Below are 57,671 nucleotides of genomic sequence, written 5' to 3'. Positions count from 1 at the left end.
ATCACGGCTACTTTCACCAACAATCATACCTTCGTATACATCAACACCGGCACCGATGAACAATGTACCACGATCTTCAACTGATTGTAGTGAATATGTAGTTGATGGACCTTGGTTAATTGAAACCAAAGCACCAGTTCTTCTACCTGGGTTCCAGTTCTTAACAACTGGTTTGTATTCTGAGAATGTGTGGTTCAAAATACCGTAACCACCAGTCATTGATAAGAATTCTGTTGAGTAACCGATCAAACCACGAGAAGGTGCAGAGAAAATAAGTTTTGTTTGACCATTTCCTGTACTTTCCATGTTAACCATGTCACCTTTTCTTTGTGACATTGAATCAATAACTGATCCAACATATTCGTCAGGTGTATCAATAGTTACCTCTTCAAAAGGTTCGCACTTTTGGTTATCAACTGTCTTGTAAATAACTTCTGGACGTGATAGTTGTAATTCGAAACCTTCACGACGCATTTCTTCAACAAGGATTGACAAGTGAAGTTCACCACGACCTGAAACCATCCAAGCACCAGCTTGGTCAGTATCTTCAACCTTCAATGAAACATCAGTATGTAGTTGTTTCTTCAAACGGTCTTCGATCTTTCTAGCAGTAACTTCTGTACCTTCACGACCAGCGAAAGGTGAGTTGTTTTGTAGGAACATCATCTTCAATGTAGGTTCATCGATACGTAGCAATGGAAGTGCTTCTTGGTGGTCAACTGGTGTAACAGTTTCACCAACGAAAATATCTTCCATACCAGAAACGGCAATTAAGTCTCCGGCTTTAGCTTCATTGATTTCAACACGGTTCAAGCCCATGAAACCAAATAACTTAGTAACACGGAAATTCTTTGTTGAGCCATCAAGTTTCATAACAGTAACACTGTCACCAACCTTGATCTTTCCACGGAAGACACGTCCGATACCAATACGACCAACGTAATCGTTGTAATCTAGCAAGGCAACTTGGAATTGTAGAGGTTCGTCTGAGTTGTCAATTGGTGCTGGAATTGTCTTCAAAATTGTGTCAAACAATGGGTTCATTGTGTGTTCTTGATCAGCAGGATCATCTGAGTAACTTGATGTTCCGTTAATAGCTGAAGCATAAACAACTGGGAAATCAAGTTGTGAATCATCAGCACCTAATTCGATAAATAGTTCAAGAACTTCGTCAACTACTTCAGCAGGACGAGCACCTGGTCTATCAATCTTGTTGATAACAACGATAGGTGTTAAGTGTTGTTCCAAAGCTTTCTTCAAAACAAAACGTGTTTGAGGCATTGTACCTTCATAAGCATCAACAACTAGAAGTACACCATCAACCATCTTCATGATACGTTCAACTTCACCACCGAAGTCCGCGTGTCCTGGTGTATCCAAAATATTGATTTTCTTGCCTTGGTAATCAACAGCTGTATTCTTAGAAAGGATTGTGATACCACGTTCTCTTTCAATAGCATTTGAATCAAGGGCACGATCTTGAATTTCGTAGTGTTGTCCTAGTGTGTCTGATTGTTTTAACATTTCGTTAACTAATGTAGTCTTACCGTGGTCAACGTGAGCGATGATCGCAATGTTTCTAATATCTTCTCTTCTCTTAGTCAAGTTAGTTCTTCCTTCCGTAAATACGTGTTTAAATTACTTGCAATAAAAAAACTGTGAATGACTGTCACAGTTCACTAACGCGTTTTAAGTGTCTTTAGCGCTTCAGAAACAACTTTCTGAGTACCAACTATTACGACTTGTGATTCTAACATATTTATTGGGGCATCGTCAATACTTACGACACTCATCCCTGCTGCCTCACACATAACGCGTCCAGCGGCTAAATCCCAAGGAGCTAAGTATGACATATACATGACTTCTTTACCAGTTAATAGATGGCCAAAAATAATCCCGGCACTACCATAAACTCGAAAGCCACTGCTCTTTTTAATGACATCTTGAACGGCAAACTTATTTGCCAAAGCCATGGGAGCAGATACATCAACTAAACCTTCCACCAAGGGTAAATTCTTCGGATTATCAATTTTTCGATCATTGATAAACAAACCAATTTCTTTACCACCGTGATAAATTTCATTATCCATAACATCTATGATAGCACCATTTAATGGTTCACCGTCAATGTAAGCGGCAATCATCGAAGCAAAATTATCGCCCCGCTTAACAAAATTCATTGTTCCATCAATCGGATCGACAAAGAAAACTAGCCCCGACATATCTTTAACTAAGTCGCCATAACCCTCTTCACTGACAATGGTTGCGTCTGGATAAGCCTGTTTAATTTCACCATTAATGAACTGCTCAGTTTTCTTATCGAAATTAGTTACTAAGTCGTTGCGATTTTTTTTAGTTGCGACTGACATTTTTTTAATTGAATCTTCACGCAAACGTGTTCCCACTTCAGTGAGTAATTCGACTAAAAATTTATCAATTGCCTTACTATCTACTTGCATTTCGAACCCTGACTTTCTCATTGCTTTTAGCTTGTTGAGACTGTTTGAAAACTTGATAAATGGAATATCCAGATTCCAATTCAAACTCTTTATCCAAACGCTTTTGTTCCATCTTCATCGGAACCACTTGTTGAAATGAGCGATACTTCTGCAAAAATTCATCCCGTGGAACACCAGATTCATAAGCTTTTTCTACCGCGTTGTATAAAGCAATCACAGTCACGATATCTGCTTGTGTCCAGGCTTCATCGAGTGGATAACTATAATTTTCTTGCATACAATAACTCCCTTCATTTTTATTCAACCTTTAGTCTACTATACAAAAAAAGCGATGTAATTGCATCGCTTTTTTGATTAAATCATTCATTTAGTATACGAAACGAAACTATTTCGGTTTCTAAACAAGTTACCGCTAAATATGTGTTGGATAACCAATCAAAATATCGGCAGCTTCTTGAATTGGTTCACCTAGAGTTGGATGTGGGTGAATTGTCAAAGCAATATCTTCTGCATTCAATTGACAGTTGATAGCTACACTCAATTCAGAAATCAAGTCACTGGCACCAGGTCCAACAATTTGACCACCAAGAAGTGTTCCAGTTTCTTTATCGGCTACTAATTTAACAAATCCTTCAGCAGCATCTAATGAAACAGCACGAGCATTTCCAGCGAATGGGAATTTAGCCACTTTAACATCAATACTCTTGTCCTTAGCTTCTTTTTCTGTCAAACCAACAGTAGCTAGCTCAGGATCGGTGAAACAAACGGCAGGAACGCTAATGTAATCATTAGCTGTATTCTTACCAGAAATTGCTCCAGCAACCGTCTTAGCCTCAAAGAAAGCCTTGTGAGCCAAAGCTGGTCCCGGTGTAATATCACCGATAGCATAAATATGATCAACTGAAGTCTTGCCTTGAGCATCAACTTCAACTAAACCACGGTCAGTTGTCTTTACGTTAGTCATTTCCAAACCAAAGTTATCAGTATTTGGACGACGACCAACAGTTACCATACAGTAATCAGCGTTAAGAGTCGTTGGTTGACCATCAACTTCATAAGTAACATCAACGCTGTCACCTTTGTTTTCACTCTTCTTAGCCATAGCGTTAGTAATAATTGTAACGCCCTTCTTTTCAAGGTTCTTCTTAACAATTGAAACCATATCTTTTTCAAAGTTAGGAATAATGCTTGGTGAACCTTCAAGGATTGTAACGTGAGCGCCTAAATCAGCATAAGCACCGGCTAATTCAGTTCCGACGTAACCACCACCGATGATGATGAATTCCTTAGGAACTTGTTTCAAGTTCAAACCACCTGTTGAATCAATGACACGATCGTCAAACTTGAAGCCTCTAATTTCAATTGGACGACTACCAGTTGCCAAAATCAAATTCTTGAACTTGATTGTTTGACCACCGCCATTATCCATAAATTGTCTAGGACCACTTGGCATAACACGTAATTGCGTATCACTGTCCAAATATGCTTCACCATTGATCAATTCAACATGATGCTTCTTCAAAAGCATTTGAACACCGCCAGTCATTCTGGCAACAACTTTCTCATCTTTCCAAGCTTGTGTCTTGGTAAAGTCAATTGTGGCATCGCTTGTTGTAATTCCGTAAGTTGAAGAATCCTTAGCTTGTTGAAGTCTGTGTCCAGCTGTAATTAAAGCTTTTGATGGAACACAACCAACGTTTAGACAGACACCACCAACGGTATCAGATTTTTCAATTACAGTAACATCTTGTCCAAGTTCTGAAGCTCTGATTGCGGCAACGTAACCACCAGGGCCTGAACCAATAATAACGGTATCTTTTTCTATTACGTTTTCTGCCATTTTTAATTAGCCCTCCATTAATAACATATCTGGATCGTGCAACAACTTCTTCAAGAGGTTCAAAGCATTTTGTGCTAAAGCACCATCGATCAATCTGTGATCGTAACTCAATGATAACTTCAACATATTACCTACTTGAATATTGCCATCCTCATCAACATATGGTTCTTTAGCAATTTTACCAACACCAAGAATTGCAACTTCTGGGTAATTGATAACTGGAGTGAACCAGCCACCACCGATTGAACCAACGTTACTAATTGTAATGGAACCACCGCTCATCTTATCCATGCTTAACTTGTTGTCATAAGCAGCTTGACTGTTTTCAGTGATTTCTTTAGCAATTTCAAACATACCTTTAGAATCGACGTTCTTTACATTAGGTACATAAAGTCCATGTTCAGTATTTGTTGCAATACCAACGTTGTAGTAATGCTTGTAAACAATCTCATCAGTTGAATCATCAATTGATGCATTCAATTCAGGATATGCCTTCATTACAGCAACTAGGGCTTTAACGATATATGGCAAGAATGTCAAATGAATATCTTTTTCAGCAGCAAGTGCTTTGTATTTCTTTCTATTAGCCATTAATGCTGAAACTTCAACGTCATCGAAACTTGTTACGTGTGGAGCTGTGTGCTTACTTGTCAACATTGCCTTAGCAATAGCTTTTCTTGTAAGTGACATCTTTTCACGTGTTTCAAGCTCTGGTGTAGCTGACTTGTATGGCGTAATTGGTTGTGCTGGTGCACTGGCATTAACAACCGGTACGGCTGTGGCAGCAGCTGGAGCAGCACTAGCTGGATTACCACTCTTATAGGAGTCAACATCTGTCTTCGTGATTTGGCCATGCTTACCACTTGGTGTAACAGCAGCAAGATCAACACCTTGGTCACGAGCATATTGACGAACTGATGGCATTGCTAAATAGTTTGTATTTGCGGAACCAGTAGCAGGACTAGCGGCAGGTGCAGGTGTTGCAGCGTTTGAAGTAGGTGCTGGAGCTGCCTTTTCTTCTGCCTTTGGAGCAGGTGTATCATCATCGCCAGTGTCAGGAGAGCCATCATCAATCACGATTAAAGTATCGCCAATTTCGACTGTATCCCCTTCTTTAGCTACAATTTGTTTAACAGTACCGGCAACAGGAGATGGTAATTCTTCAACAGATTTATCATTTTGAATTTCCACCAAAGAGTCATCTTCTTTGACAGTGTCTCCTTCTTTTACAAGCCAGCTGGCAATTTCACCTTCGGCCATACCTTCGCCAAGCTCTGGTAATTTAAATTTGTATGCCATAGTTTTTTCCCTTCCTTCGATTAATTAGTAGTTGAGAATTTCATTTACTTTTTCTTCAATTTCTTTAGCGCGTGGAATCCAGATGTCTTCACCAAGAGCAAATGGATAAACACTGTTTGGAGCAGCAACTCTACCAACTGGTGCATCGAGAGAAAGAATGGCACCTTCAGCAATAGCTGAAGCAACTTGGGCACCAACACCCGCCATCTTTTGTGCTTCTTGGACGATTACAACTTTGTGAGTCTTTTGAATTGATTTGAAAATTGTTTCCGTATCAATTGGTGAAACAGTTCTTAAATCGATTACTTCAACAGAAATATTCTTTTCAGCTAAAGTATCGGCAACTTTAAGTGCTTCATTTACTTCAGCACCATAAGCGACGATTGTAATATCGTTACCTTCACGAACAACATTAGCTTTGTCCAAAGGTACGCTATATTTGCCATCAGGAATATCGTCTTTCATTGAACGATATAACTTCAAGTTTTCCATAAATAGCACGGGATCGTTGTTTTCAACAGATGAAATCAACAAACCTTTAGCATCATATGGATTACTTGGCATGACAACACGTAGACCAGGAATTCCAGTAAAGAAGTTTTCCAAGTTATCAGCATGCATTTCAGCCGTGTGAGTACCCCCACCATAAGGTGTTCTAATTGTTACAGGGGCATTCTTCAATCCATCAAATCTGAAACGCATTCTTGCTAATTGACCAGCAATTTGATCAACAGCCTCGAATGAGAAACCCATAAATTGAATTTCAGGGATTGGACGCCAACCAGTTAAACCTAAACCAGTTGCTAATCCTAAAATACCTGATTCAGCTAAAGGTGTATCGAAGACACGATCCTCGCCATATTTTTCTTGAAGTCCTTGAGTAGTTCTGAAAACACCACCGTTTTTACCAACATCTTCTCCGAAAATCAATGTTTTTGGATCGTCTTCAAGAACAATGTCTAAGGCATCTGTAATTGCTTGAATGTAAGTTTTCTTAGCCATTTTTACTTCGACTCCTTTGCTTCAAATTTATCAATTTCCTGTTTCATTTCTGGAGTTGGAATTTCGAAAGTACGTTTCAACATATCGGAAACTTTATCAGGAGCTACACTATCAGCTTCCTTGATAGCTTCCTTAAATGAAGCTTTGTATTCATCAATTAATTTATCTTCTTGTTCTTCTGACCAAAGTCCCTTGTCTTCAAGAACTTTTCTCAAACGAATCAATGGGTCTTTTTCGAACCAAGGTTGTTCTTGGTCCTTTGTTCTGTAACGTTTAGGATCATCACCAGCACTTGAGTGAGCACCGAAACGATATGTCAAAGTTTCAATCATGACTGGGCCATTGCCAGCTACCATGTAATCACGAGCAGCTTTAGCAACAGCGTAGCAAGCCAAGATATCCATACCATCAACTTGAACACTTGGAATACCTGCAGCAACAGCTTTTTGAGCTAATGTTGGGGCAGCAGTTTGCTTAACACGAGGTGTTGAAATCGCAAAACCGTTATTTTGAACGATAAAGAGAACAGGTGCTTGATAAGCTCCGGCAAAGTTCATTCCTTCGTAACTATCACCTTGAGAAGTACCACCATCACCAGTATATGTGAAGGCAATTGTATCCTCTTCTTTGTTCTTCTTAATACCAAGACCAACACCGGCAGCTTCAACATAAGCAGCACCGATGATAATTTGTGGCATCATTGAGCGAGCTTTAAATTTATTACCAACAACGTGGCCTCTTGACCAAAGATATGCTTCAGTTACAGTTGCACCGTGTTGGATCAATTGTGGAACATCACGATAAGCAGGTAGTAAGTAATCCTGCTTCTTCATTGCTAAGACAGTTCCCATCTCGGAGGCTTCCTCACCTGCAGTAGGTGCATAGAATCCCATACGTCCTTGACGTGAAAAGTTCATTGTTTGATCATGCAATGCACGCTCCCACACCATCTTCTTCATGAATTCAACTAAGTCATCATCAGAAAAAGTATCGAAGACCTCTTGATCTGTTATTTCAGCATTTTCATTCAAAACTTGAATGGGTTTTGAAACATTTGATAAGTCATTTTTAATTGCTTCAAAATCAACAATTGGTTTATTTGCCATTCTCCACAGTCCTTTCATAAAAAAACTCATCCCTTGTGAATATTGTAAGGGTTTTCATATAATTTTAGTCTAACATTGATCTCCCAAAAAACAAGTGATTTAGGCATTCATCAATCAAAAAAAATTTCCTAAGTATTTGTGAAAAAAGTAACTATTTGTCTAAATTAATTTCATTTTCAGAAGTTCCATTTTTTAATTCAGCCACCATGGAATTCAATGAAATTGTTGCCATATTCTTAACTGCCTTAGTCGTATAAAAGGCGATATGTGGCGTTAGAATGAATCTTGGACTTTGAATTACTTTTTCCAATAATTCGTCCGAAAATTCGGTATCTGTTAAGTCTGTGTTAAAGATTCCAACTTCGTTTTCATAAACATCCATAACAGCACCATACAACTTACCAGTTACTACAGCGTCATAGAGATCCTTGGTATTGATCAAGTCCCCACGGGCAGTATTTACGACGATAGCGTTGTCTTTCATTTCTGAAATAGAATCCTTATTAATAACTGTATGACCTTTACCAAGACTTGGAATATGTAAAGTTACGACATCTGATTCCTTAAGTAAGGTATCGAGACTGTCAACATAAAGTCCTTCTTTTTCAATTTCAGGATTGTGAAATTTGTCGAAAGCAATAACTTTTGCACCAAATCCTTGATAAATTTTTATCGCCGCACGACCGATTCGACCTGTACCAGCTACCCCAACTGTTAATTGATTTAACTCGTGGCCGATATCAGGTACCCAACGAAAATCATGTTGATCCACTTTGCGAACCATATTTTTCATATTACGCAAAAGCATCATTAAACCAGTAACAGAGTATTCAGCAATAGCTTCTGGTGAGTAACTAGGAACATTAGTCAACCGAATCTCATTCCGCTTTAAAGCTTCAAACGGAACATTATCGACGCCGACATTTCTTAACGAAATCACATGAATTCCATATTCATTCATCGTGTCAAAAATTTTTTCATCATATGGCAATTGCTGATATGCAATAATTCCATCATAACCTTGCGCCATTTTGACAGTTTCAGGGGTCAAGAGATCAGTGACAATTTTTACTTCAACGTCATTGTCTTTTGACCATTCCTGAATGTATTTCTTCTCATCTTCTCTGACACCATAATCAATTAATTTCATTTAATTAACCTCCAATGATAAGCATTCTATGTAACCACTGAAATCGGTAACATGTACACCCAACATTTTATCATTTTAGGTAAAATTATCACAAAGATATAACCTATAAGTTTGCTGTCTGTGGAACAATTAATAGAATTACTTCAAAATCAAATCAATAATTTTTCTGTCAACAATAATATAGTAGGAAGATAACTTAGTTTCTAATAATTTTGAATCTTACTCCAAGGTAAATAACACATGGATTACACTTACCTAAATCCAATTAAATCTTACGCTGTTGAAAACTAAATACCCAGATATGTTCATTGGCAACGTTTTCTTTGTCTAAAACACTAAAAATTTTTCCAATTATTTCTATTTTCTAAGAAAAATAATCTATAATAGATATACTAAGGTATTTTGTACAATTAAACATTTGGAGGAAACTATGTATTTTATGAAAGATATCGTCCGTGATGGCGATCCCGTTTTAAGAAAAGTTGCTAAAAAGGTCCAATTTCCACTAAGTGAAGAGGACAAAGCATTAGCCGCTAATATGATGGAATATTTAGTTAAGAGTCAAGATGAAGACTATGCTGAAAAACATCAATTAAGAGCCGGCGTTGGTTTGGCTGCTCCTCAAGTAGGCGTTTCAGAAATGATGGCCTCAGTCTTAGTTCCTAATGAAGACGACCCTGATAAGCCTTTACTTAAAATCACTTTGATCAACCCAGTTATTATCAGAAACTCAGTTCAAAGAGCTGCTCTTTCTGAAGGTGAAGGTTGTCTTTCAGTTGATAAAGATGTTCCAGGATTCGTACCACGTGCCGACCGTATTACTATTACTTATGATGACTTCGAAGGTAACTCACAAACATTACGTGTTAGAGATTACCCAGCTATCGTTTGCCAACACGAAATCGATCACTTAAACGGTCACCTATACTACGACAAGATCAGCAAAACAGCTCCATTCGACCTTGACCCAAGTACTGTTGTTATTTCTTAATACTTCTATTAAGTAGTACATATTAATTGATAATTAACATTCTTAGTCTTGTATTTTTATTTAGTCAGTTAAATACAGGATCCATGTCTTCTTAATACATAATAAATAGTATTAAAAACGTATTAATATCCATTCAAATCATCAATAAACTAGCCGGAGGGAGCAATAATTTAGGCAGCCGTGCAAGTGGCGTTAGGGCTTTAGCCCTTACACCACGGGACGAGTTTTGAAATTCGTGTACTTTGCGAAGTTCAAAATCGAGGTTCGAGACCTTGGCTCGAACCGGTCCCCACAGCAGCCTAAATTTATTGCTCCTGCAGGCGGCATAATAAACCAGCAGACACAGTAAGTATACTTACTTTATTAGATATGGTAGAATTGTGCTATCTATTGATTACTGCACAAATGGACTGGAAAAAAAGCCAAATGAAACTGACTTGTTTCATTTAATTCGATTAAAGGAGAAATTTAATATTGATTTATAAAGTTTTATATCAAACAAGTGAACTAGATAACCCCCGTCGTGAATTTACACATTCACTTTATGTGGACGGTGCCTCAAGTATCGAGGTACGTCAAGCAGTTGAAAACAACACTAACTACGAAATTGAATTTATTCAGGAACTCGATGAACAACATCTAGAGTACGAAAAGAAGAGCCCTGATTTTAAATTGACGGAGTTTTAATTAATGTCGTTTAAAGTTAAAAATAATGAAGTTGCCGTTTTTGCCATCGGGGGCCTTGGCGAAATCGGTAAAAATATGTACGGAGTTCAATATCAAGACGAATTGATCGTGATTGATGCCGGAATTAAGTTTCCAGAAGACGAACTTCTCGGAATTGACTACGTCATTTCTGACTACAGTTACTTAGTAGAAAACAAAGATAAGATCAAGGGACTTTTCATCACCCACGGTCACGAAGATCACATTGGTGGTATCCCTTATCTTCTCCAAGAACTTCCTAATATTCCTGTTTATGCCGGTCCACTTGCATGTGCATTAATTAAAGGTAAATTGGAAGAACATGGTTTACTAAGAACAACTGAAATGCATGTCTTACACGAAGATGATGTTATCAAATTCCCTAAGACAAGTGTTTCATTCTTTAGAACAACTCACTCAATCCCTGATACCTTAGGTATTGCCGTTCATACACCTCAAGGAATTATCGTTGAAACTGGTGACTTTAAGTTCGACTTAACACCTGTTGCGGGATTGCCTTCCCCTAACTTACAAAAGATGGCTGCACTTGGTGCTAAAGGTGTTTTATGTTTACTATCTGATAGTACAAATGCTGAAATTCCTACCTTCTCTAAGTCAGAACGTTCTGTTGGTTTAACGATTCACCAAATTTTTGAAACAATTCAAGGTCGTATCATCTTTGCTACCTTTGCTTCAAATATCTATCGTATTTCTCAAGCGGTCGATGCTGCGATTCAACAAGGTCGTAAAATTGCGGTCTTTGGACGAAGTATGGAAGGTGCAATCGAAAATGGTCGTGAATTAGGATACTTGAATATCCCTGACGACATGTTGATTGACCCACATGCTTTGAACAAAACACCTGCTAGTGAAACTTTGATTTTATGTACTGGATCACAAGGTGAACCTTTGGCTGCTTTGAGTCGTATCGCTAATGGTACTCACAGACAAATCACTATCCAACCAGGCGACACAGTTATTTTCTCAAGTAACCCTATTCCTGGTAACACAATTAGTGTTAATCACTTGATCAACCAACTTTCTGAAGCTGGTGCCGAAGTCATTCATGGTAAAGTTAACAACATCCATGCTTCTGGTCACGGTGGTCAAGAAGAACAAGAATTGATGCTTCGCTTGATGAAGCCTAAGTTCTTTATGCCAATTCACGGTGAATACAGAATGTTGAAGATTCACACGGAATTAGCTGAATTGTGTGACGTGCCACAAGATCACTCCTTCCTTTTGGAAAATGGTGATGTTCTAGCACTAACTAAAGATACAGCTCATGTAGCTGGTCACTTCCCTGCTGGCGATGTTTACGTCGATGGTAAGGGTGTTGGTGATATCGGCAATGTTGTTATCCACGACCGTCAAGTTCTTTCTGAAGAAGGAATGGTTGTCGTTGTTGCAACAATCGATTATCAAAAACATATCGTCTTAGCTGGACCAGATATTCTTTCACGTGGTTTCGTATACATGCGTGAATCTGGCGAATTGATCAACCAAGCACAAAAACGTGTCTTCCACTTGATCAAGAATGCTTTTGACAATGACGAAAATGAAAAAGTTACTGAAGCAACATTGAAACGTATCATCATTGAAGGATTACAAGAATTCTTGTACAAACGTACAGCTAGAAACCCTGTCATCTTGCCAATGTTAATAGGAACTTCAATCTAAAGAAGATCATTTGATCTTCTTTTTTTATTTAAAGGATTCAACACATGAGTAAAACAAATAAAATAGAAATCATCCTCAACTACCATGCTGGCAATGGTCACGCTAAAAGTGCCTGCCGTAAGGTGACAAATTTTCTCGATTCAATAAATTTAAATTATGAAGTTCACACTACTAGGTCCGATGGCGATGGCATCCGCATTGCTAAGGAACTTGCTAATCAACAATTATCTAACGTTAAAATTGTCGTTATCGGTGGTGATGGAACACTCAACCAGTGTGTCAATGGCGTTAAACAATCAAACTTTCCTAATACCCCGCTTGGTTATATTCCAGGAGGTTCTGGCAATGACTTCAGTCGAGGTATAAAATTAAAAATTAAAGATCCAGTCCGCTTGATACAAGCGATTCTTTCTATGGAAAAACCGCGAACAATTGATATCGGTCAAGCAACTGGACCTAATTTTTCACACTACTTCATTAATAACATCGGGATTGGATTCGATGCCAGCACGGTTTATTATACTAACCATTCTGCCCGTAAGGAGTTTCTCAACAAGCTACGTCTAGGAACACTCTCTTACTTAACCAATTTGTTAAAAGCCATTACACGGCAACCAGCTTTCAAATTAGACGTTGACTATGCAGCACAACAAAAACATTTTGATTCAGCTTATATTGTTGTAGCAACCAATCATCCCTACTTTGGTGGTGGCTTTGCCATTGATCCAACAGCTAATCCATTTAATCACCACTTGAATTTGGTAGTCGTCAAAAAAATCACTGGTCTAACTTTTGCTAAACTTTTAACCAAGCTATTAACTGATGGTTCACATTTACAAGATAAAAATGTTTGGCATATCGAACGAACTGACTTCACTCTCCAGAGTTCCCCCAAACAATTTGGTCAAATGGATGGCGAGGAATTGAACAAACATAACTTTGATTTACATTTTCAAGTTAACCAGCACCTATTCTGGCTGCCAGTTAATGAGGATTAACAATATGAATAGGAAGGGATTGATTCTGTGGCAAAAGCATTAATAGTAATTGACATGCAAAATGCACTTTCTAAACTCGATCAAAGAGAACACGTTATTGCAACAATCAATAAACGAATTGATCAATATCATCAAGCTAAACTGCCTGTGATTTTTATCCAGCATACTGAACCAGAAATGGAAGTTGCCAGCAAAAACTGGCAGTTATTTGATAGATTACATGCACTTGGCACTGATACGTTTTACAATAAAACACGGCCTGATTCTTTCTACCAAACCGGTTTGGAATCATTTCTCAAAATGAATCATTTGGACTCAATTGAGATTTGTGGAGCTCAGGTAGAGTTTTGCGTTGATACCACTATTCGTGTAGCCTACCATCTAGGATTTACAATTAACCTGTTAATCGATGGCATAACTACCATGGATAGTAATTTACTCACTGCACAACAAATCAAACAACACCATGCCCAAATTTGGAAACATCGGTTTACTGAATTTGTAACTACGACAAGTCCAATTAATTGTTAATTACAAAAAGCAATCAACTTAACTGAAATTCATAAGTTGATTGCTTTTTTTCTGTAATCATTTATCACCTCATCTTACGATTATAGAACTTTATTCTCTTTTCATTAAAAGCGCAATTTTATTCAATCGAATTAAACACATTCTTAGTTTCCATTTAATTTAAATCTTTGGATTTTAATTCTTTTAACATTTTATTTGTTTCAGACAGTTGTGCCTGATACATAGCCCTACCATATTCAATTGAAAATCGTTGTCCATCAGTGGGACTATTTGCCCATTTTTTCCATGCCCATTCTGACTCGCTTAATTGCTGTTAACCCTTTTAGCCATCTAAACAATTTTATCTATGGAGTTATCTATTCAATCTTTAATACTTATCTTTGGTGGCTATTTAAAAGTGTTTATAAACGACAAATAACTTCTCATCAATGGACGAAACCTGAAATTACTGAATCAAAAAGAGTTATCGGTGTCGTTAGAGGAACAGTTTTTGTAGGTATAGTTGCTTAGTATCTGCTCCTTATTTTGGGACCCTCTTACACCATTAATTTTAGCTCTCAGTTCGGTTACTCGTGAAATCAACAGTCGATCAAGAACAAATGAAAAGCCCGCATATCTACATTTATTTTTGTAAGTATACGAGCCTTTTATCCTGCTAATATTACCATTATCATCATATCCATATAAGTTCAACTAACAAGGACAACTGTACTTATATCTATTCGTTCAAATCATGCAAAATCATCATAATATCTCGAACTATTATTTCACTATCTATTTCACAGCCTGTTGCAATCCACCCTACTAAGACATTAATGAGACCTCCCGTAGCAAATTGAGCACCTAAACTAATTTGTAAATTAGTTTCCCAATTTCTCCATGATGCTGGAAATTCATCTATTCTTTCAACAAAGCCTTTGGTAAAAGCAGAAGTAAAATAATCAGTCAAGTGCGCTCTGATTAAAACCTTAATAATACTTTGTTTCTTCTGAAAATAGTCTAAAAAGATCTTTAACACTTCATCAAAGGTTGTCGGTACTGTTTCCATAGCGGTTACAGCATATCCCTGGATCATATCATTAATAAGTTCTTCTAAAACTTCTTCTTTGGTTGCGTAGTAACGATAAAAGGTTGGACGAGATATATTCGCTGTTACAACAATTTGCTTAACAGTAATCTCTTCCAAATCATAATCTTTTAAAAGCTCTATTAATGAATCTTTTATCCAATATTTTGTTTGTTTCTGCATTCGCGTTACATTTTCTACCGATGTGTCTCTATCCATTACACTCACCTCTATTTTATTAAAATCACAGGGTTATTAATGGCTCTATATAAATATTTGAATAATAATACTCTCGAAATAAACAAAGAACGGGAGTGATAACTATGAAAAATATTAGTGCTGGTAAGAAAACCGCAATAATTATTACAATGTCCATTATTGGTTTTTTAGTGATTCTAGATACTAGTATTATGAACATTACTTTACCCAAGATTCAGACAGCTTTTAATGTATCTTTAAACAACTTATCATGGTCGATTAATATTTACACGATTCTATTTGCCTCACTGTTAATTCCAGTAGGACGTTTAGGTGACATGTTTGGCAGAGTTAAATTACTCAATGTAGCACTTTTGATTTTCCTAATAGGATCAATTGTCAGTGGAACTTCAGGTAATTTAACTATTCTATTAATTGGTCGAGCTATTCAAAGTATTGGTGCTGCAACAATGTTACCTGCCGCTATGCTCATTTCTTTAAATATCGCCACTAAAGAAGAACGCTCAAAAGTTGTAGCCATTTTAGGTGTAACACAAGCACTTGGTTCAGCTATGGGGCCAGCTATTGGTGGTATTGTCTCACAATTCTTTGGCTGGCACTGGGTATTTCTCATTAATATACCAATTGTCATTATTTTACTAATAAGCACTTTTTCAACTCTATCAATGAAAAATGAACTAACCAAGAATGTTAAATTAGATACTATTGGTACATCCCTAATTGTTGGAACACTTTTATTAATGACATCAGCTTTAGTAAACGGACGTGATTGGGGCTGGACAAGTTTTGGAACACTTGGTTGCGGTATTAGTTCTATAACTTTATTTTTACTATTTATTCTATATGAAATAAGAACAAAAGAGCCAATTATTCCAATGAATCTATTCAAAAATCGTGATTTTGTTGCCTCAATAACTAGTATCTTAGTCGCATTCATTACTTTAGCTAGTTTCATAGGTATTCTGCCAACATACTTAACAAAAGTAATAGACGTTTCACAATTAAAAGCAGCTTTTCTCATAACCCCAATGTCTATTGCACTGCTAATTTCTAATCCGTTATCCATTGCGCTTATTGGAAAAATCTCTAATAGACTTCTAGTTGGAATAGGGATTTTAGCTTCAGGAACGGGTATTTATATGTTGAGCAATTTAAATGTAGCTAATAATTGGAACCAATTGTACATAATCGATATTATCATTGGATTTGGTATCGGATTCATTAGTGGTCCAGCTCTAACAGTTGGTATCGCAGAGCTTCAAGGTACAGAATTAACAGCTGGTCAAAATGTTTTAAATGTTATGAGAAACGTCGGTATTATCATTGGTATGGCACTCTTTCTTTCCATGTTAAGTGGTAATATAACCGATGCCAAGTATGAAACATATAATTATGCAGTTGGACAGGTTAACAATATTAATGTAGATCGTAGTTCAAAAACAAAAATAAAAAATAAATTACACGATAAATTAATTTCAAGCAGTAATAATAATGTAAATACTTCTAGCAAGTTTAAAAGTAGTACAATCGATGACTCTAAGAAAAATGAATTAATTAATGAAACGTATACTAAAGTTGTTGCTCAAAAACAAATGGCACTTGGTATGAGTTTACCACCCGCAGCCGACGCAAAGATTCATCAAGCTGTTACCAATACTGTTAATAAGAAAGTAAATACACTTAATAGAGAAATTAGACATGCGACAAGAAATATACAGAATCACCTACACAATAAATTAACAGATTCATTTCTTAACTTATATGCAATTGAATATCCTTTAGTACTTGCCAGCTTTGTTATTGTATTCATCTTTAAAAGAAAGCATGAATAAGGTTCTTTCTCAAGTTTGATTAGAATATAAATAGCATAAAAAAATAAGAATGAATAAATCCCAATGTTACAGGAATTTACTCATTCTTATTTGCTGTCTCATGAAAAAGTAACCAAACTTGAGGAAGAGCCCAAATAAGCAGTCGCGGTGATAGTATCTAGCAAATTGATATTTGAATGAATGTGAACTAAGAAACTTATTACGAGACATACTGAATATCTAATTCAAAAATTCCACATCGTCTTTGTAAATAGTTCTGCATAGTCTTCGTTAACTTCATCGTATCACTTACAGTCAGACTACGATCAACTTTCACAATGGCCGAAATATAAATATCATTTTCATATTCTCTTCCGTTAATTTTGACAATTTCCTCCACTTGAGGAAATTTATATAGTTCAAATTTAACTTGATTCAATGATTCATTACTAAATCCATCAATTAATTTAAATGCACTACTATTCAAAATGAAGAGTCCTGTTCTAAGCATCAATAGTCCAATAACGATAGCTGTCAATTTATCAATCCAAGGAAATCCCCAATCAGAAACTAAAATTGCTAAACCAGTTAATACTGCAGTTATACCATCCCACTTCTGATCTTTTGATGATGTCAATAACGGTTTGCTATGAATCTTTTTAGCAAAATATTTGTTTAGTAAGAAAACCATGAACGTCAGAACTCCGCTACCAATTCCTATCACCGCCGCTAAAGAATCTGGCTTTTCTGAACTATTATTAACCCAATCAATAATTCCCTTCCAAATTACCCAAAGGCTTGTCTCTATTATTAAAATGGACGTTATTAACGTTGAAATTGTTTCTGCTTTGGCGTACCCAAATCGATGCTCCTGGTTTTTCGGTCGCTTTGCAAAGGCAATGCCCATAATAATAATCAAATACGCCAATGTATCAGTTGCACCATTATAACCATCTGCTTTTAGAGCTGTAGATTTGGCAATATTTCCAATAATAATCTTTGCTATCGAAATAATCAGGTAAAATGTGACATTCATTGATGCAACAAATTGAGCTTGTCGTAAAACATGAATATCATTTTTTTCAAAATCTTTATAATCCAAATTACTCATCACCACCGACTACAATTGGATTTTTAATCATCGCCAATTTGAATCTAGCGATAATCAATAAATTAAGTCCAACAGTAATTGCGACCACTGTCCATAAACTATTTTGAATTGGAATACTCGTTGAAATAGTTGCACGCAAAGCATTAATTAGGTATGTCATCGGTAACCATTGATTCATTGCTTTGGCAAATGGACTTAACAGTTGAGTTGGATATAATCCACCTGAGGACGCTAATTGCAAAACTAATACTATTGATACTAGCCAAGTCCCAAAACCACCTAAAAGATTTCTCAAGCAGAAAATTAATGATAGGAATAAGCTGGAACCCAGCAATAATTCTAAGAATAAAACTGATTGTGACTTCACAACTAAATTATTGAATTTAATTAGTGTAAACCATAGAACAATTGATTGAATTGTCGCAACAATACCGATAACACTAGCTTTTGAAAACCACCAACTAAACGCACTTCTCGGATACTTACGCGGATCGTAACCATCATACATTGTTCCAAGCGCAATTCCTCCAACATACAAACCAATCGCAATTGCAAATGGTGCCATGCCAGTACCATTATTTGGAACTTTAGCAATATCGGTCACATCTTCTTTGATGGGACTTGATAATATTTGGGCATTCTGATTGTCAGTGCTAATTTGAGCTAATCTTTGTGCTCCAGTTACCAATGAGTTGGAAATCTTTTGATTACCTGCTTTTGCAACAACGTTTGTATTAGGAATTCCTGCTAACTGATAATTTCCAGAGGCAGCTTGATTCATGCCAACGGTTGCTCCATTTAATGCGCTCAAAATAATTTTTGAATATAGTTGTGTTACTTGTTTCGAAACATTTTGTTTAATTGAAGTAGCTGCACCATTAGTTATTTTCGAAACAATAAAATTCTGACCTGAATTCATCCGATATTTGATTGTCATTTTCTGTGGATTCTTAGTTAGAATGGTTGTTGCATTTTTCGAAAAATTCTTTGGAATAATAACGGTCATATAAACTTTGCCATTTTTTAAATTCTTCTCAGCTTTGTCATAACTCATTGTTTTAAAATTAAGTGAGTCACTCTTTTTAAGATTTTTCGATAAGTTGCTTCCAATAGCAATATCTTTGCCATTATATTCAACTCGACGATCTTGATTGACCACTGCCACAGGAATATTATCTGTTTTCCCATAAGTATTCCACATTGAAGATAGGTACAAATAACAGTAAATTGCTGGAATCAAAGCGATTGCTATTAACACGACAATAAACATCTTATTCTTGATTAAATAGGTCCATTCAGCTTTTAACATTGGAATCACCATCCATTTAATATTTTGTATATTTCATATAATAGAAAGTTTTCCAATTTAAACAATATTCAATATTTCTATATGTGTTGATTTGTATTCAGCCATTTAAATACAAAAACAAGTTATATCAACCTTATACAAGCGACATATTCAACAAAGTGTTGATTACTTGAATTTATTCTTTTTTTTATTATTATTAGCTTAAATAAATCAACTAAGTGTTCAACAGGTATAAATTATGGAAACTAATCTCAAGATTATTCAGACGGAAATAAAAATCCAAAAAGCATTTATAAAACTAGTTAATTTGAATGGATTCGATAAGCTATCAGTCAAAGACTTAGTAAATGAAGCCCAAATAAACCGGGGTACTTTTTATTTACATTACTTGGATAAATACGATCTAATTGAAAAATATGAAAATGAGGTTCTACTTCAAATTGAAGATATCTTCAACAAATATCCCAAGGCTTCACCGACAGATATTCAAAACGACAAATATAATAATGCGTTCTTTCAACTATTCAAATACTTATATAGTCAAAAAGAACTGGCTGTCGTTTTAATGAAAAGCCCCGATTCAGTCATCATCCATAAAGCCAAATTATTAATATTAAGAATCGTCCATAGCGGAACAATGTTTAAAGACAAAGTTCCGACTGATTTTGCTAACGAAATTTTGTCACAGGGAATTATCGATTTTATTCTCTATTGGTTAAGTCAAGAAAAAGTTAAAAATCCTAAAACAGCTTATAAAATATTCTTAGATTCACGTTCCCTTAGTCCAGAACTAATTATTCAAAATAAAAATAACAGCCTTCATAAGTATTAACAATTAATACTTATGAGGGCTGTTTCATTAATATATCTTGATAACGTCTCTAACCTTTGTTCCATGACACACTATTTACCCCATCAACAATTTGATAAATGAAAACATAATTATATTCAGTCGGCATAACAAAAATTGGTATTTCCGTCGAAAGTGAAATATATTTGTGTCTTCTTGAATTTAAGTAGGTCAAGAGCATTAACAACAAGGTAGCTCCTGAGATAATCAAGCTTAGTTTTTGAATAAACGTCTTCTCATATTGAACCTTGACCGTTCCTGTTCCCTTCAAATCAACAACCGTCAAACCACTATGGGAAATGTGTGGGGGTGTAACCGATCCATCATCACCATAAACTTCAGCTTGATAGCCTTTATAATAAATCAGTGGTAATTGAACCTTGGCAGTCTTATTACCAGTATCAAAATTAAAAGCTACATAACTTCGATTTATTGCAACATTGCTCAAAGCAATATCATTCTTATCGTAATTTATAATCCGCTGTTTATGATCTAAAACTCGCGGATAACTGACTTCACTTGGCAAATATTCATGTCCAGCACCGATATAATAACTATCAATCTTATTAAATTCACCATATGCTTCTAAGCTATCTTTTGACTGAGTTATCGTTTGTTGTCCTAAACCAATTGCCACTGCTAAAGTTACTCCAACCAGAGCGTATTCAAAATAGCGTTTATCAAAAATATGTAAATCATCGTTGACTAACAAATAAACCACAATCAATGATATTAGTGAGAAAAATCGCCATGGAAATTGAATCATTGAAAAAATTGAGTGACTCAACATCTTCCAAGGAAAATAACTTGTACATGCAAAGAACAGAAAATCTGCAATTATAGTTATATCCAAATTTTTCCGATGCAGCACGTTATAAACCGTATAAACGATCAACCCTATCAAAACTACCGTACCTAAATTAACAGTATCAGCATGGAAAACTTGATTGGTCAAACTATTCTGAATCAAACTTTTCAAAGGTAAAACTTCGTCTGTAATATTAATTAATTTATCGGTTGTTAAAGCATAGTGTTGATTCTGCATTTGTTCCAAAATTGGTAAATAAATAGCTGCACTGACACCCACCGTTAAAACTGCTGCCTTAACAATAGCCAAGAGCCGTTCTTTATTCCAAAACGTCCTGATATTTAACAAGACAAACATACTGGCAAATACAATAATCATAAATAATGAAATAGTATGAGAACTTGCTATCCCAATCATTGCTAATGCCAAAATATACCACTGCTTAGTTTGACACTTTTTCAAATTTATCAATTCTGACAGGACAAGTGGGAAAAACATCATACCCATCAGTTCTCCCAAATCTTGGCGACTATACAAAGTCTGTAATCGATAAATATTAAAGGCGTACAAAATAGTAAATAGCAATGCTTTAGGAACTGAAAAAGTTAGTCTCTTGCCAGCGATATATCCAATCCAAAGCGTTACGAAATTAATTAAAACCAACGTAAATAAATACGAAACCGTGGGTGTTGCTCCAGCAACTCTTAACAAAGCAGCAGGATATAAAAAGATATCGGGATAAAACAAACTGGAAGCATACCCGTAACCACCAATGAAGTTCCCATCAACTTTAGGCCAAAAATTTAATTGTTTTAATGAACTAGCTAAGGTTTCGATTCGATCCAAATGATAATGAAAATCTCCTGTCGCAAAAATCTTACCAAATTGCCAATCAACTAAACCAATCATGAAAATACTAAGAACTAGAAACAATAACAAAATGAGATAATTTTCTTTTATTGATTTTTTCATAGTTATTCTACACCGCGACTTTTATCCATTGGACTGAATTTTAATCATTTATTTATAAGTAATCCAATGTTTTGCCATAAGCCAATCAGTCTAAAACACGACAAATGCTGATATATCACAATTCTTGATTTGAACTTATACGATACGTCTGGTTTAGTCCATAACTAACAAGAACAAATAAAAGCTCCCATACCTACATATTTTTGTAAGTGTGAGAGTTTTTATTGGGAAATCACAACTTTCAACGTGGTAATTTTACCAGCCTCATCAAACTGATAGTAATCAAATCCATGTAATGAAAACAAAGTTCCATCGCTCTTCAATCCCGCAACGACCCACTCTGTTTTGTAATCTTCAGCAACATCCCGAATTTCAAATAGATGTTTGAGTTGCTTATTTCGGCCAAAGAAATTTCTAAAGAAATCTGCAATTTCATCTTTATTGACTGCCGTTTCATTCATTCCTGACGTTATGTGAGCACTGTCACTGAATAAATCAATAATGGCTTTCAAGGAATTCATATCACCAGATGCATAATCAGATAATTTAAAATATTTCTGGATCGTAGCTTTGTTTAAATCAACATCAACCATTCTACTATCTCCAATCGTTAAATAATAAAATGATTGTACAACTTAACAATTGAAATAATATGTGACTATACTTTTTGTCTCATTTTAATTCTTTCTGATAAATCAAAATTTCACCTAACTTACCTGCAAAACGACGTTTTGAATCTACAAAACCCGCTTTTTTATATAGTGCTTGCGCCGCTGTATTGGCATAATTTACTCCTAAAATGATTCGATCTACTTGGTCATAATGAAAATAAACAAATTCCGATAGTTTCAACAATGTCACCAACGCATAATCTCGTCTGCGATAACGATAGTCAATTGAAAATGCTCGCAACAATATATCCGTCTGGGGATTTCCACCATATGCTATAGGTCCATCATTAGTGTGTAACCCAAAACAGCCAACTATCCGACCGCAATCTAAAATCATGATGGGTTTCAAATTAGAATCCATTTGACTACGTTCAATAATGGATTGTGGTTTGCCAATATGTTCATTAGCACCCAATTGATAACCATTCAACATATCGAGTGTAATTAAATCTTTATTATATTCTTGCAATTCGATATTCATATCTCATCACATCCTATCAGAAAACTACTTTTAAATTCCTCGACGAAATAAAATATATGAATAAACCGAAGGTATTATGGCTACAATTAACAAAATGGGCAGCCACATGAAAGCATAGGCAAATACTCCTGTAATGATTTCGACTATGCCCCCGAAAATAAAAGTTCTTGCTGCCAAAAGATGTGTTAATTGCCAATTCTTCTGACTACTCATTGTCCACGGCAAACGAATACCCACGACACCATTCTGTTTAACAAATTTCATCATGACTCCTAAAATAATGAGGATAATTCCACTTAACCAATTTAAAGGTGCATGACTAGCAACCACACTCTTGCCGCCTAATGAAGTCGATAATGTAATAACATTCAAAAAAATCGACAAAATCGGCATAATTGTCAAAGCAGAGTAAATAGTACCTTTTTGGGTATTAAATTTTTCCGAATCACGATTTATTAAATAAATAATTAAAATTTGAGCCAAGGTAAAAATTACTGGTGAACTTAAAATGGCGACCGGCTTAGAACTCCAGCCGTCAGCAATCATTTGGCTGTTAAAATGTGTGGCAATCTTATCTGGCAGTTGCTTCCAAAAAAATAAGTCAATCACCACTGACATCCAAATTACTATGAACGATATGAACGTTATCCAAGATATCTTTTTCATGGCAAGCATCTTCTTTTTTCGAAATTATAGTTTCTGTTACGATACGAAAAGGGTTAATTTGCTCAAAGAAGACAAAAAGTATCTGTAAGAAAAAATTCACATTTTCTTACAGATACTTTTTTGAAATAATTCCAATATTTTTTCGTGCTATTCTACCAAAAATAAAATCACCATAGCAATCCCCATTGCGATAGTAATTCCAGTAAATTTATTAACGAACGACCCCGTTTTTCCCGTCGAAATCATTCGAAAGCCTGTATATGTCATTAACAACATCAAAATCATGAGAATTAAATTTATCGGTATGCTCAACGATGCAATTAACTCAACGAAAGCCATTGCAGCAATACTATCTAACAAAATCAATTTCCATAGATGACTGTTAAGATTATTTCTCAATCTTCTCATTTTAAAACTCAATACCCTTTTAGAAATTCAAAGCAAAGTTTGGTTCACTGACAGCAATACTTGGAACATTATCACTATTAACTGTTTGAACTCGTCCATCGTCTAGTTTTAGCCACTCATTAGTTGATACACGACCCCAGAAAACACCTTTACTATTACGAACTACTGAATCAATTCTCCAAGATGACCCAGCTGGTAAAGATCTACTTAAAGTATTTGTAGACATATCATAAAGCTTTTCATCATACTTTAATGTTGCTGTGACCGTAGTATTATTATTTTGCTCACTTTGTTCAGCGTTTAATGCAAAGTTAGGGTCACTTGTAGCAATACTTGGTACTGAATCACTGTCGCCATATGACATTGAAACTTGACTAGCATCCAGTTTAATCCATTCAACAGTCGACACTCGGCCCCAAAACTCATTTTTACTATTGCGAACAACTTGGCTAACTTGCCATGAAGAACCTCCAGGCAAAAGCCGTCCCATTGTTCCAGTTGCGGTGTTATAGACACGTTCGTCAGACTTCAAAGTTGGAGTAATAGTTTTACTATCTTCCGTATGAGATATCTTAATCCATTCATTCGTTGCCACACGGTAATAACGGTTAGTCCCAATAACCTTAACTTGGTCAGCTTTCCATGAAGAACCAACAGGTAACATTTGACCGGTAGCAGTAGCATCATCATTAAAAATTGTTACTTCTTCCGCTGATACAGTGACTACCGTATTAACTTTGGTAGTTTCAGAATTAGTTGAAACTGGAGCAGCCTGTTTCATTACAATTGCTTCAGCATATTCATTAGTAGCTACCTGATAATAACTGTTTCCGTTAATAGTTACCAATTTACCTAATTGCCACGAAGAACCAGCAGGTAAAATCACACCATTAGGTTTACCGTTAATATCAACTAAGCAAACCGCATAACCAACAGTACCAACAGTTGGAGTCGTGGTTGCAGCTTGGACTGAAATTGGTTCAGCTACATGAGCGACAGAATCAACTGAACTAAGTACACTAGGAGCCATTAAGATTGCCAAAGAAGTTGCTAAAACAATACGTTTTTTATTCATTTTTCTTTCCACCTTTTATTAAATAATAAATATCAAACATCAGTTAAATTGGTCGTAAAAGCTAATGATCATACTTTAGTTTAACCAAACTCCGACAAGCCATAACGGAACTCATCAGTTTCTCACCATTAGTCATAGTAATTTCACGGGTATGACGATTAATTGCTTCAATATTGTTAGTATTCACAACGTACGATTTGTAACATCTGAAAAAAGCTTTATTCTCATGCGCAATTTCTTTAATCGTGCTATAAAACTCAAACTGACCATTCACCAAATGAATAATCACCTTATGTGGAACCGATGAACTTTCGAAAAATAAAATATCCTTAACTTTAATCGACCGTATATGATCAGCCGTTTTCACTTGATAATACTCTTCATTATCGGTTTCTTTTTTCTTAAATTGCTCATTACATAAATCAATTGCTTTGATAATTCGACCTTGAATTTCATCGGGAAAATCTTTCAAAATGAAATCCAGTGCCTCAACTTGATACTTAAATGTTAAGAAAACCAGCTCAGCATGCGTCGTGATGAAAACAATTTTACTAGTCATATCACGCTCACGAATTTTGGCTGCTAACTCGATGCCATTGATATCTGTCTGTAAATCAATATCTAGAAAGTAAAGGCTCTTATTGATTTTATTGTTCTCTAAATAGTTTAAGATTTCATGTGGATCTTTGCTGGCAATCTGCAGCTTCATTTCTAAATCTTCAATTAAAATATAATTGTTGATATAGTTTACTATTTCATTCAGCTGTTTCGTATCATCTTCGCAAACATACACATCAATCATCTTGAGAACCTCCTAATCAATATTCATCTTTTCGATTCCATTAAAATTATATCAAATGAGCTCAGTAACAAATGTTACTGTCTTTATCTAGTCATTTTTCATCAAAATCTAACGATGCGTATTAGGACGCGTGATATCGATGTTTAACTTTTGAATGAAATTACCATTCGAGATCATTGTTTCCAATGTTAAGTTATCATCGCGATTAATTATCTCAGTTAAATTAACTAGCCCCATACCATGACCGTTGCCCTTAGTGGTAAAACCAGGCATCTTCATTTTCCAAACTGGTGGAGCATTATTTCTTAAGGAATTTTGGACAACAATCATAATTGATTTCTCATCACTCATTACACCGGCTAAAATATTTCCAGCTGTATGTGTTTGAGTCTCTTCAATTGCATTATCCAAAATAATACCTAGTGACATAACTAAATCTAAGGTATTCGTATGAAAATCGGCTAATTCTTGACGAGCTTCAAAAACAACCTTAATATCCGACATCTGAGCCGAATAAAGTTTATTGAAGAAGATACTCTTAATCTCTTTATTTTTAATACGACTAAGATCTTCCAACAAATATTTCTCGGAGCTTAACTTGATTGATGTCGGTTTAATTGCCTCATCATAGTAAGTTTTTAAGCCTTCCATATCGTCAGTTTTAATATATTCATCCAATGAGAGTAGGATATTTTGATAATCGTGACGAAACTTTCGTAATTCGTTATAGTGTTTTTCCATTTCCTTAATATAACGATTGTCATTTTCAATTCGCTGTTTTTGGCTGTGCAGTTCAAACTTTCTTTTTGTTTCGCGGACACGGACGTAATAAATAACAAAACAAATGGATATAATGAGAAATACAAATATTGAATTATAAATAATATTACTCAATTGATTTCCTCGTTGTATTTCCGTGAAAAAAATTAATACCGAAAGCGTGATAGTTATAACCAAGGTCATAGCTGCCTCAACTGTAGAAACTTTCATACCAAGATATTCGGATCTTTTCCGACTATAACTAAGTAAACGGTCCAAAATTATTGTTAATAGAGTTCCTAAAATTATGAACAATCCTAAGCCAAAACTCTTAAATTGCAAAAAACTCTCTAGGACATCAGAAAAATGATCAGTGAACAATATCAGTAGGTAGGACATCCCTAAAGCAACAATCGTCGTCCTTATCTTAGAAGTGCAGAAATACATGTAGGCTCCCAATAAAAGGAACATAACAATTGCTGATAACAATTGATTGAAACCAATAATGAAATTACTTGTTAGGACTCCTATGACTATGACAACGATATCCCAAATTTGGAATCGTTTATAGTTTAAAATGAGTTTCATATTTAAAACCATAAAGACATATTGGAAAAAGATAAAAAATAAAATAATTGACATCCCAGTTAAGCATCCTTTGATTAATTGAATTTGTTGCTATATGAATTATAGCAAATAGCTAGGTTCTCACTTGATAATGTCATAATCTATTTTCCCGTTGTCTCAAAAGTGCGTTTAATCAATACCTTTTTCATCCACTTCCTTGGTTTAAAAATAAGGTTGACCGTAATATATAGCATCTCTACTCCATCGATTAGTTTTGATTCCTCCCCAGGTAATACTCATCACTAATTTCAAATAGACAGTTTTTCATCAACGTTTTTAATAATATAATAGGGAACCTTGTAAGATGGATATTTGTCATAAAATACCGTTTGGGGCGCATAATCTCATCAATCTATCTCTAATTTGAATTAAAAGACAGTAAAAACAAAAACAGTTGCCATAAGAAATCGAAAATTTCTATGGTAGCTGTTAAGATTAAATAATTTTATATATTTACTTACCTGCAAAAACTCCCCTTGCCACGGCAATTGCATTTAAAACCCCATTAATATGAACTTATAATTGAAATTCAGTATCACCCTTTTAAATTCATCTTGAATTATCAAATAAGTGTCTTCAATAAATTATCAATCATTTTAGCTGATTCAACTTCTTAACTAACTGTTTATTTTCATAATTTCTATAAATATAAAACATCAAAACATGTAGAATCAAATCCGCTAAAATAATTTCCCACCAATATGGCCTGATTAAATTAAACATCAATTTTGACAATAAATAGACGGCTCCGAAACCGCATAGAATATTGGCAACTGTTGTTACCATAATATTAATCGGTGCCATCCAAGTTCCATAATTCCAAACGTATGGGTAGATTAATCCAAAAGTGACTGCAAATAGCACAGAAATCCCAATAATTCGCCAAAACAAATTCAAATCAACTGTTGTATTACCAAACATAATTGTCAGGATGCCGAGAATCCAAATATTGGTTAAGAAAGCGGCCTGCATAAACTTATTTTTCAATTCTTGAAACATTAATCAATGCCTCCTTGAGTTTTTTTGCATAGTGTCGACTAACAATAAAAGTTTGTTTTTCTTTCGTGAAAACTTCCAATTGTGCATACTTGCCCGGCTTAAAACTGGTCACTTCTGCCAAATTGATAACAACATTATTGTTTATCCTGAACAAATTCGTACCTTCAAGTATTTCAAAGTTCTTTAGACGTCCCTTTGTATAAAAAACTTCATTATTGATTGTGTAAACCTTGGATAAGTTATCCATAGCTTCAATTGACAAAATTTGTGAGCAATCTAGTAATGACCGGCGTTCATTTTTAGGATCTATCACTTCAATGTGAACTTTGTCAGACAGAAAATCTTCTAACTTATTTTTCAAATGATAATTTTGGGGATTAAGCTGCATTCCGATTTCAGTTGGTGAATATAATACATCCCAATTAAAATTAATTTTCATCTGAGTTATCTCCTTTCATCCATTAATATACTCACTGGTAACTCAGACGTCAGTATCCTTAACCTTTGATACACATTAATTAATTCTGTTGCATTAATTTTATTAGAAAAATGAATTTCAAGCCACTTTAATCAGTTGATTTTGTAAACCGAAATGAAAAAATCACTCCTAAAATTGATATCAGACCTGCACTTAACATCACCGCTCGAAAACCACTCGTAAACAAGGCTAAACTACCCATTCCACCAAATTGATAAAAGACAATTACCGAAATAGTTGTTCCGACCGCTCCACCTAATAAACGAAAGACATTGTAAATTCCCGAAGCTTTACCGATTTCAGTTTTGGCAACTGATCCTAAAACAACTTTTTGAAGTGCGGGTCCCGCCATTGATAAACCAACACCAGCAATTGCTAATGGAATAATAATCTTTGCATATGAACTGTGATCATTCACTAATATCATAATTAAAATATAGCCTATTCCTTGAAAAATCAGACCCAATGTAGCAATCAATTTTTCACCATACTTATCAACTGCCACTCCAGCAAACGGTGCTACCAGTACTAAAGTTCCAGTCCACGGCAGTATCTCCAGTCCAACTGTTAACGAATCAGTCCGACCAACCACTTGTAAAAATTGAGGTAGAAAGAAAACTACTCCATACATCGATCCATACAGTAAAAACGTTGCAACGTTACCACCTGTAAAAGGTATCGACTTGAAATATTTCAACGGTATCATCGGTTGTTCTTCCGATTTCTGACGTAAAATGAACCAAATCAAAGCCAATAGTCCCGAAATACCAACACCAATTGGCAATACAAGTGACTTAATATTGGTTAGGGCTGACAAAGACCAAATAATGCAGGTTGATGCAATTATAACTAACAGTGAATCAATCAACCCGACCTTATCACTATTACCGAAACTTTCTGGCAATATTTTGATTGATAATAGAATTGCAATAACTCCAATCGGAACGTTAATCCAAAATATCCACTGCCATGTCAATTTAGCTACGATGAATCCACCTAAGGACGGTCCGACAATTAGCGCTAAACCACCAATTCCACTCCAAATGCCCAAGGCTTTGCCCCGTTCTGAAGTTGGTAACGAATTAGTCAAAATTGCCATCGACATTGGTGTTATTACCGAAGCCCCAATACCTTCAATAACACGTGCAAATACTAAGAAAGTAATGTCATTGGATAATGCACAAAGAATTGAACCAATTGTAAAAATAAGCATCCCTAAGTTATAAATTTTTCGACGACCAAAACGTTCACCAAAGGAGACCCCCACTAACAAAACAGCAGCAACTGTAATGTTATAAGCATTCATTGCCCATTGCAAAGTTGCAACCGAGATATGAAAATCATTACGAATCGCAGTTGAAGCAGTCGTCACGATCATTGAATCCATCATCGCCATAAAAAATCCCAATGACGTTAAAACCAAAATCCAGCTTGAATTAGTTTGTCTCTTTGTCATTCTTGTTCCCCAGTCTTTTATTTTTGTCCCAAAATAGTTCAAAATATTTTGAACTATCTAAAATTAACATGCGTAAAATTATCTGACAAGCAAAAAAGAACAAACAAAAAGAGTGGAAATATCCACTCTTAAATATTTTTATAAAAATTAGTAACATAATTATTAAATGTTTTCTGATTTAGACTGACGTACTTCTCACGAGCTTCCTTGCGAGCATTTATTAGGCCAGCCTCTTGTAATAGTTTAAAATGATACGATCCAGAAGTTTTACTAATATCAATGGCTTTACCAACCTCTCCACAAGTAACCTCATGATTAGTCTGTTTCAAATATTCAACTATTTCCAAGCGCACTGGATCAGCTAAAGCCTTAAATACGGCAATTTGATTTATTTTCTCTACATTCTTCATATCGCCTATACTACTAGATTTTGAACCAATCAATCAAGTATTTTGAAAAGCAAAATCACATTTGAAATTTATTTGTTTCCAACAACTGATTTCTGCTTATCGAACAAATTTAATATTATTAACAGAATAAATATAATTATCACAGCAATATAAAATTTATTGCTATCTACGACGTTCTTGACGTCTATTATGTCTATTTCTATCCTTCTGTTGTGCCGCGACATTAGCTGATATTTCTTGAGGATATTTCGATGAAGCTCGGTACCAAACAATCCCACGCTGGATTAACAAAGTTACCCCTAAATACAATAACAATGTTACTGAACTTCCAGTCCAAATTCGATCAACTGCTACGTGCATTCCAATACCAATAATCCACCAGACAATCGTTAACCAATTTCCTTCGCGCATGACTAATTTATCATCATCAAGCCAAAACTTATATGACAAAGCTCGCAATGCCGCAAAAACTGCTGCACTAATCAAGCTAAGGATTCCAAAAATAATAATTTTGTTCTGAGCAAGATTAAGATGTTGTTTATTTACAGCGTCACCAATTGAAGCAATTCCAAATAAAATAACGACAATGAAAAACTCCGGCTTAAATTTAACAGTTCTTGGTTCCAACTGACGTTTAATGACTACATACAAGATTAATATTGCTAAAACAATATTAGTATAACTAAGATTTTGCATAATTCATTTTCCTTATAATTTTTAATAGCATTAAAATAATACTCCAAAAATTATTATTAGCAACTAAAAAGAAGCACGTCACGACAACGTACTTCTTTGTTCACACATAATTTTCTTTTAAACCGCTTTATCTTCTTTCATAAAGTCACTTGGAATAACCCCATCCATCCCAATCATCGGATTAATAGCATTATTCATAACCATGTCCAGTGTCAAACGGTAATCCTTTGGCTCAGTCTCTTCAGGTTCAACTTCTGCCGTCTCGTCGTCAGTCTTAGGTTGTTTAATCTTAAAAGTCGTAAAAATACGTTCCTTTAAAGTTGTCTGACGTTCACTCGATTGATCTCTAATTGAACGCTCAAAAGCACTCCGGTCACCAACCATAATCAACAAACGTTTAGCACGTGTCACCGCTGTATACAACAAATTACGACGTAACATTCGTGATTCTTCATTAACCAATGGCAAAATAACCATTTCAAATTCAGAACCTTGTGATTTATGAATCGACGTACAATAAGCCAACGTAATGTTGAGCCAATCTTTCCGGTCCAACGTTACTTCATTTCCATCAAAATCGATGACTAATTTGTCAACTTTATCGGTATTCTCTTTAGCCAAAATAATTCCGACAATTTGACCTATCTCACCGTTGAAAACATTATCTTCCGGCGTGTTGACCAAATACACAACCTTATCTTTAATCCGATACTTAATGTTTCCCATCGAAACTTCTTTACGCTTGGGTGTCATCGGATTGACGACATTTTGAATCACAAAATTTAAATTATCGATTCCAGCGGTTCCGCGATACATCGGTGCTAAAACTTGAACATCAGCAATATCAAAACCACGTTCACCTGATTTACTAATAATTTGTGACAAAACATTAGGGACATCCCGACTTGTACAATTAATAAAACTACGATCAGATCGATTTTCGAAAATGCCGTCAACAATCGTACCTTCGTTAATATCATGGGCCAATTGAATAATCGTGGAATCTTCATCTTGTCTGTGAATATTTTTCAACATCATCGTCGGGAAAGCGTCACTATTGATTAAATCAGCGAAAACTTGACCTGGTCCAACTGATGGCAACTGATCACGGTCACCTACAAGCACGACTTGAGTACCAGGCTGGACAGCTGAAATCAATATTTTAAATAGCTTTGTATCAACCATTGACATTTCATCAATAATCAACAGTTTACAATCTAAGCTTGGTTCCGCAAATTCATCATCTTCTGTACCAGTTAATCCTAACAAACGATGGATCGTCATTGCTGGCAAACCTGTTGATTCACCCATATGCTTAGCTGCACGTCCTGTTGGTGCCGCTAAGGCAATTGCATAGTCATCAGACCCTGGATCAAGGGGCATGTCATTTAACTTGGCATAGGCCGCTACAATCGCATTGATGATAGTCGTCTTACCAGTACCAGGACCACCGGTTAATAGAAAAATCGGTGCTGTTAAAGATTGCTCAATCGCTTGTTCCTGTGATTTATCATATTTAACTTTGAAATCAGACTCAATTTGCTTCAATTCAGTCTTCATCGCCCGTTTTTTCCAAGAGACACCCTTGAATGTGTCCGTAATCATCTTCATTGATTGGGCAATTGACCACTCACTGTCTGATAAGTCTTTTTCATAGACATTGCCATCTTCAACTAGAAGAACTCCGTCTTTAACCAAATTACGTAAGCCATCAACTAACTTTTCTTGTAAATTATCAGTTGAACCAGCACGTAAAACGCCACTGACACGACGAATAAGTTCCTGACCATCAACAAAAGTATCACCTGTTTCATTCACCAGTGATGTGACCATCTGAATCAAAGCACCCTTAATTCGTCTTGGATCGTCACCGGTAATACCCAAACGTTTTGCTAATTCATCTGCACGTTTGAAACCAACACCCTTAACATCAATCACTAATTGATAGGGATCTTCGGTCATTTTATCAAGCGTCTGTACACCATATTTTTGAAAAACTCGGGCACTCAATGTTGGTCCAAAGCCATAGTTATTCAATTGATACAAAACTTGTTCGGTCTGATGATTACTAGAAATTTGTTCAACAATTGCTTGAGTCTTCTCTTCACCAAGTTTTAGAAAATCCAAGGCGTGTGGATCTTGAAGAATCTTATCAATCGCATCCTCGCCCAATTCATCAACAATTTTCTCAGCCTTTTTCTTACCAATACCGGGAAATTCATCACTAGAGAAAAAGGTGATTAACTGTTTACGGCCATTGGGACGACTACGCTTGTACGTTACAGCTTTAAACTGTTTTCCATATTTCGGATGGTCAACAATCTCGCCTTCAAATTTGTACTCCTCTTCTTCGGCAATTTCACCAAAGCTACCAGTAACTACAATATCGCCAGCATCCCAATCAGTATTGGTCTTCTTAACTTTAATTGTAAAAATTTTATAGAGGTTTTCGGGATTTTCAAAAAAGATGGCTTTGACAGTACCCAAGAAATATGGTTTCTCGTTACTTTCTGTCATCGCTATCTCCTTGTTTAATAAATTCTTGTAATTCAGCTAATTTCTTTTCATTTTTTAAATAATACTTTTCATCGAGTTTTTTGGCTTGATCTAAGTAATTTTGATAATCTTGATGTAAGTTCATCGCACACAAGCCCATATTGAAGTAATACTTCGCCTGTGGCTTGATTTTATTAGCAGTCTGGTAAAATCCTAAGGACTCTTGGAAATTGCCGTTAGCAAGCAATAAATCAGCTAATAGCTCATTGGCTTGTAAATCTTTAGGTGATTTTTCAACCGCCGTCAAAGCATACATAATAGCCATTTGTCTCTTACCTTGTTGATCAAGTGTTTTAGCCATCATGAAATAAGCTTCAAACGCATAATCGTCATTGATTAAGTTTTGAAAAATAGTATTAGCTTTATCAAATTTATCAGCTAAATAATAGACGTTACCTAAATTGTAAAGTAGGTCTTGATTATCCTTAAACATCTCTAGCGAACGAGCCAATAACTCTTCAGCTTGTTCCAAATCGCCAGCCTGCACTAAATAAGTTGATAATTGCAATATTTCCGGCAACTGTTTGGGATTTTTATTCAAATCGGCTACGACTAATTTAATTGCCTGTTCCTTGTCACCTTGATTAAATAATTGTTCTGCTTGCTTGTTCATAAATACCTCAAATAGTATCTGAGCTCTCTAACTTCTTGTTCAGATACCCTGTTTCATTCCATTTAATAAGTCTAAACTCACCATCTTCATAGCGTAGATGCGTCAAACTAGTATTCGAGAGTCCCCCGTTTTTACGAATATCAGCCACTCTTGTTCCCAAAAGCGATTGAATCATCGTAACTAAAGCAGCTCCATGACTGACAATGACAACGTTACCTTGTTCATGGTTTTCAGCAACAATTTTTTTAACAGCTTTCGTTGTCCGTTCAGCTACTCTTTCAAATGATTCTCCCCTGATCAAATCATAATCATAATCAGCTGGTTGATTGCGAAAAGCATAAATAACTTCAGGAATTTCTTGTTCCAACTCAGAAAATTTACGACCTTCCATAATACCTAAGTCAAATTCACGTAAATCACGGACAATCGTCAATGGAATCTGACGTTTCAAATCTTTGATCAATGTTTCTGCAGTAGTTTTAGCACGGGGTAATGGACTTGCATACATGTGGTCGATCTCTGTAGCTTGAAGTCTTTTTGCCAACAGACTGATATCATGCAAACTTTCAGGCAATAATGGTGAATCACCATGTCCACCTTGATACTTTCCTTCTAAGTTCCATTCGGTCTTTCCATGTCTGACAAAATATAATTCCATTTTTTCTCTCACCTTACCAAGTTAGTTAAGTATAATTATGGATTTTTTGATGGGATTTTTCAAGTTTGGGAGGGAGTTTACTGAAATTGTTTGGTTTTGGGGGATAGATGTATATAAATAAAAAGGATTCAGCTAAAACTCGCATTGTTAACTTGCGGTAGTTTTAGTTGAACCCTTTATTTTTTGTGTTTTAAACCATATTACTGCAGCGGCTCTAAAACGAGCTACACAAGGGCAACTCCTTCCGCTTTTCATAACTTGATAAATCGCCCGCAAAGTACCGCGTGCAATTCATCAAGTTACGAAAATGCTCGGGAGCTGAACGCCCTTGTTGCGCTCTCTCTAGATATACTGCAACTTCTTCTCTGCCATATAAGCAGCATCGATTGTTGCTCCACCTAGGCACTCCTCACCATCATAGAAGACAACTTCTTGTCCTGGTGTGATAGCACGTACGGGGTTATCAAACTCTACGTTTACCTTACCATCGTCTAAGACGTGAACTGTAACGCCGACGTCTTGTTGACGATATCTGAACTTAGCTGTGGCATGGAATGTATCGCCGTAATCTAAGCCTGTGATAAATGATAGATCTGATGCGTCCAAATGATCTGCGTAAAGTGCTGGATTGTCATATCCTTGGTCAACGTAAAGAATGTTCTTTGTCATATCCTTACCAACTACGAACCAAGGCTCGTTTGACTTACCATTTCCACCAATTCCAAGACCTTGTCTTTGGCCGATTGTGTAGTACATCAAACCAGCATGCTTACCCTTAACTTCACCATCAGGTGTCATCATTGTACCAGCTTGTGCAGGCAAGAACTCGCTAAGGAACTTACGGAAGTTTCTCTCACCGATGAAACATACACCAGTTGAGTCCTTCTTCTTAGCAGTAGCTAAACCAGCCTCTTCAGCAATACGACGAACCTCTGACTTTTGCATACCACCGATTGGGAAGATAGCCTTTTGAAGTTGATCTTGTTGAACAGTACTTAGGAAATATGTTTGATCCTTGTTAGCATCGCCACCACGCAACAAGTGAACAACGCCGTTATCATCGCGGAATGTTTGGGCATAGTGACCCATAGCAATGTAATCAGCGTTCAACTTGTTAGCATAGTCAAGGAATGCCTTGAACTTAACTTCCTTGTTACACATAACGTCAGGGTTTGGAGTTCTACCCTTACGATACTCATCCAAGAAATACTCGAACACGCGGTCCCAATACTCCTTCTCAAAGTTAACTGAGTAGTAAGGAATACCAATCTTGTTAGCAACCTTAGCAACGTCTTCATAATCCTCAGTAGCAGTACATACACCAGAGTCATCAGTGTCATCCCAGTTCTTCATGAAAACTCCGATAACCTCATAGCCTTGTTGTTTCAAAAGAAGTGCACTAACTGACGAATCAACGCCACCACTCATACCTACTACAACACGCTTCTTCTTATTATCCATTTCAAAACCTCATTTATTGGACCTTTCTTATATTCGGTACACCACAAAAACAAATATTAAATTCATCCAATATTTTGTTTACAGTTATATCGCACAAAAAGTAACGAATATACTAGCCACTGGTTGCAAGAAATGTTGACTGCAGTGAAGGTGGCGTTATGGCTTTAGCCATTACACCACGGGACGAGTTTTGAAATTCGCGTACTTTGCGAAGTTCAAAATCGAGACTTGAGACCGCACTTTGGCTCAAGTCGGTCCCCACAGCGGCAACATTTGTTGCAACCAGTGGCGGCAACTAACCAAAATTAAGAAAAATCCATTTATTTAACTAATACGTTTTTTTCTTTTAAAAAGTTCATTAAGTATCGGTAATCACTTACTTCAGCTTCAGTGTCCTTTACTTTGAACATATTGATATTGTGCAATCCTGACTTATCAGTAATTGCTAATTTTAAACTATCTAAATCTTTGTCAACAGTTGCACGCAAATAATAGCGAGCTTCGTATGGAGACGATCCGTTGATAGGGTGTACCAAACGAAAACTTCCTTTATTTGATTCCATGAATCCTGCATCCATTAGTGAATATTTCTTTACTTCAGGGTCCAATTTATAAACTTCTTGATCCCCTTGAACTTGAGCTTGTCGTTTATCCATTTTATTCATCCCTTACAAAAATTTTATCTTAATTATAAGTTTGAATAAAATTCGCTAATTAGTCAAGTCGGAAACGATTTCAATCAATTTGTTGGTAAACTTAACAACTTCTGCTTCAGTGTTATCTTTACCAAAACTAATTCTAACTGAATCTTGAACACGTGGACTATCTTCGCCATACATGGCAATTAATACGTGTGAAGGTTCCAAACTACCAGCAGTACATGCGGAACCACCGGAGATAGCAAAACCTTCCAAGTCTAACCTAGTTAACAAGACACCACGATCAACTCCTGGCAAATACAAATTCATTACATGATTCAAAGCATGTGCATCAGTTGGTCCATTGATAGCAAATTTTATATTATTTTCTTTTAGGATATTTTGAATTGTTTGTTTAAATCCAAAATATCTAACTTGTCTAGCTTGTTTTTCTTCCGGAGTAATCAGTTCGACGGCTTTAGCAAACCCAGCGATGGCAGGGACATTTTCAGTTCCAGCACGTCGTTTGGTTTCTTGGTCGCCTCCTTTAATGAATGATGGAATCGAAATTGCATCATTGATATAAAGAAAACCGATAAATTTAGGCCCATTAATTTTATGAGCTGATGTCGATAACATATCAATGTGTTCTTTTTTGACATCAATATCTTCCATTCCAAATGCTTGAACGGCATCTGTGTGGAAAAATGCTTGATGATCTTCTAGAACTTCCCCAATTTCCTTGATAGGATTCATGGAGCCGACCTCGTTATTGCCATACATGATCGATACTAAAATGGTATCGTCTCTAAGGGCATTTTTAACTTGTTCGGCAGTCACTTCACCACGTTCATTTGGTTTCAAATAAGTTACTTCAAAACCTAATGATTCAAGATATGCTAAAGGTTTGAGGATAGCCTCGTGCTCAATAGCAGTTGTAATGATATGTTTACCTAATTTTTGTCTAGATAATGCTGTTTCGATAATCGCTGTATTATCACTTTCAGTACCACCACTGGTAAAGACAATTTCAGAGTCTTTAGCGTTAATACTTTGAGCAATCGTATGGCGACTTTCGTCTAAGACTTTTCGTGCCTGACGACCAAAATAATTGGTAGCAGATGCGTTACCAAAATTATTTGCCATCTGGTCATGAATCACATCGACTACAGGTGTAGCCATCGGTGTGGTGGCAGCATTATCTAAATAAATAAATGCCACAATAAATCCCCTCTATTCTTGGTCTAAAAAGTTCAGCAACATAGTTACTGATTTGCGTCCGGCTTGTAAAACAAAATCGTCAAAATTGACGCTAGCATCTTCGTCTCCCACATCACTCATTGAACGAATAACAACAAATGGTGTATGGAATTGTGCACATGTCTGAGCCACAGCTGCACCTTCCATTTCAGCTGCTAAAGCATCTGGGAACGACTTTTTAATTGTAGCAATTTTTTCACTAGAGTCAACGAATTGGTCTCCGGTCACAATTAAACCGACACGTGCAGTTAATCCTGTACGTTTGGCAGCGTCAGAAATTTTCTTAACATATGTAGGATCAGCGTTGAAATAAAGCTCTTGTTGTGGAAGTTGACCAATCTTGTAACCAAAACCTGTTGCATCAACATCGTGATAAGCCATTTTATCAGAAATAACAACATCACCGATATGTAAACCAGTGCCAATTCCACCAGCTGAACCTGTATTAACAACGAAATCTGGTTGATAACGATCATTGATCAAAGCAGCTGTAATACCAGCTTGAACTTTACCGATACCACTTTGAGCTAGATAGACATGATGGTTTTTATATTTACCAATCGTAAATTCAACACCAGCAACTGATTCTTCTTTGACATCAGTTAGTGATTCCTTCATTAATTTAATTTCTTCTTCCATTGGAACGATTACACCAATTTTCATACTTTACCCCTTAAATAAAAAATAATATTAAAAATACTAACACAATTAAGCCGAATATTGTAATAATGGCAATATTTAGCTTTTTTTTCAATTTATTTGTCTTTTCATCAAAAACCGATAAATTTTCTTGTATTACTTGCTCTGGATGTTGCTGACGATACTCTTCTTCAGCCCGACGACGTTCTTGTTCACGAATCTTTTGTTGCTGAGCTTCAACTTGATCAGCACGAACGACTGTCTGTGGTTGTTGTTTATTCGATGATTTAACTTTTGAATTATAAAAGTTCTTTACCTTATCAAACATTTATTTTTCCTTTGCTTGCAATAGTTCCCAATAAGTAATGGCATAAATTGACTTCGAGTCACAAATTACGCCAGCCTCAATTTGTTTTTTCGCCTCATCGAGAGTTAATTTTTCAACATTCAAAAATTCATCTGGATCAAGAGGACGTTTGAATTCAACTTCCTGCAAATCAGTTGCCTTAAAGACTGTTAATTTTTCATTAGAATAACCGGGACTAGCAAAAAAGGCTGTAACTTTTTCAAGTTTATCAGTTGTCATCCCCAGTTCTTCGTCCATTTCACGTAAGGCAACTTCTTCTAGGTCACTGCCTTCGTCTGGATCAATTTTACCAGCTGGAATTTCCAAAGTCTCTTGTTCCAAAGGTGTACGCCATTGTCTGACAAACACCATCTTGTCATCATCAGTAAACGGAATAATCGCAACGGCACCATGATGTTGTACTACTTCACGAATATCAGGAATACCATTAGGTAAAACAACCTGTTCTACATCAACGTCAATAATTTTGCCACCAAACATTCTCTTTTTAGCAACAACTTCTTCATAGTATCTTGAATCTTCTTTTTCCATTATAGAACCTTCTTATTCAGATTTATCAAATAGAGCCAATGCAAGTATTTTACCAGATTCTGTGTTATCTACAAGGTTCCGCCTCCAGGAACAAGAAAATTTAGGGCGCTATGGGGACCGCTTGGAGCCAAGGTCTCCAAGCTCGATTTTGAGCTCCGCAAAATACGCGGATCTCAAAACTCGTCCCGTGGTGTAAGTGCTAAAGCACTAACGCCACCTGCACAGCGCCCTAAATTTCTTGTTCCTTCCGGCTCTTTTATTCACTTTTTTATAGAGAATGATGAATAGCCCTAGTCCATGGATTCGTGGAATAGAACCCGACCAGTGACTGTTTCTCGGTTCTGGAGACGGCACATTTAAAACAAAAAAAAGAAAGCGCTATTCTGCGCTTTCTTCCTCTTCTTTAATGGTAATATTGACAGCTTGTGGTCCCTTATAACCGGGAGCAACTTCATAGCTGACCTCAAGACCATTCTTGATGTAGTAATCATCACGGTTGAGAACTGAATCGGCAAAGAAGAAAATATCCTCGCCATCGTTACTAATAAAGCCAAAGCCACGATCATTATTAAATCTTACAATTTTTCCGGTAAACATTTAGTCACCTATCCTATTTTTCATCAAAGCCATCTGTCATTGTTTCTGGATACTCTGCAGCAACAATTTTAGCACATCTAGCACAGAATGTTGGATAATTTTCATCACTACCAACATCTGTCTTGATCATACGACATCTTTGACATACATCGCCTTCAGCTTTTTCAACTAAAACGTCAGCAAGTTCGTACTTGTCAGCATTAGCTAAATCAGCGTCTGTTAATTCAAATTGTGAAACAATCAATAATTGACCAAAGTTACTGTCGATCTTATCAAGAACTGCCTTTAAGTCAGCGCTTGGTTTAACAGTAACCTTAGCTTCTAGTGACTTACCGATTAATTTATCAGTACGTGCGACTTCAAGTGACTTCAAGACGTTATCTCTAAAGTCCATGAAGACTGACCAGTCTTTTTCGATTTCTGCTTGATCAGCAATTTCTTCAACCTTAGGCATTTCTGCTAATTGAACGAAATCTTCTGGTTCCTTCAAGTATTCCCAAACTTGTTCCATTGTGTGAGGCAAGATTGGTGTCAACAATTTAGCTAACTTAACAACTACGTCATAGATAACTGTTTGCATTGAACGACGAGCATGTGAATCCTCAGCATCAATATAAACAACGTCCTTAGCAAAGTCTAAGTAGAATGTTGACATTTCATTAACGATGAAACTAACAACTGCTTTAGATACATCCGCAAAGTCATACTTGTCATAATCAGCTAGAACTTCTTTAACAAGGTCGTTCAACTTAACTGTGACATACTTGTCTTCTGGACGAAGATCATCATAAGCAACAGCATTAGTCTTAGGATCAAAATCAGTTGTATTAGCTAACATAAATCTGATGGTATTTCTAATCTTACGATATGTTTCAGAAACTTGTTTGAATGATTCAACAGTTACAGAAACATCAGAACTTGAGTCAACTGAAGCAACCCAGAGACGGATAATTTCTGCACCGAATTGTCTTTCAATATCGCTAGGAGCAATAACGTTACCAAGTGATTTACTCATCTTAACGCCGTTCTTATCAAGTGTGAATCCTTGTGAAAGGATAGCCTTGTAAGGAGCAACGCCATAGGCTGCAACGGAAGTTACTAGCATTGAGTTAAACCAACCACGATATTGATCAGAACCTTCAAGAATCAAGTCAGCTGGGAAGACTAAGTTGTCACGAGTTCTCGCAACACCTGAGTGAGCTGTTCCTGAGTCGAACCAAACATCCAAGATATCTGTTTCTTTAGTAAATTTACCATTTGGGCTACCTGGATATGTAAAGCCTTCTGGAAGAAGATCTTTAGCATCACGTTCTGCCCAAACGTTTGAACCATACTTACCGAATAAATCAGCAACATGGTCAATTGTTTCTTTAGTCATGATTGGGTCACCATTTTCAGCATAGAAAATTGGTAGTGGAACACCCCAAGCACGTTGTCTAGAAATTACCCAATCACCACGATCACGAATCATGTTGTAAAGACGAGTTTTACCCCAGTCAGGCATGAAGTCGATTTTTTCGATTTCATCAAGAATTTGTTGTCTGAACTTGTCGATTGATGCAAACCATTGTGGTGTAGCACGGAAAATAACTGGTTTCTTAGTACGCCAATCATGTGGATAACTGTGAGTGAAGAAACTTAGTTTCAAGAGTGAACCATTTTCTTTCATTCTGTCAGCAATGATCTTGTTAGCATCGTCATAGAAGACACCTTCATATTCAGGTACTTCATCAGTAAACTTACCTTGAGCATCGATTGGTGAGAAGATTGGCAACTTGTATTTCATACCAACAACAAAGTCATCAGCACCAAAGCCTGGAGCTGTATGAACTAAACCAGTACCATCATCAAGTGTAACGTGGTTACCAAGAATCAAAAGAGATTCTTGATCATAGAATGGGTGTGTAGCTGTAAGTCCTTCAAGATCACGACCTTGAATAGTCTTAATAACTTCAACATTTTCCCAACCTAATTGTTCTTGAACGTATTGCAATCTTTCTTGAGCAACAACATATTTCTTACCGTCAGCATTAACTTCACTATAAATGAACTTAGGGTTAACACAGATAGCTTCGTTTGAAGGAATTGTCCATGGAGTAGTTGTCCAGATGATGAATGATGCATCTTGGTCAACAACGCCTTTACCATCACGTACTTTGAAAGCAACGAAAATTGATGGTGACTTAATATCTTTATATTCAACTTCTGCTTCAGCTAAAGTTGATTCTGAAGATGGTGACCAGTAAACTGGCTTCTTACCACGGTAAATGTAACCTTTATCAACCATTTCACCAAAGACTTCAACTTCAGCCTTTTCAAATTCTGGTTGATAAGTAATGTATGGGTGATCCCAGTCTGCAGAAATTCCGAGACGTTTGAAACCAGCCATTTGTTTCTTAATTTCACCTTGAGCAAAATCGAAACACAACTTACGGTAGTCAGAAAGGCTCATTTCCTTACGTTTAACACCTTTTTTAGCAAGTTGTTGTTCGATTGGAAGACCATGAGTATCCCAACCAGGTACATATGGTGCACGATAGCCATCCATTGACTTGTAACGCACGATAATATCCTTTGAAATCTTGTTTAAAGCGTGTCCCATGTGGATATCACCATTAGCAAATGGAGGTCCATCTAGTAGTTCAAAGGTTGGCTTACCTTCATTTAATTTTTGACGACGTTCATAAAGTTTATTTTCTTCCCAAGCTTTTTGCCATTCAGCTTCCTTGGTAGGTAAACTACCACGCATTGGGAATTTAGTTTTACCTAAATTTAAAGTATCTTTTACTCGCATTCTTTCACCCCTTCTAAAATAAAAAAGAACCCATCCCAATTACTAGGACGAGTTCTCGCTATACCACCTATTGGTAAATCAAATAATATTGTCTAAGAGCTGATATACCAAAAATTATTTTTACTAGTCTCACACCATACACTAGCTCGCTGAAAAAATGTTTTAAAGGCACTTATTCTCTTATTCTTTCTTAGAATTATCATTGTCGGTATCATCTTTAAAATTGAACGTTGGTTCATTTTGTTGATGATTGATCGTATACGATTCGTCCGGCTGATCATCCTGAATATTGTCATTATAATTCATTTGCTCGGAATTGAAAACCGAATTTTGGTCATTTTCATAATCTTGTTGATTATTTGTGGAGTCAGTTTGATAGTTCTGGTTCAAATCTGGTTGTGTTTGGTCGCCGACTTCTTGTTTAAGTTTGTCAGTAGATGTACTGTCATTAAGCTTTGACCACTCTGGATTATCAACCATATCTAACTGTTGCTTCAACATTCCTTGTAAGCCTTGACGGAACGAATTGACACTGCGCTTTAAGTTATCAGTTTCAATTGTCACTTGACGAGCCCGTTCAGACGCATCTTGTAAGATTTGATTAGACTTTTCAGTTGATTGATTCAACAAGTCGCGAGCTTTTTTCTGTGATTCTTCAACAATAATTTGTGCTTCTTGCTCAGACTCATTTTTAACTTTTTCAGCTGCTTCTTGGGCAACTAAAATTGATTGATTTAAAGCATCTTTCATATCAGTAAAGTATTTTAACTTTTCTGAAGTTTCTTTAAGTTCTTTTTCTAATTGAGCATTTTTTTGCAATGCTAAATTATAGTCTTGAGCTGCTTGTTTCAAAAAGCTGTCAACTTGGTCGCGGTCATAGCCTCGAAATTTACTATCAAATTCTTTATCATGTATTTCTACTGGTGATAATACCATAACGTCACGCCCCTACTATTTCTTAATGATGTTAACTGAAAGAAGATATTTATTATTCTTCGATCTGCCCATAATATCATTAATTCTAATTCGGCCATAGCCTCTGACACTCAGTGTATCAGTAATTGTAATAAATGAGCTAGCATTTTTATTCACAACCCAATTAATCTGGACTTTGCCATGATCGACTAACGCTTTTGCACTCTGTCGTGACAAATCGTATACATCAGCAATGATCGTATCCAATCGCAACGACTGAACGGTGATCGTCTCATCCGTTGATTCATCTCTCGGTAAAAGCAAATCATTGAAACTCTTCTCGATCAAATGAATCTTATATGGTCCAATTTTTTTAACTTGGTCTTCAATGTAATCACTCATTGAGTCGAAAACAAAAAATTGCCAATTTTCGCCATCGGTAATAATGTCTCCAAAACGGTCACGTTCAACGCCTGATCCCGTTAAGGAGCCTAATATTTGACCGTGATGTAAATTAGCAAATTTTTCTGGATAACGAATCTCATACATTGTGATCCCATAATCCGATTCTTTAGGTACAAAATAGTCAGGAGCAATAATTCCCCTGACCCGTTCTGCACCGTCATAACCACCAAAATAATTGACGAATAAATCGTCATATTTATTGATCAAGTTATTTAAAATCGTCTGTTCACGCAGATTCAAAAAATCAGTGAGTTGTGGAGTGTACATTGTTTGAGCTTTTAACAAAATATCACTTATTTTATCAATGAATGTTTTCTCTTCCGGTCGGAAAAAACCTCCACCAATGATTGTTTTTTTATCATCCATATTTAGATTATTAAAAATATCGCTTTCTGCAATAATTGAATTACGATAAGTGCAATTATTGGAGAGAAATCAAGAAAGCCTATACTTGTAGGTATAATTTTTCTGATTAAGTTCAAGAATGGTGCTACCATCGCCACGATAAACCTTCCAAATGCAGAATTGTATAGTGACGGTATAAAAGACAACAGACAGTATACAAAAATTATAAATTCATACAATTGAAAAGCCATACTAATAACAAAGGGCAAGCCATTTAAAATTTGACTCATATCTTTCCTCGACTTTATTCGTTTATGTCTGGTATGCTTCCATCGATTTCAAACTTAGGTGGTGTACAAAGAAAGATTTTTTCTCCAACACGTTTAATTTCGCCATTTAAGGCAAAGATAGTACCAGTTAAAAAGTCTACGATTCTCTTTGATTGTGCATCATTGACATTATTAAAATTAACAATTACAGCTTTATTATTCAAAAGTTGTTTGGCAATAACTTTTGCATCTGAGTAAACTCTTGGTTGATAAATCGCAATTTTACTACTTGCTTTAGTTCTTGCTTCGCTAGCTGTACTCATTGATACTACCTTTTCATTATTTGAATAATTTGATTTAGGTTGTTCAGTATTTGTTTGACCGACAGCCTTGTCTTCAAAGTCATCGTCATCATTAATACCAAAAAAACTGCCTAATTTGTCAAATGCCATAAGAAAATCTCCTTTTATTTATTATTACGACGTTTAAAAATTGGAGGAGTTGAATCATCATCGTCATCGCTTAAATCAATTGTTTCTGGTTTTTGGAAGATTTCAAAATCGCCCTTTTCACCAGAAGTATTCTTTGACTTAGATGCTTCACGATTGATGTCCCAATCGGCCAATGGATCATTAGAAGGTTGTTGCGCAGGCTTTGGTTGACTTGTAGCATTATCGTCAGCCTTGTTCTTATTGTTATCTAAAGTTGCACGAGGGTTGTTTAGTGGACGTCTTGAAGGTTCGCATTTCTTACTTTCTTCAGTCTCAACACCTGTTGCAATAACAGTAACTTTAACTTGGTCACCCAAAGTATCATCGATTGAAGTACCGAAGATAATATTAACATCAGATGTAGCTTGTTCGGAAACAATTTGCGCTGCATCTTGAGCTTCGAAGAGTGACAAGTCTGGTCCACCAGTAATATTAAGAAGTACTTGTTTAGCACCGTCAATTGAAACTTCAAGTAATGGTGATGAAATAGCCTTCTTAGTAGCTTCAGTAATTCTGTTTTCGCCGTTAGCTTGACCAATACCCATTAGAGCTGAACCTTGATCTGACATAACAGTCTTAACATCAGCAAAGTCCAAGTTAACAAAGCCAGGTGATGTGATCAAATCAGAAATACTTTGGACACCTTGACGTAAAACATCATCAGCAATACTGAATGCTTCACTCATTGGTGTCTTCTTATCAACGATTTCAAGTAATTTACTATTTGAAATTAAAACTAATGTATCGACATCTTTTTTCAATTCAGTAATACCATCAGCAGCAAAGCGTGAACGTTTAGCACCTTCAAAGGCAAATGGACGTGTCACAACACCAACCGTTAGGGCACCACTTTCTTTAGCAATATTAGCAACGATAGGAGCAGCACCTGTACCAGTACCACCACCCATTCCGGCTGTTACGAAGATCATATCAGCGCCTTCAAGGGCTTCTTTAATGGCTTCTTCACTTTCTTGAGCAGCTTTTTGTCCAACCTCAGGATTTGAACCGGCACCTAGACCACGTGTCAATTTAGGTCCTAACTGAATTTTTGTTTCAGCATTTGAGTTTTCTAGAGCTTGAACATCAGTATTGGCGGTAATAAATTGCACGCCTTTAATTCCTGCTTCTACCATTCGATTGACAGCGTTACCACCGGCACCACCGACACCGATAACTTTGATTACCGCTCCCTTATTTTGGGTAGAGTCTAAAGTATATTCCATTAAGGAGTTCCTCCTATTTAAATCATTTATTATTTATTGTTAATCAAAAAATTTGCTCCAAAAGTCCTTGAATTTCGACATTTTCTTACCTTTTTCAGGCTTGGCAGTCTCTTCTTCGGTTGGTTGGTCCTCTTGATTTAGGTTCATTGGTTCAGGTTGTTCTCTTTGTGGCTGTGGTTGTGGATCCGTTGCAACTTGAGGTTGTGGTCGACTGCCGCGGTCAACGGTTGCACCATTGACAACATTGTCAGCAATCACTCCAATATCATTTAATCGTGAAGCATAAGTTACCAAACCAAGTCCCAACGAATATGATGGATAACGCATACCCATCTGGGTTGGAACATAGCTTCGTACTTTGACATCAAAAATCTTTCTAGCCAAATCTTCCACATTAGGCGTTGCAGCAACTCCACCAGTCAAAACAATTCCGCCTGGTAAAGATAATGCGCCTGCATCTTCTAATGGTGCTTGTAATCTAGTAAAGACTTGATTGAGTCGTGCTTCAATAATTTCAGCCAAATATTCTTCTGAAATCATCGTTGGTTCACTCTTACCGACAACCTCAACACTGATATTTTCATCAGTTGCTGACTTGTCAGCAGAAGCGTTACCGTAATAAAGTTTCAATTGATTGGCGTTTTCCACCGTTGTATTCAATACAACGGAGATATCATGCGTTACATAATCCCCGCCTTCAAAATCAACTGTTGATAATTTCAAATTGTGATCATGCACAACTGAAGCGGTCGTTTGACCCGCTCCCATATCAATAATTACAGCACCAAAGTCACTTTCGCCGTCATTTAAAACGACTTGACTTAACGCCATTGGAGAAATAACTTTATGAATAATGTTTAGGCCAGCCTTTTGGATAGCCTTTTTCGTATTATGTACGATTGTTTTTGGTGCCGTGTACAAAATACCTGACATCTCTAGTCGAACGCCAATCATACCGCGAGGATCACGGATATTATTAAAGCCATCAACAGAAAATTGCTTAGGTATTAGAGAAACAACTTCTCTCTCACTAGGTAAGTTTTGCACCATAGCAGCCAGCATAACTTGTCTGACATCATTTTCATTGATTTCTTTTGATTGAGATCCGACCGCAATCATACCTTGACATTTCTCAATTTGTAACATGTTAGCCGATATACCGACTACAACGTCACGAATGGAGATATTTGCTTGTGTTTCGGCCTTCTTAATTGCACGTTTGATAGCGTTCGCCGCTTTGTCTATGTCGACTATAACGCCACGGCTTACGCCTTCAGATCGTTCGCTTCCTACGCCGACGATGCTTAATCTATCATCAGACGATTCAGCAACCACTACTTTTATCGAATTTGTGCCAATATCAAGACCTACAAAAAATTCAGAATTGTCCATTAATCGTGGCAGCCTCCCTTACCTAGAAAAATCTATTCACTAAAAAATTTTAACACAAAAATGATTATATTAAACCTATTTCTTGCCTTTAAAGGGATAAGAATAGGCTCCAATCTCCAAATCTATAACGCCCTTCTTTTTCATTTGAGCGGCCATCCCTGGATAATATTTCAATTTGGACTTGACAGTTCGCATGTCTGCAACCACTTTATTACCATCATTCATATCAATTTTGATGCGATATGGATTTAATTTTGTCGGTGAATTGTAAAACTCAGACACATTTGTCTTAACGCTACTAGGTAACTTAGCGTATATGTTCGACATCTGTTTCAAGCGACTAGCACTGAAACCACTGTAAGTCGGATAATTGCCAATTGGCGAACTCATTTTTTGCTTGAGCACTTGACCGTTATTGATTATCCGATAGTAACCACCATTTTTATAAATGTACCCAAGTGTCGGACGTTCTTCCACATGAATTGTTAAGTCACGTAAATTATGTGTTCGAAACGAAATAGATTTAATAGATGGTAATTTTTTCTCAGTTTTTTCGGCAATTGAACCGTGATGCAATAAAACGTTCAGCAGTGTTGAATTATCGTCGATCTTCGTTGCGTCGATAACTTGTTGCGCACCAAGATCATTGACACCTTTAACATTGATATTTCGAACCTTACTCAATGACGAACCAAAATAAGCAATCAATATTATGACAAAAACTATTATAAAAATCAGACTATTTTTACTTATTCTAATCCTTTTCTTCAACACTCTTAATCCTCATATATCACTTATTTACTAAGTCTGTTAAAACTTTTATCAAGCGATCAGCGGCGTCTGGAACACCAATATTCTTGGACTTTTCAGACATTTCTGCCTGAACGCTGTTATCGCTCATGATTTCATTAACTGCTTTGAATAATGAATCAGAAGTAAGTTCAGCTTCAGGTATCAATTTAGCTGCTCCGACCTTGGCAACGGACATAGCATTTTTCGTTTGATGATCATGCGTTACGTAAGGGCTTGGTACGAAGATTGCTGGAATACCTAATGCTGTAATCTCCGCAATACTTGTTGCGCCGCTACGACCGACGATCAATTTAATGTCAGGTAAAATTTCTGGCATATTATCAATATATGGTAATACTGCAATATTTGCACTCTTTAAATACTTTGAATCGATTAATTTAACAACATTGTCATAATGTACCCGTCCTGTAACAAACAAAACTTGATAATCGGCCGCTACAAAACGGTCCATTGTTTCAATTGTCGCTTGATTAATCGGCTTAGCACCACGAGAACCACCAAAAATCATCACGGTATCTTTATCTGCTGCCAAATCAAATTCTTTAAGTCGATCATTCTTTTGAATATCGACAACTTCTTGAGCACGTGGATTACCAGTGAAAACAATCTTCTTCTTTTCACTAAATTGATCCGTTGCTTCAGTAAAAGCCACCGCAATTTTATCAACAAAATGACCTAAGAATTTATTCGTTACACCAGCAATGGTGTTTTGTTCATGAATTACGGTTGGAATGTGCATCGTATGAGCAGCATACACAACTGCACTGGAAACATATCCACCAGTACCAATGACGATATCAGGCTTAAATTCTTTTATGATCTTACGGGATTTTCGAATACTAGATAGGAATAATTGAACTGTTTTGATGTTATCCAATGATAGGCTACGTTTAAAACCTTGAATTTCAATTGTTTTAAAGTTCAAGCCTGCATTCTTAACAATTTTACTCTCTAAGCCTTTTTCAGTACCGACATAAAGAACATCATCAATCAAGTCACGTTCCTTGAGACGCTTAATTAGGGCCATTGCAGGATAGATATGGCCTCCAGTACCACCACCGGAGACGATTATGCGCATTTTTGTCATTTATTCTACTTCTCCCTTTAATGTTTCGACCTCTTTAATAAATTGGTCGCCGCGTTCTTCAAAGGTATGGAATTGATCCCAACTAGCAGCAGCTGGTGAAAGTAAGATAACATCGCCAGCATTACTTTGCTTATAAGCTTCTGGTACAGCTTCGGTTAGGTTGTTGACTTTGACAATATTGCCAACGCCAGCTTTTTCAGCTGATTCAATCAATTTATCAGCTGTTTGTCCATAAACAACCATGTTATGAACCTTACCTTCGAGTGATGGAATTAATTCATCAAAACCATTACCACGATCCAGCCCACCAGCAACTAAAGTGATTGGAGCCTTAAAAGCTGTCAAAGCCACGATTGTAGCTTCAACATTGGTTGCTTTAGAATCATTATAGAATTTATGTCCACCAAATGTATCGACATATTGGATTCTATGCTTGACACCTCTAAATGATGATAAGACTTCAATGATATCTTCATTCTTAACATCAAATAATTTGGCAACACTGATTGCTGCTAGTGCATTTTGTACATTATGTTCACCAGGGATTTTAATCTCATCGGCAGTCATGATTTTTTCACCGTTACAGTAAAGAACATCATCTTTGACGTAAGCACCCTGGTCTAATTCTTGATTGTCTGAAAATGGCAAAATCTTTGCTTGTGATTGTTTAGCTAAATCACGCCACTCTTCAGTATTGTAATTGATAACAAAGTAATCATCAGGAGTTTGATTCTTAGTAATGTGCATCTTAGCCTTAATGTAATTAGGACGGGTCTTATGAAAATCCAAGTGTGTTGAATAAATATTATTTAACACAGCCACATGTGGATGTAAGTCGATAGTTCCTTGAAGTTGGAAACTTGATAATTCAGTCACAACGACGTCATCTTTAGTAGCCTTTTGAATTACGTCAGAAATAGGAATCCCAATATTTCCGGCATAGTAAGAATTTTGGAACTTAGGTGAGTGCTTCAACATTAATTGAATTAAAGTTGTCACAGTTGTTTTACCGTTTGTACCTGTAACGCCAACCATTGTAGCGTCGGCAAAACTATAAGCAATCTCAGGTTCTGTGATAACTGGAATCTTCAACTTTTCAGCTTGTTGAATCAATTCGTTGGAATAAAATATTCCAGGATTTTTAACAAGGTAATCGAATGATTCATCAATCAAACTAGCATCGTTACTACCAGTAATTACGTTAAAGCCGGCATCAATCAATGCTTGTGCTTCGGTATTTCCTTCTAAAGGATTTGAGTCAACAACTGTGACATCAGAACCCATTTTTTTCAAAAGTTTGGCGACGGCAAAACCACTCTTGGCTAAGCCTAATACTAAGATTTTTTTATTTGAATAATTACTCTCTGTTTTCATTGCTATCATTTACTTCCTATACGAATAAAATTAAATAAATTGCTGAACAAATAGCACCAACAATCCAAAAGACAATGTCAATTTTCCATTCAGTCCAACCCATCATTTCAAAATGATGGTGAATTGGTGTCATCTTAAAAATTCGACGATGGAAAACTTTGAATGAAAAGACTTGTAACATAACACTCATTGTTTCAACTACATACACGAAACCAATCAACAATAGTGACCAGTAACGACCAAGTAAGATTGAAATAGCGGCAAGTCCAGCACCAAGTGCTAGTGAACCAACATCCCCCATAAAAATCTTGGCTGGCTTGTGGTTAAAAATCAAGAATGCTAACAAAGCACCGACAACTGAGAAACAGACAATTGCTAAATCAAAACGATTTTGATTCAACGAAATGATTCCGTAAGTAGCATAAGAAATTGTTCCTAAACCACCTAACAATCCATCCAAGCCATCAGTTAAGTTAGTCGCATTTGAAAATCCAACGAGCCAGAATAATGTAAACAATACGAAAATCACGGCAGAGTTAATTGATAATAGCCCTGGAATCGTGAAATTCATTGGAAATTGGTCGCCGTTATATACGTATAAGAACAAGATACCGACAACAATTTGTAACAATGCTTTTTGATAAGCACGTAAACCTAAATTACGTTTCTTAAAAACTTTGATGAAATCATCAATAAAACCAATACAACCGTACAAAACAATAACAAAAGTTGTGATCAATAGTGAGTGTGTTAATTGACCTTGCCAAATACCGACCCAAATATCAGTGATCAATGTGGCAATGATAATTAATAGCCCACCCATTGTTGGTGTTCCTGATTTCTTTTCGTGCCACTTTGGACCCTCTTCGCGAATAGACTGTCCTTCTTTGTGTGCAACCAAGTAACCAATCAAAAATGGCATAAAGATGGCCACGATTGCAAAAGAGCTAATTATATCGAAAACAATATGACTAAATTCCATGAAAATCCCCTTAATTATTTATTTTTCAATGTAACTATAATTTTACCACTCCCATTTATCACCTGACCAGACTTGACCGATTGTTTAACGACATATCCGTCACCTTTTGTGGTAACTTGCTTGCCAGTTATTTCAGCAAACTTCAAAACATCGTTTTTTGACCATCCAGTTAAATCAGGCATTGTCATCGCACCATTGGTTAGCAAGACAATTCTTTGATCAGGCATGACCTTTTCACCACTAGCTGGCAATTGTTGAACTACCTTGTTACCAGTACCGATGACACCGGATTGTAAGTTGAGGTCTTTGATCTTTGTGAGCGAGTCGTTAGTAGATTTATCCAATAGACTCGGAATGCTGACATACTGACTGCCAGCTTCAGTAGCTTTGGTAGGAGACTTACCTTGATTGACTAATCTCTTAACTAACGGATTGAAAACTTCTGAAAGAATCTTTTCGGGAGCCTCCGTCATTTTTTGTGGTTGTCTCATCGTTACATAGACAATGTAATTAGGATTATTATATGGAATCATCCCAGCAACTGAGAAAATATAATTATTGGAACCTGTTAAATAACCACCTGCTGGTGAAGCAATTTGAGCAGTACCAGTTTTAACTCCAACCTTTACTCCAGGGACATTATAAACCATACCAGTACCATAATTCTTCGTAACGACTTCACGCATTGCCTTTTGAACTTCCTTGGCAGTGCTGGCTTTAATTGGCTGACCAACGACTTTACGTTTATAAGTTTTCGTCGTCTTACCAGTATTTGGATCAACAACTTTCTTGATAATTTGTGGCTTGATCATCTTTCCGCCATTAGCAATTGCTGAAAATGCCTGTAACATTTGAATCGTGTTTACATTGACACTTTGACCAAATGAAGTCATTGCTTGATCACTCAAATGTTCATAGGAAATACTTCCGGCCACTTCGCCAGGCAATTCAATACCCGTTTTATCACCGATATGGAACTTTTTCATATATTGCATCCAAGTCTTAGGTCCCATTTGTTCTTCAAGCTTGACCATCCCGACATTGGAAGATCTGGTGAATGCTTCAGATAGTGGAATGTAACCCCAACCAGCTGTGTTCCAATCACCAATCGTCCGACCGCCGACTTCAACTGTTCCTGATTTATACAATTCGTCGGGATTATAATTACCTGAATCAATAGAGGCTGACAATGTCAAAATTTTCATAACTGAACCGGGTTCAAATTGATCTTCAACCAGCGTATCACGCCAACTAGTATCCAGACCCTTACCCGTTGTAGGATTAAAGGTTGGGCGTTGTGTGGCCGCTTCAATCGCTCCTGTCTTGGCATTCATAACTAAGATCTGTAAATCTTTTGGTTCATATTTCTCATCGATCGATTGAGCTAAAATTTCAGTATATTGTTGAATTTTACTGTTGAGAGTCAAATAAACATTTGAACCATCAGCTGAACTTTTTTCAATCACTTGCGAATCAGGCAATTCGTTACCGCTATTATCGACCTTCGTAATTTTCTTACCATCACGTCCGGCCAAAATTTTGTTGAAATACTTTTCAATACCCATCACACCACTAATATTACTATTTTGATCATTAGCATTATTAGCTTGTGTGAAGCCAACTAAGTTTGTAGCGAAAACACCATTCGGATATGATCTTGAAGGCAACTCCACAAAATGAATTCCTGGTAATTTTTTAGCAGCAATCTTTCGTTTAATTTCAATTGATAAGCCACGACCAGATGGACCAAATTCAACTTGATACTGGTCTTTATTTTTAGGTGATAAATACTGACGTAATTGTTTAGCTGACAATGGTAGATATTTACTCAAAATTCGGGCAGTCTTTTCCCGATCAACTACATAATCTGCCTTACCATCCGTTGTCTTCGACTTTTTAGAAACAATCGCATAAATATTATAAATCGTCGAATCGCCGGCAATCATATCACCGTTAACATCTAAAATATCGCCACGTTTAGCATTAACTTTATTAACATGTTCATATTTTTGTTTTGTTCTTTGTTCCAAATTTACGCCATCATATTGCTTACTCATTGAGATATAAGCAAATCTTTGGATAAAAAGGATAAAAGAAAAGGCAGTCGCAATCAAAATTACCATACCAACAATATAATGATTGCGTCTTGCCTTATTTTTAAATAATTTTCTGAACTTACTCATTTCGAAATGTTCCTTACATTGTTGTCACTCATTTTCAAATTATGCTTTTTTGCAAAAGAAGAAAAACGATCAAAACTGGTTAATTCAGAAATCTCTTGTCTTAAATTAACGTTGCTTGTATTTGTTTTGGCTACTTGCGTCGTGAGACTATCCAATTTATTTTGAGAAGAAGTCATCGAAACTTTAATACTAACCAAGGCAATCATTAACGCCAAGGTCAATAAGCCTAAGCCCACAATTGAAAAACTTTCAAATTTGGACAGGGCAACACTATGGGTTTGTGGAGCCGCTTGAACTTTCGGTTCAGGTTGGGCTGCAGTTTGATAATCTTGTAAGTTTCTAGCAGTACTTTCTTCTCTCATATTCTTAATTCTCCATTATATCTTTTCAACAACACGTAATTTGGCACTGTGTGCCCGATTATTTTCAGATAATTCTTCAGTGTTAGGCAATATAGGCTTGCGAGTTATTTGTTTTAGGACAGGTTTAATATCGTCCGGAATAACTGGAAGTCCTCTTGGTAAATCGACATGGGAATTGTCTTTAAAAATATGTTTAACGATACGATCTTCTTTGGATTGAAAAGTTATAACGCTGATTCTACCCTTAGGGGCTAGTAGATCAATTGCTTGTTCAAGCGATCTCTCAAGTGAACCCAATTCATCATTAACAGCAATTCTTATTGCTTGGAAAACACGTTTTGCAGGGTGACCACCAGTACGTCTTGCAGCAGCAGGAATAGCATTCTTAATAATATCAGCTAATTCCAATGTTGAAGTGATTCGGTGATCTTCTCTTGTTCTTTCAATGGCACGTGCAATTTGTTTAGCAAATTTTTCATCACTGTACTTATAAAAAATGCCGACTAATTCACTGTACGTCCAATCATTAACAATTTTTTCTGCATCAAGAGCTTGTCTTTGATCCATCCGCATATCTAACCGTGCTTCTTTTTTATAACTAAAGCCACGAACAGCATCATCGAATTGAGGTGATGAAACACCTAAGTCATAAACAATGCCATCGACTTTCTCTACTCCAAGTTCGTTCAAACGTTCTTGCATATTCTCAAAATTGTCACGTATTAATGTTAACGAATTATCGCCAATTATTTTGGCGTCATTTTGAATACTTTCACCGACCTCAATAGCAGCTTCATCACGATCAAACACATAAAGATGACTATTGTGTACTCGACTCAAGAGTTCTTTGGTGTGTCCACCACGTCCAAAGGTAGCGTCTACATAAATTCCATTATCATGGGGATTTACTTCATCAATAGTTTCTTTTAATAATACTGTTTTATGTTGATATACATTAGAAGTCAAAGTCTGTCATTTTCTCCGATATTTCTTCAAAATTATCTTCAGCCTCTTGGCTAAATTTATTCCAGCGTTCCTCATCCCAGATTTCAATCCGGTCAGAAACACCGACAATTACACAATTTTTAGTTAGTTTAGCAAAACCGACTAACGAAGACGAAATATTGATTCGCCCCTGTTTGTCAAATTCTACCTCTGCCGCAGCAGAATAAAAGAACCGAGTAAATGCTCGCGCATCCTTTTTAGTCAAAGGTAACTTATCCAGTTGTGCCTCCAACTTATCCCATTGTTCAAGGGGATAACCAAAAAGACAACCATCCATGCCTCGGGTGATTACGAAGCTATCACCAAGCAACTTTCTAAACTTAGCAGGCACGATTATTCGGCCTTTAGTATCAAGTGTGTGATGAAATTCACCCATAAACAAGGACAGTTCACCTCGATTCTTTAACACTTCCTAATTTACCACAATTCCCCACTTTTAACCACACGATATTTGACAATCAGTCAATTAATGTGAAAGCAGTTACTAATTATACAGTTCAGGCGGTGGGGGATTTTTCCATATTTCGAAATAGGCGCTTACAAATATTGCATATTTCGGCTTTGTGAAGTAACATTTCACTATACATGAATTAGGTGGTGGAAGCTTTGGACGATAAAAAACCTAAAAGCACTTTGACTAAAATTACACAAGTGGTCGTTTGGTTAATGATCTTAGTAACAATCGGCGGTGTGATTTTAGGTGCCGTAATGAGTTTTATCTAATCTGATAAGATGTTTGGCACTCTGAATTGGTTAAAAATTCAGGGTGTTTTTATTATGCCGCCTCAGGGAGAAAACGTTGTACCCTGCTGTGAGGACCGCTTCGAGCCAAAATACGGTCTCGAAGCTCGATTTTGAGCTTCGCAAAGTTCGCGAATCTCAAAATTCGTCCTGTGCTGTAAGAACGAGAAAACCGCTCGTCCTAACACCACTGCTGGGTCAACGTTTTCTCCCTGAGACTAGTTTAACTATTTTCTTGTAGACTATTTGTCTAGCTAAATACAGTTGACTTTTTCAAATAAAATACAACACAAAAAAAGGTCAGACAATTTCGAAAATATCGGATTTGTCTGACCTTTTTTTAATTAATTTCATTATCAAAGTATTGATATAAAGCAATCAAGTTAAATTAATTAGCTATTTCATAATCAAAATAATTAATTAACCTAGTATCTGGATGCAAGAAATTTGGTAGCAGATCGAGTAGGAGGTAACT

Annotated in this window: 57 protein-coding genes (1 of these 57 running past the window's edge); 8 read left to right on the top strand and 49 right to left on the bottom strand. The window is 36.3% G+C overall.

Annotated features, from left to right (window positions below):
- From typA to FD31_RS01940, 8 genes are all read right to left on the bottom strand, one after another.
- Positions 1 to 1,605 carry the 5' portion of a translational GTPase TypA gene (typA, locus tag FD31_RS01975; protein WP_057891094.1) on the bottom strand. Its footprint begins 237 nt before the window's first position, so 1,605 of the gene's 1,842 nt are visible here — the first part of the coding sequence; it begins with the start codon at positions 1,603 to 1,605; its stop codon lies off the left edge, out of view.
- Between the two features lie 74 nt (positions 1,606 to 1,679).
- The gene (locus FD31_RS01970) at positions 1,680 to 2,459 is read right to left on the bottom strand and encodes an inositol monophosphatase family protein (protein ID WP_057891093.1); all 780 of its coding nucleotides are present in this window, start codon (positions 2,457 to 2,459) and stop codon (positions 1,680 to 1,682) included.
- The gene (locus tag FD31_RS01965; RefSeq protein ID WP_057891092.1) at positions 2,446 to 2,736 is read right to left on the bottom strand and encodes a UPF0223 family protein; all 291 of its coding nucleotides are present in this window, start codon (positions 2,734 to 2,736) and stop codon (positions 2,446 to 2,448) included. Before FD31_RS01965 ends, FD31_RS01970 begins: the two co-directional genes overlap by 14 nt.
- 135 nt (positions 2,737 to 2,871) lie before the next feature.
- A complete protein-coding gene (gene lpdA, locus FD31_RS01960) occupies positions 2,872 to 4,299 on the bottom strand; it encodes a dihydrolipoyl dehydrogenase (RefSeq protein ID WP_057891091.1) in 1,428 nt (475 codons plus the stop codon).
- A gap of 6 nt (positions 4,300 to 4,305) precedes the next feature.
- Positions 4,306 to 5,598: a 2-oxo acid dehydrogenase subunit E2 gene (locus FD31_RS01955; protein WP_057891090.1), complete on the bottom strand. Its 1,293-nt coding sequence runs from the start codon at positions 5,596 to 5,598 to the stop codon at positions 4,306 to 4,308.
- Between the two features lie 24 nt (positions 5,599 to 5,622).
- Positions 5,623 to 6,600 (bottom strand): alpha-ketoacid dehydrogenase subunit beta, encoded by a 978-nt coding sequence (locus FD31_RS01950; protein ID WP_057891089.1) that lies wholly within the window; start codon positions 6,598 to 6,600, stop codon positions 5,623 to 5,625.
- Positions 6,601 to 6,602: 2 nt separating this feature from the next.
- On the bottom strand, positions 6,603 to 7,706 hold the full coding sequence (locus tag FD31_RS01945) for a thiamine pyrophosphate-dependent dehydrogenase E1 component subunit alpha (protein ID WP_057891160.1): 1,104 nt from the start codon (positions 7,704 to 7,706) through the stop codon (positions 6,603 to 6,605).
- Positions 7,707 to 7,857: 151 nt separating this feature from the next.
- Positions 7,858 to 8,856, bottom strand: a complete 999-nt coding sequence (locus tag FD31_RS01940; protein ID WP_057891088.1) for a D-2-hydroxyacid dehydrogenase — start codon at positions 8,854 to 8,856, stop codon at positions 7,858 to 7,860.
- A gap of 430 nt (positions 8,857 to 9,286) precedes the next feature.
- Between FD31_RS01940 and def the strand changes: the two genes are divergently transcribed.
- From def to FD31_RS01915, 5 genes are all read left to right on the top strand, one after another.
- Entirely contained in the window at positions 9,287 to 9,847 is a 561-nt protein-coding gene (gene def / locus FD31_RS01935) for a peptide deformylase (protein WP_057891087.1), read from the top strand.
- Positions 9,848 to 10,321: 474 nt separating this feature from the next.
- On the top strand, positions 10,322 to 10,534 hold the full coding sequence (locus FD31_RS01930; RefSeq protein WP_057891086.1) for a DNA-directed RNA polymerase subunit epsilon: 213 nt from the start codon (positions 10,322 to 10,324) through the stop codon (positions 10,532 to 10,534).
- A 3-nt stretch (positions 10,535 to 10,537) separates the two neighbouring features.
- Positions 10,538 to 12,232, top strand: coding sequence for a ribonuclease J1 (gene rnjA, locus FD31_RS01925; protein ID WP_057891085.1), 1,695 nt, complete (start codon positions 10,538 to 10,540; stop codon positions 12,230 to 12,232).
- Between the two features lie 44 nt (positions 12,233 to 12,276).
- On the top strand, positions 12,277 to 13,230 hold the full coding sequence (locus tag FD31_RS01920) for a diacylglycerol/lipid kinase family protein (protein ID WP_057891084.1): 954 nt from the start codon (positions 12,277 to 12,279) through the stop codon (positions 13,228 to 13,230).
- Positions 13,231 to 13,257: 27 nt separating this feature from the next.
- Positions 13,258 to 13,761 carry an isochorismatase family protein gene (locus FD31_RS01915; protein ID WP_057891083.1) on the top strand — a complete coding sequence of 168 codons (504 nt, stop codon included), beginning with the start codon at positions 13,258 to 13,260 and terminating at the stop codon, positions 13,759 to 13,761.
- A gap of 718 nt (positions 13,762 to 14,479) precedes the next feature.
- Here the strand turns inward: FD31_RS01915 and FD31_RS01910 are convergent.
- Entirely contained in the window at positions 14,480 to 15,046 is a 567-nt protein-coding gene (locus tag FD31_RS01910; RefSeq protein ID WP_057891082.1) for a TetR/AcrR family transcriptional regulator, read from the bottom strand.
- Positions 15,047 to 15,150: 104 nt separating this feature from the next.
- On the opposite strand from FD31_RS01910, the gene FD31_RS01905 reads away from it, so the two are divergent.
- Positions 15,151 to 16,878, top strand: a complete 1,728-nt coding sequence (locus FD31_RS01905; RefSeq protein WP_057891081.1) for an MFS transporter — start codon at positions 15,151 to 15,153, stop codon at positions 16,876 to 16,878.
- A 199-nt stretch (positions 16,879 to 17,077) separates the two neighbouring features.
- Here FD31_RS01905 and FD31_RS01900 read toward each other — a convergent pair whose 3' ends face one another.
- The gene (locus FD31_RS01900) at positions 17,078 to 17,959 is read right to left on the bottom strand and encodes a cation diffusion facilitator family transporter (RefSeq protein ID WP_162258532.1); all 882 of its coding nucleotides are present in this window, start codon (positions 17,957 to 17,959) and stop codon (positions 17,078 to 17,080) included.
- A 1-nt stretch (position 17,960) separates the two neighbouring features.
- On the bottom strand, positions 17,961 to 19,277 hold the full coding sequence (locus tag FD31_RS01895; protein ID WP_057891079.1) for a YhgE/Pip domain-containing protein: 1,317 nt from the start codon (positions 19,275 to 19,277) through the stop codon (positions 17,961 to 17,963).
- 238 nt (positions 19,278 to 19,515) lie between these two features.
- Here FD31_RS01895 and FD31_RS13855 point away from each other — a divergent pair, with 238 nt between their 5' ends.
- The gene (locus FD31_RS13855; protein ID WP_083483561.1) at positions 19,516 to 20,109 is read left to right on the top strand and encodes a TetR family transcriptional regulator; all 594 of its coding nucleotides are present in this window, start codon (positions 19,516 to 19,518) and stop codon (positions 20,107 to 20,109) included.
- 49 nt (positions 20,110 to 20,158) lie between these two features.
- On the opposite strand, the gene FD31_RS01885 is transcribed toward FD31_RS13855, so the two are convergent.
- The 38 genes from FD31_RS01885 to mraZ form a co-directional block, all read right to left on the bottom strand.
- A complete protein-coding gene (locus FD31_RS01885) occupies positions 20,159 to 21,907 on the bottom strand; it encodes a hypothetical protein (RefSeq protein ID WP_057891078.1) in 1,749 nt (582 codons plus the stop codon).
- Between the two features lie 221 nt (positions 21,908 to 22,128).
- A complete protein-coding gene (locus tag FD31_RS01880) occupies positions 22,129 to 22,500 on the bottom strand; it encodes a nuclear transport factor 2 family protein (protein WP_057891077.1) in 372 nt (123 codons plus the stop codon).
- Between the two features lie 79 nt (positions 22,501 to 22,579).
- Positions 22,580 to 23,059: a GNAT family N-acetyltransferase gene (locus FD31_RS01875; protein ID WP_057891076.1), complete on the bottom strand. Its 480-nt coding sequence runs from the start codon at positions 23,057 to 23,059 to the stop codon at positions 22,580 to 22,582.
- 30 nt (positions 23,060 to 23,089) lie between these two features.
- The gene (locus FD31_RS01870; protein ID WP_162258531.1) at positions 23,090 to 23,725 is read right to left on the bottom strand and encodes an SdpI family protein; all 636 of its coding nucleotides are present in this window, start codon (positions 23,723 to 23,725) and stop codon (positions 23,090 to 23,092) included.
- Positions 23,726 to 23,872: 147 nt separating this feature from the next.
- Complete coding sequence (locus FD31_RS01865) at positions 23,873 to 24,133, bottom strand: hypothetical protein (protein ID WP_057891074.1); 261 nt, start codon at positions 24,131 to 24,133, stop codon at positions 23,873 to 23,875.
- Positions 24,134 to 24,152: 19 nt separating this feature from the next.
- Positions 24,153 to 25,208 carry an SLAP domain-containing protein gene (locus FD31_RS01860; RefSeq protein ID WP_057891073.1) on the bottom strand — a complete coding sequence of 352 codons (1,056 nt, stop codon included), beginning with the start codon at positions 25,206 to 25,208 and terminating at the stop codon, positions 24,153 to 24,155.
- A gap of 61 nt (positions 25,209 to 25,269) precedes the next feature.
- Positions 25,270 to 26,010, bottom strand: a complete 741-nt coding sequence (locus FD31_RS01855; RefSeq protein ID WP_057891072.1) for a LytR/AlgR family response regulator transcription factor — start codon at positions 26,008 to 26,010, stop codon at positions 25,270 to 25,272.
- Positions 26,011 to 26,118: 108 nt separating this feature from the next.
- Positions 26,119 to 27,411: a GHKL domain-containing protein gene (locus tag FD31_RS01850; RefSeq protein WP_057891071.1), complete on the bottom strand. Its 1,293-nt coding sequence runs from the start codon at positions 27,409 to 27,411 to the stop codon at positions 26,119 to 26,121.
- A 576-nt stretch (positions 27,412 to 27,987) separates the two neighbouring features.
- Positions 27,988 to 28,395, bottom strand: a complete 408-nt coding sequence (locus FD31_RS01845; protein ID WP_057891070.1) for a hypothetical protein — start codon at positions 28,393 to 28,395, stop codon at positions 27,988 to 27,990.
- On the bottom strand, positions 28,373 to 28,834 hold the full coding sequence (locus FD31_RS01840) for a LytTR family DNA-binding domain-containing protein (RefSeq protein ID WP_057891069.1): 462 nt from the start codon (positions 28,832 to 28,834) through the stop codon (positions 28,373 to 28,375). Before FD31_RS01840 ends, FD31_RS01845 begins: the two co-directional genes overlap by 23 nt.
- A 127-nt stretch (positions 28,835 to 28,961) precedes the next feature.
- Complete coding sequence (locus FD31_RS01835) at positions 28,962 to 30,329, bottom strand: MFS transporter (protein WP_057891068.1); 1,368 nt, start codon at positions 30,327 to 30,329, stop codon at positions 28,962 to 28,964.
- A gap of 128 nt (positions 30,330 to 30,457) precedes the next feature.
- Positions 30,458 to 30,739, bottom strand: coding sequence for an ArsR/SmtB family transcription factor (locus tag FD31_RS01830; RefSeq protein WP_057891067.1), 282 nt, complete (start codon positions 30,737 to 30,739; stop codon positions 30,458 to 30,460).
- A 162-nt stretch (positions 30,740 to 30,901) separates the two neighbouring features.
- Complete coding sequence (locus FD31_RS01825; RefSeq protein WP_057891066.1) at positions 30,902 to 31,435, bottom strand: hypothetical protein; 534 nt, start codon at positions 31,433 to 31,435, stop codon at positions 30,902 to 30,904.
- Between the two features lie 117 nt (positions 31,436 to 31,552).
- Positions 31,553 to 33,952 (bottom strand): SF1B family DNA helicase RecD2, encoded by a 2,400-nt coding sequence (recD2, locus tag FD31_RS01820; protein ID WP_057891065.1) that lies wholly within the window; start codon positions 33,950 to 33,952, stop codon positions 31,553 to 31,555.
- A complete protein-coding gene (locus FD31_RS01815; protein ID WP_057891064.1) occupies positions 33,939 to 34,604 on the bottom strand; it encodes a tetratricopeptide repeat protein in 666 nt (221 codons plus the stop codon). The genes recD2 and FD31_RS01815 overlap by 14 nt, the downstream gene beginning before the upstream one ends.
- 7 nt (positions 34,605 to 34,611) lie before the next feature.
- Positions 34,612 to 35,262 (bottom strand): histidine phosphatase family protein, encoded by a 651-nt coding sequence (locus FD31_RS01810; RefSeq protein ID WP_057891063.1) that lies wholly within the window; start codon positions 35,260 to 35,262, stop codon positions 34,612 to 34,614.
- Between the two features lie 342 nt (positions 35,263 to 35,604).
- Positions 35,605 to 36,723: a tRNA 2-thiouridine(34) synthase MnmA gene (gene mnmA, locus FD31_RS01805; RefSeq protein WP_057891062.1), complete on the bottom strand. Its 1,119-nt coding sequence runs from the start codon at positions 36,721 to 36,723 to the stop codon at positions 35,605 to 35,607.
- Positions 36,724 to 37,043: 320 nt separating this feature from the next.
- On the bottom strand, positions 37,044 to 37,379 hold the full coding sequence (locus FD31_RS01800; RefSeq protein ID WP_057891061.1) for a hypothetical protein: 336 nt from the start codon (positions 37,377 to 37,379) through the stop codon (positions 37,044 to 37,046).
- Between the two features lie 54 nt (positions 37,380 to 37,433).
- Positions 37,434 to 38,582 carry a cysteine desulfurase family protein gene (locus FD31_RS01795; RefSeq protein WP_083483559.1) on the bottom strand — a complete coding sequence of 383 codons (1,149 nt, stop codon included), beginning with the start codon at positions 38,580 to 38,582 and terminating at the stop codon, positions 37,434 to 37,436.
- 12 nt (positions 38,583 to 38,594) lie between these two features.
- Positions 38,595 to 39,284 carry a 5'-methylthioadenosine/adenosylhomocysteine nucleosidase gene (locus tag FD31_RS01790; RefSeq protein ID WP_057891060.1) on the bottom strand — a complete coding sequence of 230 codons (690 nt, stop codon included), beginning with the start codon at positions 39,282 to 39,284 and terminating at the stop codon, positions 38,595 to 38,597.
- A 10-nt stretch (positions 39,285 to 39,294) separates the two neighbouring features.
- On the bottom strand, positions 39,295 to 39,588 hold the full coding sequence (locus FD31_RS01785) for a hypothetical protein (protein ID WP_057891059.1): 294 nt from the start codon (positions 39,586 to 39,588) through the stop codon (positions 39,295 to 39,297).
- Positions 39,589 to 40,158, bottom strand: coding sequence for an NUDIX hydrolase (locus FD31_RS01780; RefSeq protein ID WP_057891058.1), 570 nt, complete (start codon positions 40,156 to 40,158; stop codon positions 39,589 to 39,591). It lies immediately after the preceding gene.
- Positions 40,159 to 40,536: 378 nt separating this feature from the next.
- A complete protein-coding gene (locus FD31_RS01775) occupies positions 40,537 to 40,755 on the bottom strand; it encodes a cold-shock protein (RefSeq protein WP_057891057.1) in 219 nt (72 codons plus the stop codon).
- A gap of 13 nt (positions 40,756 to 40,768) precedes the next feature.
- A complete protein-coding gene (gene ileS / locus FD31_RS01770; protein WP_057891056.1) occupies positions 40,769 to 43,549 on the bottom strand; it encodes an isoleucine--tRNA ligase in 2,781 nt (926 codons plus the stop codon).
- 180 nt (positions 43,550 to 43,729) lie between these two features.
- A complete protein-coding gene (locus FD31_RS01765) occupies positions 43,730 to 44,485 on the bottom strand; it encodes a DivIVA domain-containing protein (RefSeq protein WP_057891055.1) in 756 nt (251 codons plus the stop codon).
- 15 nt (positions 44,486 to 44,500) lie between these two features.
- Positions 44,501 to 45,295 (bottom strand): YlmH family RNA-binding protein, encoded by a 795-nt coding sequence (locus FD31_RS01760; RefSeq protein WP_057891054.1) that lies wholly within the window; start codon positions 45,293 to 45,295, stop codon positions 44,501 to 44,503.
- 2 nt (positions 45,296 to 45,297) lie between these two features.
- Entirely contained in the window at positions 45,298 to 45,525 is a 228-nt protein-coding gene (locus tag FD31_RS01755) for a YggT family protein (protein WP_235805319.1), read from the bottom strand.
- Positions 45,526 to 45,578: 53 nt separating this feature from the next.
- Positions 45,579 to 45,995, bottom strand: coding sequence for a cell division protein SepF (locus FD31_RS01750; RefSeq protein ID WP_057891052.1), 417 nt, complete (start codon positions 45,993 to 45,995; stop codon positions 45,579 to 45,581).
- 14 nt (positions 45,996 to 46,009) lie between these two features.
- Positions 46,010 to 47,257 (bottom strand): cell division protein FtsZ, encoded by a 1,248-nt coding sequence (gene ftsZ / locus FD31_RS01745; protein WP_057891051.1) that lies wholly within the window; start codon positions 47,255 to 47,257, stop codon positions 46,010 to 46,012.
- A gap of 39 nt (positions 47,258 to 47,296) precedes the next feature.
- Positions 47,297 to 48,649, bottom strand: a complete 1,353-nt coding sequence (ftsA, locus tag FD31_RS01740) for a cell division protein FtsA (protein WP_057891050.1) — start codon at positions 48,647 to 48,649, stop codon at positions 47,297 to 47,299.
- A 75-nt stretch (positions 48,650 to 48,724) separates the two neighbouring features.
- Positions 48,725 to 49,420, bottom strand: a complete 696-nt coding sequence (locus FD31_RS01735) for a cell division protein FtsQ/DivIB (protein WP_162258530.1) — start codon at positions 49,418 to 49,420, stop codon at positions 48,725 to 48,727.
- Between the two features lie 19 nt (positions 49,421 to 49,439).
- Entirely contained in the window at positions 49,440 to 50,540 is a 1,101-nt protein-coding gene (gene murG / locus FD31_RS01730; protein ID WP_057891158.1) for an undecaprenyldiphospho-muramoylpentapeptide beta-N-acetylglucosaminyltransferase, read from the bottom strand.
- Positions 50,541 to 50,549: 9 nt separating this feature from the next.
- Positions 50,550 to 51,923, bottom strand: a complete 1,374-nt coding sequence (murD, locus tag FD31_RS01725) for a UDP-N-acetylmuramoyl-L-alanine--D-glutamate ligase (RefSeq protein ID WP_057891048.1) — start codon at positions 51,921 to 51,923, stop codon at positions 50,550 to 50,552.
- A gap of 16 nt (positions 51,924 to 51,939) precedes the next feature.
- Positions 51,940 to 52,905: a phospho-N-acetylmuramoyl-pentapeptide-transferase gene (mraY, locus tag FD31_RS01720; protein ID WP_057891047.1), complete on the bottom strand. Its 966-nt coding sequence runs from the start codon at positions 52,903 to 52,905 to the stop codon at positions 51,940 to 51,942.
- 14 nt (positions 52,906 to 52,919) lie between these two features.
- Positions 52,920 to 55,088: a penicillin-binding transpeptidase domain-containing protein gene (locus FD31_RS01715; protein ID WP_057891046.1), complete on the bottom strand. Its 2,169-nt coding sequence runs from the start codon at positions 55,086 to 55,088 to the stop codon at positions 52,920 to 52,922.
- Complete coding sequence (ftsL, locus tag FD31_RS01710) at positions 55,085 to 55,450, bottom strand: cell division protein FtsL (RefSeq protein ID WP_057891045.1); 366 nt, start codon at positions 55,448 to 55,450, stop codon at positions 55,085 to 55,087. Before ftsL ends, FD31_RS01715 begins: the two co-directional genes overlap by 4 nt.
- 15 nt (positions 55,451 to 55,465) lie before the next feature.
- Positions 55,466 to 56,416, bottom strand: coding sequence for a 16S rRNA (cytosine(1402)-N(4))-methyltransferase RsmH (rsmH, locus tag FD31_RS01705; RefSeq protein ID WP_057891044.1), 951 nt, complete (start codon positions 56,414 to 56,416; stop codon positions 55,466 to 55,468).
- Positions 56,406 to 56,837 (bottom strand): division/cell wall cluster transcriptional repressor MraZ, encoded by a 432-nt coding sequence (mraZ, locus tag FD31_RS01700; protein WP_057891043.1) that lies wholly within the window; start codon positions 56,835 to 56,837, stop codon positions 56,406 to 56,408. The genes rsmH and mraZ overlap by 11 nt, the downstream gene beginning before the upstream one ends.
- A 215-nt stretch (positions 56,838 to 57,052) precedes the next feature.
- On the opposite strand from mraZ, the gene FD31_RS13850 reads away from it, so the two are divergent.
- Entirely contained in the window at positions 57,053 to 57,178 is a 126-nt protein-coding gene (locus FD31_RS13850) for a DUF4044 domain-containing protein (RefSeq protein ID WP_371862658.1), read from the top strand.
- The last annotated feature ends 493 nt before the right edge of the window (positions 57,179 to 57,671 follow it).

Origin of the sequence: Companilactobacillus nantensis DSM 16982 (assembly GCF_001435815.1) — a bacterium.
In the GTDB taxonomy this organism is placed as follows: Bacteria; Bacillota; Bacilli; order Lactobacillales; family Lactobacillaceae; genus Companilactobacillus; species Companilactobacillus nantensis.
The sequence above is the reverse complement of the archived record's forward strand: the minus strand, read 5'-3'. Positions and strand labels throughout refer to the sequence as shown.

Bases quoted from the DNA above. Each gene is read 5' to 3' on its own strand.
- FD31_RS01970 (WP_057891093.1), bottom strand. From the start codon at position 2,459: ATGCAAGTAGATAGTAAGGCAATTGATAAATTTTTAGTCGAATTACTC.
- FD31_RS01965 (WP_057891092.1), bottom strand. From the start codon at position 2,736: ATGCAAGAAAATTATAGTTATCCACTCGATGAAGCCTGGACACAAGCA.
- lpdA (WP_057891091.1), bottom strand. From the start codon at position 4,299: ATGGCAGAAAACGTAATAGAAAAAGATACCGTTATTATTGGTTCAGGC.
- FD31_RS01955 (WP_057891090.1), bottom strand. From the start codon at position 5,598: ATGGCATACAAATTTAAATTACCAGAGCTTGGCGAAGGTATGGCCGAA.
- FD31_RS01950 (WP_057891089.1), bottom strand. From the start codon at position 6,600: ATGGCTAAGAAAACTTACATTCAAGCAATTACAGATGCCTTAGACATT.
- FD31_RS01945 (WP_057891160.1), bottom strand. From the start codon at position 7,706: ATGGCAAATAAACCAATTGTTGATTTTGAAGCAATTAAAAATGACTTA.
- FD31_RS01940 (WP_057891088.1), bottom strand. From the start codon at position 8,856: ATGAAATTAATTGATTATGGTGTCAGAGAAGATGAGAAGAAATACATT.
- def (WP_057891087.1), top strand. From the start codon at position 9,287: ATGTATTTTATGAAAGATATCGTCCGTGATGGCGATCCCGTTTTAAGA.
- rnjA (WP_057891085.1), top strand. From the start codon at position 10,538: ATGTCGTTTAAAGTTAAAAATAATGAAGTTGCCGTTTTTGCCATCGGG.
- FD31_RS01920 (WP_057891084.1), top strand. From the start codon at position 12,277: ATGAGTAAAACAAATAAAATAGAAATCATCCTCAACTACCATGCTGGC.
- FD31_RS01910 (WP_057891082.1), bottom strand. From the start codon at position 15,046: ATGGATAGAGACACATCGGTAGAAAATGTAACGCGAATGCAGAAACAA.
- FD31_RS01905 (WP_057891081.1), top strand. From the start codon at position 15,151: ATGAAAAATATTAGTGCTGGTAAGAAAACCGCAATAATTATTACAATG.
- FD31_RS01895 (WP_057891079.1), bottom strand. From the start codon at position 19,277: ATGTTAAAAGCTGAATGGACCTATTTAATCAAGAATAAGATGTTTATT.
- FD31_RS13855 (WP_083483561.1), top strand. From the start codon at position 19,516: ATGGAAACTAATCTCAAGATTATTCAGACGGAAATAAAAATCCAAAAA.
- FD31_RS01885 (WP_057891078.1), bottom strand. From the start codon at position 21,907: ATGAAAAAATCAATAAAAGAAAATTATCTCATTTTGTTATTGTTTCTA.
- FD31_RS01880 (WP_057891077.1), bottom strand. From the start codon at position 22,500: ATGGTTGATGTTGATTTAAACAAAGCTACGATCCAGAAATATTTTAAA.
- FD31_RS01875 (WP_057891076.1), bottom strand. From the start codon at position 23,059: ATGAATATCGAATTGCAAGAATATAATAAAGATTTAATTACACTCGAT.
- FD31_RS01870 (WP_162258531.1), bottom strand. From the start codon at position 23,725: ATGAAAAAGATATCTTGGATAACGTTCATATCGTTCATAGTAATTTGG.
- FD31_RS01865 (WP_057891074.1), bottom strand. From the start codon at position 24,133: ATGAGAAGATTGAGAAATAATCTTAACAGTCATCTATGGAAATTGATT.
- FD31_RS01860 (WP_057891073.1), bottom strand. From the start codon at position 25,208: ATGAATAAAAAACGTATTGTTTTAGCAACTTCTTTGGCAATCTTAATG.
- FD31_RS01855 (WP_057891072.1), bottom strand. From the start codon at position 26,010: ATGATTGATGTGTATGTTTGCGAAGATGATACGAAACAGCTGAATGAA.
- FD31_RS01850 (WP_057891071.1), bottom strand. From the start codon at position 27,411: ATGTCAATTATTTTATTTTTTATCTTTTTCCAATATGTCTTTATGGTT.
- FD31_RS01845 (WP_057891070.1), bottom strand. From the start codon at position 28,395: ATGTTTCAAGAATTGAAAAATAAGTTTATGCAGGCCGCTTTCTTAACC.
- FD31_RS01840 (WP_057891069.1), bottom strand. From the start codon at position 28,834: ATGAAAATTAATTTTAATTGGGATGTATTATATTCACCAACTGAAATC.
- FD31_RS01835 (WP_057891068.1), bottom strand. From the start codon at position 30,329: ATGACAAAGAGACAAACTAATTCAAGCTGGATTTTGGTTTTAACGTCA.
- FD31_RS01830 (WP_057891067.1), bottom strand. From the start codon at position 30,739: ATGAAGAATGTAGAGAAAATAAATCAAATTGCCGTATTTAAGGCTTTA.
- FD31_RS01825 (WP_057891066.1), bottom strand. From the start codon at position 31,435: ATGCAAAATCTTAGTTATACTAATATTGTTTTAGCAATATTAATCTTG.
- recD2 (WP_057891065.1), bottom strand. From the start codon at position 33,952: ATGACAGAAAGTAACGAGAAACCATATTTCTTGGGTACTGTCAAAGCC.
- FD31_RS01815 (WP_057891064.1), bottom strand. From the start codon at position 34,604: ATGAACAAGCAAGCAGAACAATTATTTAATCAAGGTGACAAGGAACAG.
- FD31_RS01810 (WP_057891063.1), bottom strand. From the start codon at position 35,262: ATGGAATTATATTTTGTCAGACATGGAAAGACCGAATGGAACTTAGAA.
- mnmA (WP_057891062.1), bottom strand. From the start codon at position 36,723: ATGGATAATAAGAAGAAGCGTGTTGTAGTAGGTATGAGTGGTGGCGTT.
- FD31_RS01800 (WP_057891061.1), bottom strand. From the start codon at position 37,379: ATGGATAAACGACAAGCTCAAGTTCAAGGGGATCAAGAAGTTTATAAA.
- FD31_RS01790 (WP_057891060.1), bottom strand. From the start codon at position 39,284: ATGAAAATTGGTGTAATCGTTCCAATGGAAGAAGAAATTAAATTAATG.
- FD31_RS01785 (WP_057891059.1), bottom strand. From the start codon at position 39,588: ATGTTTGATAAGGTAAAGAACTTTTATAATTCAAAAGTTAAATCATCG.
- FD31_RS01780 (WP_057891058.1), bottom strand. From the start codon at position 40,158: ATGGAAAAAGAAGATTCAAGATACTATGAAGAAGTTGTTGCTAAAAAG.
- FD31_RS01775 (WP_057891057.1), bottom strand. From the start codon at position 40,755: ATGTTTACCGGAAAAATTGTAAGATTTAATAATGATCGTGGCTTTGGC.
- ileS (WP_057891056.1), bottom strand. From the start codon at position 43,549: ATGCGAGTAAAAGATACTTTAAATTTAGGTAAAACTAAATTCCCAATG.
- FD31_RS01765 (WP_057891055.1), bottom strand. From the start codon at position 44,485: ATGGTATTATCACCAGTAGAAATACATGATAAAGAATTTGATAGTAAA.
- FD31_RS01760 (WP_057891054.1), bottom strand. From the start codon at position 45,295: ATGGATGATAAAAAAACAATCATTGGTGGAGGTTTTTTCCGACCGGAA.
- FD31_RS01755 (WP_235805319.1), bottom strand. From the start codon at position 45,525: ATGGCTTTTCAATTGTATGAATTTATAATTTTTGTATACTGTCTGTTG.
- FD31_RS01750 (WP_057891052.1), bottom strand. From the start codon at position 45,995: ATGGCATTTGACAAATTAGGCAGTTTTTTTGGTATTAATGATGACGAT.
- ftsZ (WP_057891051.1), bottom strand. From the start codon at position 47,257: ATGGAATATACTTTAGACTCTACCCAAAATAAGGGAGCGGTAATCAAA.
- ftsA (WP_057891050.1), bottom strand. From the start codon at position 48,649: ATGGACAATTCTGAATTTTTTGTAGGTCTTGATATTGGCACAAATTCG.
- murG (WP_057891158.1), bottom strand. From the start codon at position 50,540: ATGCGCATAATCGTCTCCGGTGGTGGTACTGGAGGCCATATCTATCCT.
- murD (WP_057891048.1), bottom strand. From the start codon at position 51,923: ATGAAAACAGAGAGTAATTATTCAAATAAAAAAATCTTAGTATTAGGC.
- mraY (WP_057891047.1), bottom strand. From the start codon at position 52,905: ATGGAATTTAGTCATATTGTTTTCGATATAATTAGCTCTTTTGCAATC.
- FD31_RS01715 (WP_057891046.1), bottom strand. From the start codon at position 55,088: ATGAGTAAGTTCAGAAAATTATTTAAAAATAAGGCAAGACGCAATCAT.
- ftsL (WP_057891045.1), bottom strand. From the start codon at position 55,450: ATGAGAGAAGAAAGTACTGCTAGAAACTTACAAGATTATCAAACTGCA.